56 protein-coding genes and 3 pseudogenes (2 of these 59 cut by a window edge) are annotated in these 54,803 nt (G+C 65.3%); 31 read left to right on the forward strand and 28 right to left on the reverse strand.

Annotated elements, in window-relative coordinates:
* Positions 1-1,033, forward strand: the 3' portion of a protein-coding gene (locus tag ACFVVI_RS06295) for a lipase family protein (protein ID WP_379314070.1). Its footprint begins 332 nt before the window's first position; 1,033 of the gene's 1,365 nt are visible here — the last part of the coding sequence; the start codon falls outside the window, past its left edge; it ends in the stop codon at positions 1,031-1,033.
* A gap of 61 nt (positions 1,034-1,094) precedes the next feature.
* A complete protein-coding gene (locus ACFVVI_RS06300; protein ID WP_387443653.1) occupies positions 1,095-1,487 on the forward strand; it encodes a nuclear transport factor 2 family protein in 393 nt (130 codons plus the stop codon).
* Between the two features lie 85 nt (positions 1,488-1,572).
* Here the strand turns inward: ACFVVI_RS06300 and ACFVVI_RS06305 are convergent, their stop codons facing one another.
* Complete coding sequence (locus ACFVVI_RS06305; RefSeq protein WP_387443655.1) at positions 1,573-2,853, reverse strand: cytochrome P450; 1,281 nt, start codon at positions 2,851-2,853, stop codon at positions 1,573-1,575.
* Between the two features lie 131 nt (positions 2,854-2,984).
* Between ACFVVI_RS06305 and ACFVVI_RS06310 the strand changes: the two genes are divergently transcribed.
* Positions 2,985-3,524 (forward strand): hypothetical protein, encoded by a 540-nt coding sequence (locus ACFVVI_RS06310; protein WP_387443657.1) that lies wholly within the window; start codon positions 2,985-2,987, stop codon positions 3,522-3,524.
* Positions 3,525-3,693: 169 nt separating this feature from the next.
* On the opposite strand, the gene ACFVVI_RS06315 is transcribed toward ACFVVI_RS06310, so the two are convergent.
* Together ACFVVI_RS06315 and sigJ are read right to left on the reverse strand one after the other, a co-directional pair.
* On the reverse strand, positions 3,694-4,485 hold the full coding sequence (locus ACFVVI_RS06315) for a class I SAM-dependent methyltransferase (RefSeq protein WP_387443658.1): 792 nt from the start codon (positions 4,483-4,485) through the stop codon (positions 3,694-3,696).
* A 423-nt stretch (positions 4,486-4,908) separates the two neighbouring features.
* Positions 4,909-5,799: an RNA polymerase sigma factor SigJ gene (gene sigJ / locus ACFVVI_RS06320; RefSeq protein ID WP_387443660.1), complete on the reverse strand. Its 891-nt coding sequence runs from the start codon at positions 5,797-5,799 to the stop codon at positions 4,909-4,911.
* Between the two features lie 132 nt (positions 5,800-5,931).
* Here sigJ and ACFVVI_RS06325 point away from each other — a divergent pair, with 132 nt between their 5' ends.
* Together ACFVVI_RS06325 and ACFVVI_RS06330 are read left to right on the forward strand one after the other, a co-directional pair.
* Entirely contained in the window at positions 5,932-6,519 is a 588-nt protein-coding gene (locus ACFVVI_RS06325; protein ID WP_387443662.1) for an NADPH-dependent FMN reductase, read from the forward strand.
* Complete coding sequence (locus tag ACFVVI_RS06330; RefSeq protein ID WP_387443664.1) at positions 6,516-7,001, forward strand: YybH family protein; 486 nt, start codon at positions 6,516-6,518, stop codon at positions 6,999-7,001. The genes ACFVVI_RS06325 and ACFVVI_RS06330 overlap by 4 nt, the downstream gene beginning before the upstream one ends.
* Before the next feature lie 156 nt (positions 7,002-7,157).
* Here ACFVVI_RS06330 and ACFVVI_RS06335 read toward each other — a convergent pair whose 3' ends face one another.
* The gene (locus ACFVVI_RS06335; protein ID WP_387443665.1) at positions 7,158-7,313 is read right to left on the reverse strand and encodes a hypothetical protein; all 156 of its coding nucleotides are present in this window, start codon (positions 7,311-7,313) and stop codon (positions 7,158-7,160) included.
* 389 nt (positions 7,314-7,702) lie between these two features.
* Here ACFVVI_RS06335 and ACFVVI_RS06340 point away from each other — a divergent pair, with 389 nt between their 5' ends.
* Together ACFVVI_RS06340 and ACFVVI_RS06345 are read left to right on the forward strand one after the other, a co-directional pair.
* A complete protein-coding gene (locus tag ACFVVI_RS06340; RefSeq protein ID WP_387443667.1) occupies positions 7,703-8,065 on the forward strand; it encodes a VOC family protein in 363 nt (120 codons plus the stop codon).
* Positions 8,066-8,739: 674 nt separating this feature from the next.
* Positions 8,740-9,705 (forward strand): ferritin-like domain-containing protein, encoded by a 966-nt coding sequence (locus ACFVVI_RS06345; RefSeq protein ID WP_387444477.1) that lies wholly within the window; start codon positions 8,740-8,742, stop codon positions 9,703-9,705.
* Positions 9,706-9,994: 289 nt separating this feature from the next.
* Here ACFVVI_RS06345 and ACFVVI_RS06350 read toward each other — a convergent pair whose 3' ends face one another.
* From ACFVVI_RS06350 to ACFVVI_RS06365, 4 genes and pseudogenes are all read right to left on the reverse strand, one after another.
* On the reverse strand, positions 9,995-10,462 hold the full coding sequence (locus ACFVVI_RS06350) for a GNAT family N-acetyltransferase (protein WP_387443669.1): 468 nt from the start codon (positions 10,460-10,462) through the stop codon (positions 9,995-9,997).
* Between the two features lie 75 nt (positions 10,463-10,537).
* Positions 10,538-11,706, reverse strand: a pseudogene (locus ACFVVI_RS06355) (IS110 family transposase).
* Between the two features lie 1,038 nt (positions 11,707-12,744).
* Entirely contained in the window at positions 12,745-13,341 is a 597-nt protein-coding gene (locus ACFVVI_RS06360) for an NADPH-dependent F420 reductase (RefSeq protein ID WP_387443672.1), read from the reverse strand.
* A 32-nt stretch (positions 13,342-13,373) separates the two neighbouring features.
* Positions 13,374-14,189, reverse strand: coding sequence for an inositol monophosphatase family protein (locus ACFVVI_RS06365; RefSeq protein ID WP_387443674.1), 816 nt, complete (start codon positions 14,187-14,189; stop codon positions 13,374-13,376).
* 124 nt (positions 14,190-14,313) lie between these two features.
* Between ACFVVI_RS06365 and ACFVVI_RS06370 the strand changes: the two genes are divergently transcribed.
* Positions 14,314-15,258 (forward strand): LysR family transcriptional regulator, encoded by a 945-nt coding sequence (locus ACFVVI_RS06370; RefSeq protein ID WP_387443677.1) that lies wholly within the window; start codon positions 14,314-14,316, stop codon positions 15,256-15,258.
* Between the two features lie 160 nt (positions 15,259-15,418).
* Positions 15,419-15,721, forward strand: a complete 303-nt coding sequence (locus ACFVVI_RS06375; RefSeq protein ID WP_387443679.1) for a hypothetical protein — start codon at positions 15,419-15,421, stop codon at positions 15,719-15,721.
* A 161-nt stretch (positions 15,722-15,882) separates the two neighbouring features.
* Here ACFVVI_RS06375 and ACFVVI_RS06380 read toward each other — a convergent pair whose 3' ends face one another.
* From ACFVVI_RS06380 to ACFVVI_RS06390, 3 genes are read right to left on the reverse strand one after another with little or no spacing between them, the layout of a single operon-like run.
* Positions 15,883-16,017 (reverse strand): hypothetical protein, encoded by a 135-nt coding sequence (locus tag ACFVVI_RS06380; protein WP_387443680.1) that lies wholly within the window; start codon positions 16,015-16,017, stop codon positions 15,883-15,885.
* A gap of 43 nt (positions 16,018-16,060) precedes the next feature.
* On the reverse strand, positions 16,061-16,399 hold the full coding sequence (locus ACFVVI_RS06385; protein WP_387443683.1) for a hypothetical protein: 339 nt from the start codon (positions 16,397-16,399) through the stop codon (positions 16,061-16,063).
* Between the two features lie 9 nt (positions 16,400-16,408).
* Complete coding sequence (locus tag ACFVVI_RS06390; protein WP_387443685.1) at positions 16,409-16,852, reverse strand: VOC family protein; 444 nt, start codon at positions 16,850-16,852, stop codon at positions 16,409-16,411.
* Between the two features lie 431 nt (positions 16,853-17,283).
* Between ACFVVI_RS06390 and ACFVVI_RS06395 the strand changes: the two genes are divergently transcribed.
* Positions 17,284-18,417: an FAD-dependent oxidoreductase gene (locus ACFVVI_RS06395; protein ID WP_387443686.1), complete on the forward strand. Its 1,134-nt coding sequence runs from the start codon at positions 17,284-17,286 to the stop codon at positions 18,415-18,417.
* A 61-nt stretch (positions 18,418-18,478) separates the two neighbouring features.
* Positions 18,479-18,790 (forward strand): hypothetical protein, encoded by a 312-nt coding sequence (locus ACFVVI_RS06400; RefSeq protein ID WP_387443689.1) that lies wholly within the window; start codon positions 18,479-18,481, stop codon positions 18,788-18,790.
* A gap of 101 nt (positions 18,791-18,891) precedes the next feature.
* On the opposite strand, the gene ACFVVI_RS06405 is transcribed toward ACFVVI_RS06400, so the two are convergent.
* The 3 genes from ACFVVI_RS06405 to ACFVVI_RS06415 all read right to left on the reverse strand — a co-directional run bounded on the left by ACFVVI_RS06405 (position 18,892) and on the right by ACFVVI_RS06415 (position 22,153).
* Positions 18,892-19,302 (reverse strand): DUF4189 domain-containing protein, encoded by a 411-nt coding sequence (locus ACFVVI_RS06405; RefSeq protein ID WP_387443692.1) that lies wholly within the window; start codon positions 19,300-19,302, stop codon positions 18,892-18,894.
* 263 nt (positions 19,303-19,565) lie between these two features.
* Positions 19,566-20,327: an SDR family NAD(P)-dependent oxidoreductase gene (locus tag ACFVVI_RS06410; protein WP_387443694.1), complete on the reverse strand. Its 762-nt coding sequence runs from the start codon at positions 20,325-20,327 to the stop codon at positions 19,566-19,568.
* Between the two features lie 44 nt (positions 20,328-20,371).
* Positions 20,372-22,153: an acyl-CoA dehydrogenase gene (locus tag ACFVVI_RS06415; protein ID WP_387443696.1), complete on the reverse strand. Its 1,782-nt coding sequence runs from the start codon at positions 22,151-22,153 to the stop codon at positions 20,372-20,374.
* A gap of 167 nt (positions 22,154-22,320) precedes the next feature.
* Here ACFVVI_RS06415 and ACFVVI_RS06420 point away from each other — a divergent pair, with 167 nt between their 5' ends.
* Positions 22,321-22,935, forward strand: a complete 615-nt coding sequence (locus ACFVVI_RS06420) for a TetR family transcriptional regulator (protein WP_378988450.1) — start codon at positions 22,321-22,323, stop codon at positions 22,933-22,935.
* A gap of 274 nt (positions 22,936-23,209) precedes the next feature.
* Here ACFVVI_RS06420 and ACFVVI_RS06425 read toward each other — a convergent pair whose 3' ends face one another.
* The 3 genes and pseudogenes from ACFVVI_RS06425 to ACFVVI_RS06435 form a co-directional block, all read right to left on the reverse strand.
* On the reverse strand, positions 23,210-23,539 hold the full coding sequence (locus ACFVVI_RS06425) for a rhodanese-like domain-containing protein (protein WP_387443698.1): 330 nt from the start codon (positions 23,537-23,539) through the stop codon (positions 23,210-23,212).
* A gap of 409 nt (positions 23,540-23,948) precedes the next feature.
* Positions 23,949-24,109 (reverse strand): annotated as a pseudogene (locus ACFVVI_RS06430) (ferritin-like domain-containing protein); the annotation flags it as partial.
* Positions 24,110-24,183: 74 nt separating this feature from the next.
* Positions 24,184-24,681, reverse strand: coding sequence for an HIT family protein (locus ACFVVI_RS06435; protein WP_378987390.1), 498 nt, complete (start codon positions 24,679-24,681; stop codon positions 24,184-24,186).
* Positions 24,682-24,991: 310 nt separating this feature from the next.
* Here ACFVVI_RS06435 and proS point away from each other — a divergent pair, with 310 nt between their 5' ends.
* Positions 24,992-26,431, forward strand: coding sequence for a proline--tRNA ligase (proS, locus tag ACFVVI_RS06440; RefSeq protein WP_387443700.1), 1,440 nt, complete (start codon positions 24,992-24,994; stop codon positions 26,429-26,431).
* Positions 26,432-26,535: 104 nt separating this feature from the next.
* Here proS and ACFVVI_RS06445 read toward each other — a convergent pair whose 3' ends face one another.
* Positions 26,536-28,062, reverse strand: a complete 1,527-nt coding sequence (locus ACFVVI_RS06445; RefSeq protein WP_387443703.1) for a sulfatase — start codon at positions 28,060-28,062, stop codon at positions 26,536-26,538.
* Positions 28,063-28,090: 28 nt separating this feature from the next.
* Here ACFVVI_RS06445 and ACFVVI_RS06450 point away from each other — a divergent pair, with 28 nt between their 5' ends.
* On the forward strand, positions 28,091-28,378 hold the full coding sequence (locus tag ACFVVI_RS06450; protein WP_387443705.1) for a hypothetical protein: 288 nt from the start codon (positions 28,091-28,093) through the stop codon (positions 28,376-28,378).
* 39 nt (positions 28,379-28,417) lie between these two features.
* Here the strand turns inward: ACFVVI_RS06450 and ACFVVI_RS06455 are convergent, their stop codons facing one another.
* Both ACFVVI_RS06455 and ACFVVI_RS06460 read right to left on the reverse strand, forming a co-directional pair.
* The gene (locus ACFVVI_RS06455; RefSeq protein ID WP_387443707.1) at positions 28,418-28,609 is read right to left on the reverse strand and encodes a ferredoxin; all 192 of its coding nucleotides are present in this window, start codon (positions 28,607-28,609) and stop codon (positions 28,418-28,420) included.
* Positions 28,606-30,033, reverse strand: coding sequence for a cytochrome P450 (locus ACFVVI_RS06460; protein WP_387443709.1), 1,428 nt, complete (start codon positions 30,031-30,033; stop codon positions 28,606-28,608). Before ACFVVI_RS06460 ends, ACFVVI_RS06455 begins: the two co-directional genes overlap by 4 nt.
* A gap of 109 nt (positions 30,034-30,142) precedes the next feature.
* Here ACFVVI_RS06460 and ACFVVI_RS06465 point away from each other — a divergent pair, with 109 nt between their 5' ends.
* Together ACFVVI_RS06465 and ACFVVI_RS06470 are read left to right on the forward strand one after the other, a co-directional pair.
* Positions 30,143-30,793, forward strand: coding sequence for a TetR/AcrR family transcriptional regulator (locus ACFVVI_RS06465; protein WP_387443711.1), 651 nt, complete (start codon positions 30,143-30,145; stop codon positions 30,791-30,793).
* A gap of 812 nt (positions 30,794-31,605) precedes the next feature.
* Positions 31,606-32,658: a peptidoglycan-binding protein gene (locus ACFVVI_RS06470; RefSeq protein ID WP_387443713.1), complete on the forward strand. Its 1,053-nt coding sequence runs from the start codon at positions 31,606-31,608 to the stop codon at positions 32,656-32,658.
* A gap of 55 nt (positions 32,659-32,713) precedes the next feature.
* Here ACFVVI_RS06470 and ACFVVI_RS06475 read toward each other — a convergent pair whose 3' ends face one another.
* Positions 32,714-36,061, reverse strand: coding sequence for a DUF4185 domain-containing protein (locus ACFVVI_RS06475; RefSeq protein WP_387443714.1), 3,348 nt, complete (start codon positions 36,059-36,061; stop codon positions 32,714-32,716).
* A 156-nt stretch (positions 36,062-36,217) separates the two neighbouring features.
* Between ACFVVI_RS06475 and ACFVVI_RS06480 the strand changes: the two genes are divergently transcribed.
* Entirely contained in the window at positions 36,218-36,358 is a 141-nt protein-coding gene (locus ACFVVI_RS06480; RefSeq protein WP_387443716.1) for a hypothetical protein, read from the forward strand.
* Between the two features lie 126 nt (positions 36,359-36,484).
* On the opposite strand, the gene ACFVVI_RS06485 is transcribed toward ACFVVI_RS06480, so the two are convergent.
* The 3 genes from ACFVVI_RS06485 to ACFVVI_RS06495 all read right to left on the reverse strand — a co-directional run bounded on the left by ACFVVI_RS06485 (position 36,485) and on the right by ACFVVI_RS06495 (position 39,727).
* Positions 36,485-37,540 carry a hypothetical protein gene (locus ACFVVI_RS06485; RefSeq protein WP_387443718.1) on the reverse strand — a complete coding sequence of 352 codons (1,056 nt, stop codon included), beginning with the start codon at positions 37,538-37,540 and terminating at the stop codon, positions 36,485-36,487.
* Positions 37,541-37,552: 12 nt separating this feature from the next.
* A complete protein-coding gene (locus tag ACFVVI_RS06490) occupies positions 37,553-38,194 on the reverse strand; it encodes a hypothetical protein (protein ID WP_387443720.1) in 642 nt (213 codons plus the stop codon).
* A gap of 183 nt (positions 38,195-38,377) precedes the next feature.
* Positions 38,378-39,727 carry a tyrosinase family protein gene (locus ACFVVI_RS06495; protein WP_387443722.1) on the reverse strand — a complete coding sequence of 450 codons (1,350 nt, stop codon included), beginning with the start codon at positions 39,725-39,727 and terminating at the stop codon, positions 38,378-38,380.
* Between the two features lie 525 nt (positions 39,728-40,252).
* Here ACFVVI_RS06495 and ACFVVI_RS06500 point away from each other — a divergent pair.
* The 5 genes from ACFVVI_RS06500 to ACFVVI_RS06520 all read left to right on the forward strand — a co-directional run bounded on the left by ACFVVI_RS06500 (position 40,253) and on the right by ACFVVI_RS06520 (position 44,391).
* Complete coding sequence (locus ACFVVI_RS06500; RefSeq protein ID WP_387443724.1) at positions 40,253-42,409, forward strand: MMPL family transporter; 2,157 nt, start codon at positions 40,253-40,255, stop codon at positions 42,407-42,409.
* Between the two features lie 63 nt (positions 42,410-42,472).
* Positions 42,473-42,739, forward strand: a complete 267-nt coding sequence (locus ACFVVI_RS06505; RefSeq protein WP_378987352.1) for a metal-sensitive transcriptional regulator — start codon at positions 42,473-42,475, stop codon at positions 42,737-42,739.
* Between the two features lie 46 nt (positions 42,740-42,785).
* Positions 42,786-43,028, forward strand: coding sequence for a DUF2892 domain-containing protein (locus ACFVVI_RS06510; RefSeq protein ID WP_378987349.1), 243 nt, complete (start codon positions 42,786-42,788; stop codon positions 43,026-43,028).
* A gap of 28 nt (positions 43,029-43,056) precedes the next feature.
* Positions 43,057-43,482 carry a DUF302 domain-containing protein gene (locus ACFVVI_RS06515; RefSeq protein WP_379314207.1) on the forward strand — a complete coding sequence of 142 codons (426 nt, stop codon included), beginning with the start codon at positions 43,057-43,059 and terminating at the stop codon, positions 43,480-43,482.
* A 285-nt stretch (positions 43,483-43,767) separates the two neighbouring features.
* Entirely contained in the window at positions 43,768-44,391 is a 624-nt protein-coding gene (locus ACFVVI_RS06520; protein WP_387443727.1) for a nucleotidyltransferase family protein, read from the forward strand.
* A gap of 166 nt (positions 44,392-44,557) precedes the next feature.
* On the opposite strand, the gene ACFVVI_RS06525 is transcribed toward ACFVVI_RS06520, so the two are convergent.
* Positions 44,558-45,220, reverse strand: coding sequence for a response regulator (locus ACFVVI_RS06525; protein ID WP_387443729.1), 663 nt, complete (start codon positions 45,218-45,220; stop codon positions 44,558-44,560).
* Positions 45,217-46,332 carry a sensor histidine kinase gene (locus tag ACFVVI_RS06530; protein WP_387443731.1) on the reverse strand — a complete coding sequence of 372 codons (1,116 nt, stop codon included), beginning with the start codon at positions 46,330-46,332 and terminating at the stop codon, positions 45,217-45,219. The genes ACFVVI_RS06525 and ACFVVI_RS06530 overlap by 4 nt, the downstream gene beginning before the upstream one ends.
* 220 nt (positions 46,333-46,552) lie before the next feature.
* On the opposite strand from ACFVVI_RS06530, the gene ACFVVI_RS06535 reads away from it, so the two are divergent.
* Positions 46,553-46,972, forward strand: a complete 420-nt coding sequence (locus ACFVVI_RS06535) for a DUF6223 family protein (RefSeq protein WP_387443734.1) — start codon at positions 46,553-46,555, stop codon at positions 46,970-46,972.
* 104 nt (positions 46,973-47,076) lie between these two features.
* Here the strand turns inward: ACFVVI_RS06535 and ACFVVI_RS06540 are convergent, their stop codons facing one another.
* Positions 47,077-47,487, reverse strand: a complete 411-nt coding sequence (locus ACFVVI_RS06540; RefSeq protein WP_378987337.1) for a VOC family protein — start codon at positions 47,485-47,487, stop codon at positions 47,077-47,079.
* A 40-nt stretch (positions 47,488-47,527) separates the two neighbouring features.
* Positions 47,528-47,926 carry a low affinity iron permease family protein gene (locus tag ACFVVI_RS06545; protein WP_378987334.1) on the reverse strand — a complete coding sequence of 133 codons (399 nt, stop codon included), beginning with the start codon at positions 47,924-47,926 and terminating at the stop codon, positions 47,528-47,530.
* Positions 47,927-48,033: 107 nt separating this feature from the next.
* Between ACFVVI_RS06545 and ACFVVI_RS06550 the strand changes: the two are divergent.
* From ACFVVI_RS06550 to ACFVVI_RS06585, 8 genes and pseudogenes are all read left to right on the forward strand, one after another.
* Positions 48,034-48,699: pseudogene (locus ACFVVI_RS06550) on the forward strand (energy-coupling factor ABC transporter permease); the annotation flags it as partial.
* 66 nt (positions 48,700-48,765) lie between these two features.
* On the forward strand, positions 48,766-49,122 hold the full coding sequence (locus tag ACFVVI_RS06555; RefSeq protein WP_387444478.1) for a PDGLE domain-containing protein: 357 nt from the start codon (positions 48,766-48,768) through the stop codon (positions 49,120-49,122).
* Positions 49,123-49,884 carry a cobalt ECF transporter T component CbiQ gene (cbiQ, locus tag ACFVVI_RS06560; RefSeq protein ID WP_387443736.1) on the forward strand — a complete coding sequence of 254 codons (762 nt, stop codon included), beginning with the start codon at positions 49,123-49,125 and terminating at the stop codon, positions 49,882-49,884.
* Positions 49,881-50,600, forward strand: coding sequence for an energy-coupling factor ABC transporter ATP-binding protein (locus ACFVVI_RS06565; protein WP_387443737.1), 720 nt, complete (start codon positions 49,881-49,883; stop codon positions 50,598-50,600). The genes cbiQ and ACFVVI_RS06565 overlap by 4 nt, the downstream gene beginning before the upstream one ends.
* A gap of 89 nt (positions 50,601-50,689) precedes the next feature.
* On the forward strand, positions 50,690-51,064 hold the full coding sequence (locus ACFVVI_RS06570; RefSeq protein ID WP_387443739.1) for a hydrogenase maturation nickel metallochaperone HypA: 375 nt from the start codon (positions 50,690-50,692) through the stop codon (positions 51,062-51,064).
* Positions 51,022-51,867 carry a hydrogenase nickel incorporation protein HypB gene (gene hypB / locus ACFVVI_RS06575; protein ID WP_387443741.1) on the forward strand — a complete coding sequence of 282 codons (846 nt, stop codon included), beginning with the start codon at positions 51,022-51,024 and terminating at the stop codon, positions 51,865-51,867. The genes ACFVVI_RS06570 and hypB overlap by 43 nt, the downstream gene beginning before the upstream one ends.
* A gap of 73 nt (positions 51,868-51,940) precedes the next feature.
* Positions 51,941-52,996, forward strand: coding sequence for a hydrogenase expression protein HypE (locus ACFVVI_RS06580; protein ID WP_301907654.1), 1,056 nt, complete (start codon positions 51,941-51,943; stop codon positions 52,994-52,996).
* A 12-nt stretch (positions 52,997-53,008) separates the two neighbouring features.
* Positions 53,009-54,803, forward strand: the 5' portion of a protein-coding gene (locus tag ACFVVI_RS06585; protein WP_379314902.1) for a nickel-dependent hydrogenase large subunit. 2 nt of this gene lie beyond the right edge of the window; only the first 1,795 of its 1,797 coding nucleotides appear in the window; its start codon is at positions 53,009-53,011; its stop codon straddles the right edge of the window (only 1 of its three bases is visible, at position 54,803).

Genomic DNA, 54,803 nt, shown 5'->3' on the forward strand with positions numbered 1-54,803 from the left:
CCTGCTCTCGTACCACATGGCCGAGGACTCGACGGGTAAGTACTGCGCCTCGTCGTATTCGATCCAGCAGTGGGCGCTGCCCGGCTTCCTCACCGGGCAGCTGGTCGCGCCGATCGGGTTCCTCGAGGTCCAGGTGGCGTTGCAACAGGGCTGGGCCGTGGTGGTGCCCGATCACCAGGGGCCGAACGCGGCCTTCGCGCACGGCCCCTTGGCCGGGCGGATCGCGCTCGACGGCATTCGCGCGGCCGAGAACTTCGCGCCGATGGGGCTGGACGGGGCGGCGACCAAGGTCGGGATGATGGGCTACTCCGGTGGTTCGGTCCCTACGATGTGGGCGGCCGAGATGCGCAAAACCTATGCGCCGGAACTGAATATCGTCGGCGCGGTCTCCGGCGGCACTGATGCCGACCTGGGCGAGTTGGTGAATCTGGCGAACAACAACGCGGCCTCCGGTCTGGTGTACGCGGGCATCATCGGCCTGGCGCATGAAGAGCCGGAGTTCGCCGCCTTCCTGCGTGAAACGAACAATCCGCTGGGGCAGGCGCTGTTGACCGCGAAGGATCAGCTGTGCGTGGGCTTTCAGGCGGCGCTGTTCCCGTTCATGGATATCAAGGGGCTGTTCAATACACCCGGAGATCCCCTCGCGGCACCGGCTGCCCAGGCGGTGATCGAGCGCACCCGGATGGGTAAGAGTGTGCCGGACATGCCGGTGTTCCTGTACCAGGCGAACATGGATTGGCTGGTGCCCGTCGGGCCGGTCAACAAGCTCTACGGCACCTACTGTCAGGATCCGAACGCGCAGGTGACCTATACCCGTGATCACTTCAGCGAGCATCTGAGCCTGGAGGGTATCGGCTTGCCGAGCGCCATGATGTGGATGCGAGATCGCTTCGCCGGGGTGCCGGTCGAGAACGGTTGCCAACTCGATGAAGTCGGCTCCATGGCGCTGGACTCGCGCACATGGGGGGAGTGGGTCTCGATCATCGGCGGTGAGCTGGCGGCCTTCCTCGGTCAGCCCATCGGCACCCGCTGACGCCCGCTGTCGGGTCGACTCGTGGATCGCGACAGCCTCAGCTGAACGCGAACATCGTGGCGTGGGTGCGACATCGGCTGGCAAGGTGAGGCGCATGGAGAACTTACGGGATGCTGAGCGGCGGTTGCAGGCCGCGCAACTTGCCGGGGATGTGCAGGCGCTGGATCGTCTGCTCGATGACCGGTTGATCTTCACCTTCGGCGCAGACGTCTACACCAAGACCGATGATCTGGAGCTTCACCGCACCCGGACGCAGGTGGTGACGGCCATGGTCGAGGAAGAGCTGAACGTACTCACCGACGGGCGTGCCGGGGTGACCTGGTTTCTCGGGACCATCGAGGGGACCGTCAACGGCGAGCCTTTCGGAGCCAGGATGCGTTACACGCGTTCCTGGTTGCACGACGATACGCACGGCTGGCGGATCATCGCAGCACACGCCAGCACGACGGATTGATGCTCCTGTCGCCCGAATTCGACCTGCACGTCAGAGGGGTCCGGCGTCGCGCGAAACAGAGCATCCACCAATGATGGTGCGCTTTTCAGTTGACCAGAATCGGTGCCCCGTCGGACGGCACATTCGTGATGTTGCGGACCCGGCCCCGCGTCGTCGCGGCCGCGGGTAGGGACAGGACGTGGCGGCGCAGGATCTCTTGGAGCACCGCCGCGCCTTCCATCAGCGCGAAACCCGCCCCGATGCACCGGCGCACTCCGCCGCCGAACGGCAGCCAGGTATTCGGCGCCACGCTGCCGTCGAGGAAGCGGCCGGGCCGGAACACCGCGTCCGGGAAAGCCTCGGGGCGCTGGTGTGCGAGCAGGATCGAGGTCGCGACGACGGTTTCAGCGGGCAGGTCGTAGCCGCCGATCGTCATGTCGCGGGTGAGCTTTCGCACGATCCCTCCGATGACCCAGTGGTAGCGCAGTGCTTCCTTCATCACCGCTTCGAGGTAAACGGTGTCGCCGTCGAGCGCGGCCTGGCGGGCGAGGTCCTGCTGTGCGGGGTTGGCGGCCAGTTCGCGTAGCGCCCATGACAGTGCGGCCGAGGTCGTCTCGTGCCCGGCGGCGAGCAGAGTGACCAACTGATCGCGGAGTTCGTCCGGGGTGAGCGGGGTGTCGTTGCCGCTGCCCGCTGCCATCAGCCGCGACAGCACATCTGCGCCCGTGGCGTTGCTGCCGGTGCGGCGCTGCTCGATCTCGGCGTAGAGGTGGGCGTCCAGACTGGCCCGGTCGTGGTGGAACCGCTTCCAGGGGCCGCGGTTCTGTAGGGCCGGGTAGCGGGAACCGAGCAGGGTGAGCGGGGCGATGTCGGTGATCCGGCGCATGGGTGGACCGAGTAGATCGCGGCGGCGCGGATCGGCGACACCGAGCACCACCTCGCCGATGACATCGAGGGTGATCCCGGTCATCGCGTCCAGGCCGCGGATCGTCGATCCAGCCCGCCAGGTCTCCACGTGGCCAGCGGCGATCTGCTCGATCATCTTGCGGTAACCGGTCAGAGCGTGCCCGGTGAAGGCGGGCATCAGCAGGCGGCGGGCCCGAGCGTGCTCGGCCTCGTCGGTGATGAGCACCGAATGATCGCCGAGCAGCGGACGCAGGATGCCGTTGCTCTCGCCGGCGTGCAGGTCGGTGGGGGAGGCGGCGAAGATCTCGCGGACGTGCTCGGGGCGAGTGAAGACAACCAGATGTCGGGCGTATGGCGGCACCATGCGCAGGGTGAAGGTGTCGCCGTAACGGAGAGCGGTGGCGGTCATGAACCGCTCCCGCGCTTGCACATACCGGATGGTCTGCGCGATCGCGGGTAGTCGGGGGCCGGGCGGGTACATGGCGACGGTCCTCTCCTAGACACCTCACTCCACGGTAACCCCGGGGGCTCGAGCCGGGCGTCGAACTGGAAGTCCGCGTGTTGGCGGCAGTGCGGCAGAACGGCGTTTGTCTGAATTGTTAGTCTCCGTTGATGATTTCAGCACGGAAAGGTTTTCCGGCGCTGATCGGGGCCGCGTTGATCTGTTCGATGGTGGCGTGTTCCGGCGAGAACACCGCCGCGACCTCGCCCAGCCCGGCAGCGCCGCGCACCAGCACGACGGCCGAACCGACGCAGACCGATGGCACATTGCCCGACGGCACCGACACCTACGGCTATCGCGATTCGTTCGCCCGATGTCAGGGCGCGGAACGGCTGGTGCTGCTGGTCAGCCAGACCACTGGGCGTCCGGTGACCACCTTTCAGGGCAGCCGAGTGGGCGGCGACCAGCGATTCGTCGTGTGCGAGGACCGGGCTGGCACCCGGATCATGCGGGCGGCGGCGCCGGCGCTACGGCCGGACCCCTTCGACGGAGCCTTCTTCACTTTCACCGCCAATAGTCAGCAGTTCGTGGCCGATGGCATGAAGATCGACCTGGCGCGTGCGACGATCACCGTCACCGACGATCCGAAACACCCCGAATTCCGTGCGGTGACATGGACGGTGAACGAATACTGGTCTGCTGTCTACTAATTCGGCCCTCGGCCGCGACCCGGCTGTCATCGTGAACGTCGTCGCTGGTTCAGCGACTTGATGATCGACGTCTGTGGTCCGGGGGCTATCGCGTTTCGTCGCGAGAAGTTCTGGATTTCTAGGCATTCGTCACCGTCGCTGGTGCGCAGACCGTTCAAGCGGCGCTTTACTACCTGGGTTCCAGGAAGGCTGTCCGCCGCGACAGTTCGGCCCGTAACTGCAGGAATCGAAATAGTCCTGACCGGCCGACGACGCCTTCGTAGCGGTCGACGACCTCGTCGATGAAGGCCGGGATGTCGGCGGCGGGAATGTGAGCTGTCCAGTCCGCGAACCCGACCGTGCACCACCGGGCGAAGGCCTCGCGTGAGCCGAAGTCCCATTCCCGGTCGGTCACGGAGTGCGCGGTGACCTCGAGGTCGGCACTCCCCGCGATCGAGGGCAGCGCGTCGGGGTCGATATGCACGAAGGGGCGCGCGAACCCGGCGAACGCTGTCGACCAGCCCACATCGCCGGTGACCGCCATCGCGACGTTCTCGATGCTCGGGCGAGGTCCGGCGCAGACATATTGCACGAGCACCCGTCCGCTGGGTTTCAGCGCCGCGGCGATGTGCCGGTAGGCCGTCTCCTGGTCGAGCACCCAGTGCAGTGCGTTGAACGAGACGACGAGGTCGAAGTCGCGGGGGAAGGTCATGGTCGTGACATCGCCGACTCCGAAGTCGATGTTCGTGAGCTGGTCGTCGGCCGTGCGGGCGGCCTGGATCATTCGCGGCGACGGGTCGATGCCGAGCACGGAACCAGCGGGCACTCGCGCCGCGATCAGGCGAGTCACATAGCCGTCGCCACAACCCACGTCGAGGATGTCCTCGGCACCCGCGAGCGAGACGGACTCCACAGCGTCCGTCGCCATCGCGCGCTGGAGTCCACTGATGTGGGCGTAGCCTGCGCCGTCCCAGTCGGCCATCTACGACCCGCCCTCGCCGAGATTCGAACTCGGCATCGGTCGACCGCATGCGTCGCAGGACGCGAGTGGAATCACCGATCTGTGACTGACCGGGGGAGATCCCGCGATGCGCCTGGCATTCCCGGCCGCGACGACCACTATCGGCTCGCGGTGGTAGGCGACATCGATGATTCAGCGTTGAAACCGGGCAGGCACATGATCAACCTCCTGAACAGTCTCCCCGGGTCATAGCAATTGACTCTTATCAGTTTGGCACAGTGACGACGAATACGACCACGAAGAAGGTGAAGACCCTTACTTGGTGGTGGAGTGCATGCTCGCATCCCGGGATTGCGCGGTCACGAACGTCCGCATCTGCCGAATACCGTGCGTTCGGTCAACGGGTGTTTGTGGCTTCTGGCCGCCATGTTCCGCAGCCACAGTTCAGCTGGTTGTCCAGAGACGCAGTTTCTCCGGGTTGCGGATTGCCCAGATGCGGGTGATGCGGGTGCCGACGATATCGAAGGCGTAGACGGAGATGACGGCATTGCGAAACTGGGCGACCAGGCCGGGCTGACCGTTTACTGTGCGCTCGAGCAGAGCTACCTGGGGGCCGCGGGTGGCGATTTCGATCCAGGCGCTGGCGATGTGTTCGCTGCCGGTGATGGGGTCGCGGAAGGCCGGAGCGAGACCGCCGCTGTCCGCGGTCGCGATTGCGGTCGGGTCGAGCAGTCCGATCAGGGCCTCCATATCGCTTGTTTCCCAAGCCCGTTTGAAGTCCCTGACCACATCGGCGCGCTGGGCGCTCGATGGGCGCTGCGAGGTATCGATGCGGCGGCGGGCGCTGGAGGCGAGCTGGCGGCATGCCGCGGGGGTGCGGCCGACGATGTCGACGATCTCGGCGAAGGAGTAGCGGAAGACGTCGTGCAGGACGAACGCCACTCGCTCGGCCGGCGTCATGGAATCGAGCACGACCAGGAAGGCCATGCCGATCGACTCGTCCAGGGTGACCCGGTCGGCGGGGTCTCCAGGCGCTGGACCACCCAACCACTCGGAGTGGTTGGGTATCGGCTCTGGAATCCACTCGCCCACATACTGTTCCCGCCTGGCACGCGCCGAGCCGAGCAGGTCGAGGCAGATGCGGCTGGCGACTGTCGTCAACCACGCACCAGGCGTCACCACGTCTTGCCGCTGTCGCTCGGAGAGCGCGTACCACCGCAGGTAGGTCTCCTGCACCACATCCTCGGCTTCGGCCAGCGAGCCGATCAGCCGGTAAGCGAGATTGATCAGCTGACGGCGTTCGTCGATCACCGCGCGCAGTTGCGGATCGGTCATGGCGTGCGGCTCCTCGTGTCGACGGCACTCACTTATCCGACGAAACAGCGACCCGATTTGTGAGGCCTGACATTTCGCCCGGCTACGTCGTCGGAAGGTAGTAACGCTTTCAGCAGAGCAGGAGTTCCAGAAATGACCAAGATCGGCATCATCCTCGGCAGTACCCGGTCGAACCGCAGTGGCCCCCAGATCGCCGAGTGGGTTCTGGACGCGGCATCGCGGCGTGGCGACGCCGAATTCGACCTGATCGACCTACGCGATCACCCGCTACCGCATCTGGACGAGCCCGCGCCGCCGATGTTCGGCCCGTCGGCACACGCGCACACCCGCGCCTGGGCCGAGCGGATCGGCCCGTTCGACGGCTTCGTGATGGTGACCCCGGAGTACAACGGCGGCATCCCCGGAGTGCTGAAGAACGCAATCGACCACCTGTTCGCGGAATGGACCGACAAGGCGGTCGGATTCGTCTCCTACGGGGTGAGCGGCGGCGCCCGTGCCGTGGCGCAGCTGCGGGTGGTCTGCAGCGGGCTGGGTATGGCGGATGTGAGCCGCCCGGTAGAGATTTCCCTGCTCACCGATTTCGAGAACCACCTCACCTTCACACCGGGCGACCACCATGTCGCCGCCCTGCACAAAACGTTGGATCAGGTCATCACCTGGAGCACTGCCCTCGCGCCGCTGCGGGCGATGCAGAGGCAGTTCTCGGGGAGTGAATCATGACCGCGTCCAACGAGTTCCAGTCACGCGCTGACCGCATCGAGGCGGATGAAGTCGAGATTCGGCGCCAAATCGACAAGGCGATCGAAGGAGTGCGAGCCAAGGATCTCGAGGTCCTGAAATTGCTGTACACAAGCGACATCGTGTCGTTCGACCTCGAGCCGCCGCACCGACACGTCGGGATGGCGGCGAAACTCGAGAACTGGGCGAGAGTGTTCCTGTTCTTCGAGAGTGTGACCTATGACGTGCGCGATCTGACGCTCAGTGTCGGCGATGGTGTGGCATTCGGGCACGCCTTCGCACGTCTGCACGGCACGCTGAAGAACGGCGAGGCAACGAGCGGTATATGGGTCCGGGTCACATACGGAATGCGGAAGATCGCCGGCACCTGGTTGATCGCACACGACCAGGTCTCGGTGCCACTCGACATTGCGAGCGGCAAAGGCGTGGTCGACCTCGATCCGGGGGGCGCGGAACGCCCGTAGTGACCCGTCAGCGATCAGACTGTCCAGCACGAACTTCAGGCCGAGCCGAGGGCAGTGGCCGCGCAGTGTCGGGCGCCTACCTCAGCGAGGTCCGCGCGGCGGGTGAGAATCGGATGCTCGCCCGCCGCGTCCTCGAACCCGATACCGCGTTCGCAATCAGGCATCGTAGGGGGAAGAGGTGCTGAGGAACATCTGGAGCTGGGTTTGTAAGACCGTGGCGCGTGACTGGCCGAAATGCTGGGCTTTCTCCAGGGCCGCCATGGCGATGTCGATGTCCCGGGAAAGGGCTTCGCCTCGTGCCTGTTCGGTCACCAGATTCCAGTTGTCACGGGTTTTGCCCGCCGACTGACGTTCGGATTCTGGCCGAGGAGTTCCACTACTCCCGTGAATGGACCTCCGAACACCAACGGGCTCACGCACCCAGCATTTGTAATATCCACAACAACAGGTCAGCCGAACTCGCCGGAACGCGGAGCTTCCGCAGTCTCGGCTCCGCACCCCCACCACGCGCGTCCCGCTCGCCGTCACCGGCCCGAATCGTCCCCGTCGTACTGGTGGTGCAACGACGCAAAGGACCGAGCCCGAGAAGAGCGCTGTCCGCCGCCCGAAAAGGAGTGGAGCTGGGCCACCACAGTGCGGTTGGATGACTACCTGCGGGGCCGCCGCGCGGCCCGCGAACACGGATGACTGAGGAGTGGACGATGCCGATCGCCACGTTGCGAGGCGTGACTCTGGACTGCGCCGATCCCAAGGCTCTGGCCCGGTTCTACCAAGAGCTGACAGGCATGCAGCTCGGCTATGTCGCTGACGAGTTCGTCGGCCTGACCGATGGTATGGGCTGCGACCTGGGCTTCCAACAGGTCGACGGATACCGGGCCCCGCAGTGGCCCGGTCAGGACGTGCCGCAGCAGCTCCACCTGGACCTCAGGGTCGAAGACCTCGACGCAGCGGAGAAGTCGGCGCTGGGATTCGGCGCGGTCAGGCCGGACCACCAGCCGGGCGGCGACCGGTGGCGAGTGCTGCTGGATCCGGCCGGTCACCCGTTCTGCTTGGTCGCCGACTGATCGTTGGAGTCCGCCGCGGACCGGTCCGGTCTGTGCGGGCCCAAGCCTGCGAGATCCGGCGGTCGCGTCGCCGCGGACCGGACCACAGCGCTCAGGCACGCGATGGTTCCCCCTCGGGCATCCTCCGGAACACAGCTACTGGCGGGCGCTGGATGGCAACCGGGGTATCCATCTGTCGAGAATATCTGCGGTCGTACCCCTTCGGTCAGCATTCGAAGAGCTGAATCATGTTGACGTTAAGTACCTTTCGAGCTCGCACGGTCATGACTGTCGGCGATCACCCCGACCTGATCACCGCCGACGCCGCGCGCACCCATTACGCCGCGACCCCCGACACCACGACTCGCACCTACTCCGAAGCATAGGAGGCATTCCATACCTGATGCGGCACAGCGGATCTGGCGTCGGTCCCGGCCGACCCGGTCACCGTCGAGCGGTATACCCCCTCGGGGCCGTGCGCAAAGACCTCTCGGCGTCGACACTGGCGGCGTGGATCGCCGCGATCGCTGGTTCACACCTTGTCGGCGCTACCCACCGGGCTCACACCCGATATCTCACCCGGGACACGATCGACAACTGTTGCGGCGCAATGTTTGAACCATGAGTGCGGGGTAGTCGACAGAGTGGTGCAGCGTTGCGCCTCCCTGACGTCGACATCGAAGAGGAAAGACTTCATGAGCACACGCAACACCGTGACGACCCTGCTCGCGCAACTGCGCGTTATCCGCGAGTTGACGGAGACCGAAATCCGAATCGCCGAGACTCGAATCGCACAGGCTCGCACTGAGGCTGTACGCCGCGAGCTGGTTGAGAACGCCCACAACGCCCGCGCTCGCGCGGAAGCCATCGAGGCCGCGATCCGTGAACTGGGTGGCGCGCCGGAGCGGATCGGCCCGTTCATCGGAAGGGCGGCCGCCGCGGTCAAGGCGATCGGCGAACAAGCCCAGCCGTTCGACGAAGCTTTGCTGGGAGACCTCGTTCTCGAACATCAGCTGCTCGACCGTGCCCGCTACGTCAAAGCACTCGCGACCACCGTTCAGAACGCCGATGTAGTAGCAGTGGCGCAGCGGTTGATCACCGCCCATACGGCCACCGTCACATGGTTGACGACCGTACTCGCCGAGGACGCGCTCGGCGGGCCCGCGGCTTTGCGCCGAACACCGATTCAGGCGGTTACGGGGACCGCGGTGAAGCTGATCAATATCCCTGTTACGTGGTCTGCTCGCAGCATCGACCGCGCATTGGACACATTCCGTGCTGCCCCGCCCGCACTGGGCGAGTTGCTCGCCAGGGGTGCGCACGCGGGCGATGTCGCCGTGAAGACGCTCGCGGCCTCGCGCGATGCTGTTCTCGAAACCACTGAGCAGGTCTCGCGGCGTGAAGGCGCGGATTCCACCGCCGAGGCAACGCATTCACTGCGCACCGCCACCGGCCTTCTCGATCCCGGAGAGCTGCCAATCAGTGGATATGACGACTTGAATGTCGCCCAGGCGGTGGCAGCGATCAAGGAACTCGCCGATCCCGCCGCAGTCTGGATGATCCTCGCCTACGAGGAGGCGCACAAGGCGCGGCAGGGTGTCGTTTCGGCCGCGCAGACCCGTGTCTCGTCGATCGCCCGAGAAGTGAGTGGGCTGAACTGAGAAGTCCCCTGACAGCAACCGCCGCCGACGGCCGTGGCGCCGACTGCCGGTTGAGCCGTCGGACTGCCACGGTGGGTGGCGTTGGTCCACTCGGTGTCGGTCGTGTCAGGCACGAGGGGTTCCATGGGATCGGGTGTTCACGGAGATCGCAGACAGTACCCGGTACGGCGAAGACACCGGTTGGGTGTTTCGTAAAGCCGGAATCAGCGTGACCTCACCGCTTGTCACGGTTTGCAACGAAGAAGGCCCCGATCAGATGATCACCTTCTTCGCGTGTCCGGGGGTGTCCCTATGTTCTTGTCAACGTCGCTGGGTCGGTGGTTGCGAGGGTTTGGCGGTAGGTGAGGGAGTCGCGTGGGGTGAAGCCTGCTCGCTGGTAGAGCCGGTTCGCGGACTCGCGTGATGGCCGGGAGGTGAGGTCGATGGTGCGTGCTCCGGCTTGGCGTGCGAGTTCGACTGCGGTGTGGGTGAGCTCGAATGCGATTCCCTTGCCGCGTGCGGATTCGTTGACGACGACATCTTCGATTCGCGCGCGGACTCCGGTCGGGATTGTGTAGGTGATGAGGGTGAGCATGCCGACGACACCCTCATCGGTTGATGCGATGAGCAGTGTCGCGGATTCGGACTCTATGAGCTTGGCGAGCGATTCGACGGTGATGGGCGCGGCAGTAGTCGACAGCTGCTGAACGAGAGTCGTCACCGCTTGCGCGAGGTCCGTCGTGGCGTGGAGCGCCGTTGTGATCCGAGTTTCACCCATGCGCTCAACTTAATCGACGGGCCAAAGGCGATTGGTTTGTGATGGCTTCGTCTATGCGGCAGCGCCCGGGATGCGTTAGGGCTGTTTGGTTTTCAGCATGGCGTAGAGGACGTCGCAGCGGCGGCGGGCCAGGCAGATGAGGGCGGCGTTGTGTTTTCTTACCTTCGTCGCGTTTTCGCGTGTAGTAGGCGCGGCTGGCGGGGTCGTGCATGGCGGCGAACGCGGACAGGAACAGGGCGCGTTTGAGTTTGTGGTTGCCGGTTCGTGGCCGGGTGCTCGCCGCGGATAGAGCTGCCGGAGCGGTCGGTGACCGGTGCGATCCCGGCGTAGGAGGCGAGGTGGCCGGCCGAAGCGAAGGCCGAGCAGTCGCCGACTTCGAGCAGGGTGCGGGCTCCGGTCCTGACCCGACGCCGGGCATCGAGGTAAGGACCTTGGCAAGAGGGTGATCATCGAGCATCCTCTCGATATCTTCAGCGACGCTCTTGCATTGCAGCAAAGCAGTTTTCAAAGAATCAGTGAGTTTCGGCAATATGATCTCGGCGGCGTTCGTGCCCGGAACTGTCACCGTTTGTGCGGGCAGCGCGGCCAGGATCTCCTCGACCAGCCGCGCGCCCATGCGCGGTGCATGTCTGGTCGCAATCGTGGTGAGTTTGCGCCTGCCTGCCGCTCGGATTCCTTGCGGCCCACCGCAACGTGACAGGATTTCCAGGACCGCTGGGTGCGAGATCCGCGGTCCCAGAACGCGTTCGAGCTCTGGGTGAATGCTGGTAAGCAGCCCGCGGATGCGGTTGCTGGTCCGTGTCGCCTCGCCCGCCTGGTCGTCATCGAAGCCGACCAGGACCCCAAGCTCGGTCAGAGTCTCGTCGCCGGTGTCGACCCGGCGCAGTGTGTGCGGCATGGTGCGGGCGGCGTCAGCGATGATGTAGGCGTCGCGAGGCGTCGGTTTTGGCTTGTCCTGGATAGAGATCAGCGATGCGCTGCATCGACAGGCCGGGCAGGTAAACGACGTCGGCGCCGCAGGCGCGAGCGACGGTGACAGGCAGGGCGCTGATGGTGTTGGGTTGGTCGACCACGATCAAGAGCGGGCCACGGGCGGCGAGTTGGTCGAAGACAGTACGTAGCCGGGCTTCGTCGTTCGGAAGCGCCTTGTCGAACAACCGCTTGCGGGTCGTGTCGAGACCGACGGCGTGGTGCTCGCCTTTTCCCACGTCAAGGCCGCAGAACACGGCATACGCCTGTGTCACTTCTCATTCCTCATCGCGTCGAAAACCCGGAACGGTCACCCGATCTGGCGTCAACGCCCGGCACCCACGTTACGAAGAGACCTACCAGCAGCCCTGTCCCCATTAGCGCTCCGTCGACGCCACCAGCACCCGGCGACACCACCCCCCCGGATCATGAGTGCGACGGGGGAAGAAGTCATACCGGGCCTGGCGACCGTGGCCCCGTGTCAGGGCCACGAAGAAGGTAACGGGGGATACATTCGCTATCCACAGTGGTCGACCTGCGGAAGCGCTGAGTATTGAGCCTGGTTGCGTCAGAGGCTGACGCAACCAGGCTTGTCTTTCTTCCCGGCTGTCCCCGAACTCGTTACGAGCGCGGGCTTTCGATGTTGCGTTGGGCGAGACCGGGCCAGGAAGAACATCGGTAGATCGAATGCACACGAGTGCCGGCGGTCGGCCAGGTCATTCTCGCGAGAACCAGTTGCTACCCCGGTCCTCGACGCAGTTGGAGTTCCGATCGCGAGCGGGAGCTGCCGTGGCGCCAAGCTCCTGCCGGGCTTCCGTAGCTCGCGCACAACCTTCCAGCGGCATCGCATCGGGGGTGGACGTGCTCGGTGCCGCAACCGCACGCCTCACCGCAGAAGACTGCAGCGGCACAAGACTTCTCGACACTGGGCAATCCAGCGATACGAACAGTCCGGTAGGTGGTCCGGTCGAGTCCTGCGCGATCACGCCCGCCTGGTTCAGGCGACCATCGACCGTTGACCCGCCGCTATCACCGTGCGGATACCGAACAGGGCAGGTGTGGTCATCGATCGGTTCGGCCTGGAAACGCTAGACACGCTCGGAGAACACGCCCGGACAGAAGGTGGTCCCGGTGAACGCCCACAACGTCGGATACTGCCGGCCGATAAACCGGTCCCGGGCCTGCGCGTCAGTAACTCCGCTGCGCAGGCCGGTCGGTCCCCGACGCAGCTACAAAGTCGGGTAGTGCGCTCGACCGAGGCTTCTGGCTTCACAGTGCGATGGCAAGCCTGTGCGCCCCGATGTCCCACTGCCTCAGCGAGCGATGGAGATGGCGAACGGGGCGAGACCTGTGGAACGGATCACGTGCGGCACGAACAAGATCGCAGCCTCGCTCGCCTGGGCGGTCTCGATCCCGCCCAGGTCGGTGATCCACTGAGGGTTCCAGCCGATGCCGGTCAGCAGCCCGGCCACGGTGAGTTTGGCTTCCGGGTCGTTGCCGGACAGGAATGCGGTGGGCGGCTGGGTGAGCGTGGCGGGGGCGGTCATGACCGAGAAGAGCATCGTGTTGAGAGTTTTGACGACGCGGGTCTCGGGCAGGGCCTGCTGCAGTTGTTCCGCCAGGCTCGAACCGGGGTAGAGCAGGCCGGCGGGCAGGCCATCGGGCCCGTCGACGGTGGCGTTGGAGACGTCGACGAGGATCGTGTCGCGGAGTTCCTCCTGAAGTGCGCCGAGTCGCTCGAGCGAGCCTGCGCCGGGGGTGGCGTTGATGACGATCTGGGCGGCTCGGGCGGCGTCGGCGGCGGCGCCGGGGGAGCGGTCGGGCACTGCGACGTCGTGGCCTGCCCGGCGCAGCGCGGTGGCCAGACCGCTGCCGACGCGGCCGCTGCCGAGGATGGTGATCGTGTTCATGGGGGTGTTCCTCCTGAGGTCGGTGGTCGGTGTCAGCGAGACAGGGTGGTGACCGCCGCGGCGTGGATGCCGGGGGCAGTGGCGAGGAAGCTGTCGCTGTCGGGGGTCCAGGGGCGGCCGTCGGTGGTGGAGATCCGCCCACCGGCTTCGGTGACTAGCAGGGCGCCGGGCAGCAGGTCGGCGCGGGCACCGGCGAATTGCCAGAAGGCGTCGATGCGACCGGCGGCCATGTTCGCCAGATGCAGAGTGGCGGGTACAGCGACCCGTACGACGAGTGCGTCGAGCAGCATCTCGGTGATCGAGGAGCCGACACGATGCACGACTGTGGTGTCCTCGTCAGGGCGGGCCTGGCTGGTGGCCACGATGGCGAGCCCGAGATCAGTTGTCGCCGAGACGCGCAGCGGGCGCCCGTCCAGGTAAGCGCCGGCGCCGGTGAGCGCGGTGTAGGTCTGTCCGGTCAGCGGCAGGTGGACCACGGTGAGCACCGGCCGGTTGTCGCGGACGAGGGTGGCCGTGACCGCCCATTCCGGCAGGGCGTGCAGGTGGTTGATGTTGCCCTCGGCCGGGTCCACGACCCACCATTCACCCTCGGGCAGGGCGCCGCCGTCGAGTTCCTCCGCCACCCAGCGCGCACCGGGACGCAACGCTTCCAGACGCGGGCGCAGCAGATCGGTCACGGTGTCGTCGTTGGCTGCGAGGGCGCCCATCAGCTCCTCGCGTGATCGGTAGGTGGCGATGTCACCGAATCGGTCGCGCAGTGCCGAACCTGCTGCGCGGACGGCGATCTCGGCCTGGGTGAGTAGCTCGGCGTCGGTGGTGGCAGCAGGGGTGAGGGTCGACTCGGTCATGGTTGCGCTCTTTCTCTGGCGGGGTGGCCTGGCGAAAACTTCTCGTTCTCTTTCGCTGTCTTCGACGTTAGAACCGACAATGATTAACAGCAAGTGCATGTAAAACACGTCTAAGATGACTGTCATGCAATTGGATTTGAATCTGCTCGCAGCCCTCGACGCGCTCTTGGAGGAAGGCAGTGTGGCGGGAGCGGCGGACCGGCTCCACGTCACGGCTCCGGCGATGAGCCGCAGCCTCGGCCGGATACGGCGCACGACAGGGGACCAGATCCTGGTGCGCACGGGCCGGACGATGACCCCCACGCCCTATGCGCTGGCCGTCCGCGAGCAGGTGCACCACCTGTTGACGCAGGTACGGGGGGTCTTGGCGCCCAGTCGTGCGCTCGACCTGGACACCCTCGACCGCACCTTCACGCTGCGCTGGCACGACGCTCTCGTCGCGTCAGCCGGTCCGGCGCTGTTGGGTTCGGTGCGGGAGCAGGCGCCGGGTGTGCGCCTGCGGTTCATCGCGGAGTCGAGCGTCGACACCCCCGAATTACGGCGTGGGGAAGTCGATCTCGCCGCGAACGCGGACCGTCCCGCCGCGCTCGAGATCCGTGCCGAGCGGGTGGCCGAAACCCGGCATGTCATCGTTGTGCGGCAAGGCCATCCGCTCACAGACGGTGAGACCGTCACTGCCGCACGGTATGCCGCAGCCGATCACCTCACGGTCTCACGGCGCGGAAAGCTCACCAATCTCCTCGACGACGCGCTCGGTCGGGTGGACCTCGCCCGGCGTGTGGTGGCGACGGTGCCCACCGAACATGCGGCGTTCGAGTTCGTGCGCGACTCCGACCTGCTGGTCACCGTGCCGGAGGCGACAGCGCGCGCGGCCGCTCCCGATCTCGGGCTGGTGCTGGTCCCGCTTCCGCTCGACTTGCCGGCGGCTCCGGTCTATTTGTCCTGGCACCAGCGCTACGACACCGATCCCGCGCATGTCTGGCTGCGTGACCTCGCCAGGTCCGCGCTGACCGCTGCGATGGGACCGGAGTCCTCGGACCGGATCGCCGGATTTGCCGCAGCGCCATAGCCCCGACCAGAGCATGAGGCCCGCAGCAGTCAAGACCGCCGGTCGCGCACGCCGCGGCGCTCCGATCGATGGCGTTGTCATGCGATCTCAATGTGCGGGTTACGCAGAGCCGGAGTTGTCCAAGTATTTGCTGGGCTATCGTTCGGGTATGGAGACCGACTTGAACCCGCCGACGCTCACCGCCGAGGAGGGTGGATTGGTCCTCGATGTCGTCCAGATTGCGATCCACAATCCTCTGGCCCTGCCCGGCGAAACGACCTACTGCTATCTGGTCGCCGAGAATGGTGCCAGGTACCGGATTCCGGCGCCGCTACACGATTGGGCGACCGTGACTCTGGCCGAACACAGCGAGCGCGTCGGAACCGGTCGGTCGGCGGTCCTGCCGGCGCGGTTCGAATTCGGCATACGGGATGGCCGAATGTTTGCCAGCGCACGCGGTGCGGTGCAGCGGCTGGCGCAGTGATCAAAGCCCCAACCGTAAGACCGCGTCCTCGCGGCGGCTCGTCGGCGACTAGTTGTCGACCTTTCCGACACCACCTTCGTTTCCTTGTCCGCCAAAGTCGAACTCGCTCGTCACCGCTGCCCGAGCACGCACGCAGCGGTGACGACCAGCGTTCGCGACCGTCATGAACCGTCGACGACCGCCCGGATCGTCACCAAGTCTGTGACGAGCACGAGCTTGCCCCGCACAGCTCTCTGCCGGGAAGCCGGAAGGAAGGTATCGAGGAACGCCTCGACCACGTCGCGCTGTCTGCACATGCGGCGTCTGTCGCTTCGGTTCGCTCGAGCCCCGGTCCGGAGCTCACAGGGGGAGGGCGTCTCCGGGGAAGCCGTGGCAGGGGTAAACCTCGCACCGCATCATGCCTGCTCGCACGCAGGGATCCTCGGCCATGAGCCCCGAAGCTTCCTCGGCGGGCACGGTCATGATCGCGACACCGGCAACGGTGTCGGAAGCGACCGGGCACAGAACAGCGATCACACCGTCAGCGCGCAACGTCACCATCCGTCGCTGGTGTTCGAGTTCGATCGCGTCCGCGTCGGCGACGATTCGCCCGGGCGCCCAGTGCAGGAGCACCAGGGTGAAGGGCTCTGCGGTGGCGGCCAGGGCCTGAATCTGTTCGTCGGTCACGGTCGTGCTCACGAGATCTCCTCAATTCCGAACGCGCTCGGCCAACGAGACGATGATTCCCTCGGGCCCCCGGACGTAGGCCATCCGCCACACGCCCTCGTACTCGCCGATCCCGCCCACCAGGCCGTAGCCCTCGGCCGCGGCCCGGGCGACAGCGGCCTGTAGGTCACGCACCTCGAAAGCGACATTGCGCAGCCCGAGCTCGTTGGCCGGCGCGACCGGTGAACCCGGAAGGTGCTGCGGCCGTGCGAAACTCGATAGCTCCAGCGCGGTATCGCCGCCGGGCACGCGCAACATGACGATCTCGGTGGCGGCATCGGTCATGCCGATCACCGTGTCCAGGAATTCGCCCTCGACGGTCATTTTCGGATCGGCTTCCAGCCCGAGGCTGACGAAGAACGCTGTCACGGCGTCGATATCGGCCACGGTGATGCCGATGTGGTCCAGGCGCTCTACCAATCCCATCGAATGCCTCGCTATCTTTCGCGAATAGACGCTCAGGAAGGTAGCACTCCGACCTTCACGTGGAAACCCCGTTGCTGGTGCGCGCCTTTGCCTCGAAAACAATTCGATTCAAAGGATGGCGCACTCGATCGCCCGCACAGCGGACATGACAGCGGGCGGCCGCGCGGCTGCAGCGACCTCTTCTGCGCAATGGCCGGTGCAGGCGGCTGTCGGCGCAGCGTGAGCGGCCCGGTCGCGCGACGTGGATGCCGGGCCTATAGTTGTCGGGTCGCGAAAAACGACGTCCTGCGGGCCCACCGCCCCGCCGGGCATCGCTCGTACATCGATTCAGATGGTTCCGATCGGTGAGCGTCTCCTGCCGAGACCGGACATCTCGTCCGCTCACGGCGCTGATCATCGCCGACGCGTGTCGGCGCTACAGAGGAGCGCACATGCCGAAGACCATCGCCATCATCGGAGCGGGACTGGGCGGGCTGACGCTCGCCCGGGTGCTTCGGACTCACGGCATCGCCGCAACGATCTACGAGAGTGAGGCTTCGGCGACGACTCGTACGCAGGGCGGCCTGCTCGACATTCATGAGGAGACCGGGCAGGTCGCGCTTCGCGCAGCAGGCCTCTACGACGAGTTCCTCGCTCTGGTCCGTCCAGGCGAGGACGCCAAGCGTGTGGTCGACCGCCACGGCACGATCCTGTTCGACATGCCTGGCGACCCGGAGTCGGCCCGCCCTGAGGTGGATCGTGGCGAACTGCGGCGCCTTCTCATCGACTCGTTGGCGCCCGAGACGATCAGGTGGGCGCACAAGCTCGCCTCGGTCCGGCGCCGCGTGGCGGGTGGCTACGAGCTCGCCTTCGTGGAAGGTTCGTTCGCGCGAGCCGACATCGTCATCGGCGCGGACGGTGCCTGGTCGAAGGTGCGTCCGCTGCTCGCCCCCGCCAAGCCTGTCTACAGCGGAACCTGCTTCATCGAGATCGCTCTCTCTGCGGTCGGCCAGGACGGTCGGGCCGGCGTCGCTGCGATCGGCAGCGGCACCCTGATGGCGGTCGCGCCAGGCAAAGGGATCATCGCCCATCGCTACGCCGACGGGCGCGTGCGCGGATACGTGGCGCTGAACAAACCTGAGGAGTGGATGAAGTCGATCAGCTTCGGCGACCCGTCCGCCGGCCTTCGCCAGGTCGCCGCCGAGTTCGACGGCTGGTCACCACTGCTCACGGCCTTCGTGACGGAAAGCGACGCGGAACCGTGGCTGCGACCCATCTACGCCCTTCCCGTCGGGTTCGAATGGGACAGGGTGTCGGGCGTGACTCTCGTCGGCGACGCCGCGCATCTGATGTCGCCCTTTGCCGGCGAGGGCGCAAACCTCGCCATGTACGACGGTGCCGACCTGGCCGCTGAGCTGGTCGAGCAATCCGACACCGAGGCCGCGCTCACCGCCTACGAGCAGCGGCTCTTCCCGCGCAGCAGCGACGCCGCAAGCCGCTCGGCGCAGAATCTGGAGGTCTTCTTCGGCCGGGAAGCACCTCACAGCGTCGTCACTCTGTTCGATCGCGATCATCGCTTTGTGTGACTGAAGGTGCCGGTTGGCCGTGTGCGTGTTGGCGGTGGCCAGCTCACCGCGGCGAGTGCCCGTGATCGGCATCGGCATCGCGACCCTGTCGATCAGCCTCACTAGCGCACTTGCCGGTTTCGCCGCCGCTTACCACCGCGCTCACACTGATAGCACGGATGCCTCGCATACCCGCCTGAGCGCTGCATCCGCGATCATCGAAACCGCACCGTCCGCTCGGATCACCGTGCACGCCGCCCTCGTTTATCGCAAGCTGGACGACCCGGAAGCCGAAGTCGCTGTCCTGCAACGCTATTCGGCCCACTTTCCACCAGGTCTCGGCCCCTGCAAGATCACTGCTCGACTGAGAACTGCCCTGGAACTGCGCGCGTGATCTGCTGCCGACCTTCGAATGCACGACAAGCTCAACAGCCCATTAGTCATGCGGCAGAAGAAGATAGGGGGCCGCGCGCAGAGGATCGTGCGGGACCTGGATCACGGCCGGGTGCAGGCGTGGTCGCGATTGAACGAACCGGCGCTTCCGGTGCCGGTGGGGAGGTTGCGGGTGGCGTCTGCGTATGCCTCCCCTGGGGTAGACCCTTTACCGAAGCCCACGATCGGGAACCCTGCGACGATCGCGAGCGGACTCGTCACGACTGCACCGCAGCCGTTCGCGAACGTCACCACCATCCGGCAGTCGATGATGCCTTGACCCTTGCACGCTCGGTCGGCGGCTTGAATGGCGTCGGCCTCCGTCGGGTGGTTGACCGAAAACGCGTAGACGTTGCCCCACACGCTGAGGGAAACGGCGCCCCAGTTGGCCGGGTCGGCGGCGGCGGGCGGTGCCGCGAGGACGGCAGCGGCGCTCACCGAGAGCGTGGCGGCCGCAATGGACTTGTTGAACATGTGGTGTGTGCTTCCTCTGCGCGCCGACCAGGTGCGGCGATCGCATGGAAGATACCGCAGCGCATGGACGTGAGGTCGCCCCAAAAGTCTTGGGGTCACGGCAAAGACCGTCACGAACTGCGGCGTTCGTGACGGATCTGCCGAAGCCGATCCTGCCGGGTCGGCCTGCCGATGGCAGGGAGCGGAGAGGATGAGTTGTTGCCTGCCACCGCGCAGCGATCTGGCTCGGGGAGAGAGTGCGATGGTCGGTGCGGTCGGCGAGCTCAGGTGATGGTGACGCCGCCGTCGACAGCGATGGTCTGTCCCGTGACGTAGCCGCCGGCGGCAGAGGCGAGCCATACCGCGGTTGCCGCGATTTCCTCGCCGTGGCCGTACCGTCCGAGAACGACCCGGGGCATCAGGGACTCGGCGTAGCCGTCGTCGTAGGTGTCGGTCATCTCGCTACGGAAGAACCCGGGGGCCAGCGCGTTGACGCGAATTCCCTTGCGGGATCCCCATTGCTGGGCCAGATCGCGGGTCAATCCGATGATGGCGGCCTTGCTGGCGCTGTAGGCGGCCTGTGGCAAGCCCGCGGTGGTGAGTCCGAGAATGCTCGAGATGGTGATGATCGAGCCGCCGGCCGGCATGACGCGGCCGCAGGCTTGCGCCATCCAGTAGGAGCCGTGGAGGTTGACGTCGATGACCGCGCGGAACTGGTCGGGTGTCTCCCGGGTCGCCGGGTGGGCGGAGGCGACGCCGGCGTTGTTGATCAGGACATCGACGCGCCCGAACTCCGAGATGGCCGCATCGACGACTGCCTGGCACTGTTCGGGTACCGAGACGTCGGCGGGAACGACGACAGCTCGTCGACCGGCTGCGCGCACGGATTCCGCAGTCTCGGTGAGCTTGTCGGCACGGCGGGCCGCGAGAACGAGGTCGGCGCCCGCCTCGGCGAACCCCTGAGCGAACGACACTCCGAGTCCGGACGATGCGCCCGTGACGATGACGACCTTGCCGGTCATGTCGAACATTTCGAGTAGGGACATCGAGTTCTCCTGGGACGTAGTCGAGGTGGTGCGGTGAACGAGGCTCACAGCCAGGTCGGGTCGGTATCGAGGGTGGTTCGGTCGAGCTGCGCCAGCAGTGTCAGCTGCGCGGCGACCTTGGGCAGTTCATACCGGAAGAAGTACTGTGTCGCGACGCGTTTGCCGTCGTAGAAGGCCCCGTCCCGGTCGCCGACAGCGAGCAGTTGGTCGAGCCAGATCCAGGCGATCACGATGTGCCCGGCGGCTTCGAGGTAGATGCTCGCGTTGGCCAGCGAGGCGGCGCGGTCGTCGACCGACCAGATCTGTGCGGTGACCGCGACCAGTTGGTTCAGCGCCTTGCCCAGATCATCGGCGTAGGTGGACAGCGCCGGCGCGGTGGAGGCGCGGTCGATGGTGTCGCTGATGGTGTCCGAGAGCAGGGCCAGGCCCGCACCGGCGTGCATCGTGACCTTGCGGCCCAGCAGATCCAGGCCCTGGATACCGTGCGTCCCTTCGTGAATGGGATTCAGCCGGTTGTCGCGGTAGTGCTGCTCGACATCGAACTCTGTGGTGTAGCCATAGCCGCCGTGGACCTGGATCGCGAGACTGTTCGCTTCCAGGCACCACTGTGACGGCCAGCTCTTCGCGATGGGAGTGAGGACATCGAGGAGAAGGTTCGCTCGATCGCGCTCGGGTCCGGTCGTTGTGGCGGCTTCGTCGACGAGTTTGCTGCAGTAGAGCCCGAGCGCCAGCGCGCCTTCGACGTAGGACTTCTGGGCCAAGAGCATCCGTTTGACGTCGGCGTGTTCGATGATGGCGACCGGCTTGCTGTCCGCGGCCGAGGCAGCGTCATCGATCGCTCGACCCTGGACGCGAGTGCGGGCGTACTCCAAGGAGGCGAGGTAGCCGGCGTACCCCAGCGCTGTGGCCAGCAGTCCCACACCGATGCGGGCTTCGTTCATCATGTGGAACATGTAGGACAACCCACGGTGCTCGGTGCCGACGAGGTAGCCGACCGCGCCGGATTCCGGAGTGGGGTCGAAGGTTCCGTCTCCGAAGTTGAGCAGTGCGTTCGTGGTGGCGCGGTTGCCCATCTTGTGGTTGAGACCGACCAGCGCGACGTCGTTGCGCGTCCCATCGGAGAGATACTTGGGCACGATGAACAGCGAAATGCCCTTCACCCCAGCACCGCCACCGGGGACTTTGGCCAAGACCAGGTGAACGATGTTGTCGGTCAGCGCGTGGTCACCGCCCGAGATCCACATCTTGGTGCCGGTGATCCGATAGGTGCCGTCCGGCATCGCGACGGCCTTGGTGGTGATGTCGGCCAGTGACGACCCGGCCTGCGGCTCGGACAGACACATCGTGCCGGTGAAACGACCGTCGAGCATCGGCCGGACCCAGGTCTCGATCTGCTCGGCGGTGCCGTACTCCGCCAGCAGACTCGCATTGGCGGCAGTGAGGAAATAGTAGGACGACATCGCCGCGTTGGTGGCTTGGAACCAGGTCATCGCCGCGCGGTTGACGACAGTCGGCAACTGCATGCCACCCAAAGCTTCGTCGAACGACCCCGCGATGAGCCCTGCGCTGCGGAACTGCTCGAGGCCGTCACTGATCTCGCTCGGCAGTACCACCTGGCCCGCTGCACCGATGTACGGCGGGTTCCTGTCGCCCTTTTTGTTGACCGGCGCGAAGCACTTCTGGGCGATGTTCGCGCTCAAATCCAGTACCGCGTCGAACGTCTCGCGTGAGTGGTCTGAAAAGCGTTCGCGACTGGTCAGTGAGTCGACCTCGAGCCACTCGTAGAGCAGGAACTCCAGATCGCGGCGGGACATGGGAGTGGACATGACATTTCCTCAGTGTGTGCCGGACGGGACAGGGTGAGGTCACCTAGTCGCGGTGCTGTGCGATGAAGCAAACGAATAGCTATGCGATTGCATAGTTTCTATACGATCGCATATCCTGCGTGGAGGAGGGCGACATGTCAACCCCAAGGACCGAGAGGCGGAGTCCTGTGGACGTATCACGATCAGCGGTTCGCGATGAACTAGGTACTTCCAAGGCGGCCGCGCGGATACGCGCCGCGGCCATCGAGGTCTTCGCTGCCAAGGGATACGGTGCGGCCGGTACCCGCGAGATCGCCGCCAGTATCGGCATGAGTCCCGGAGCGGTGTACCCGCACTACAAGACCAAAGAAGCGCTTCTCTACGCCATCAGCCTGGAAGGGCACAGTTCTGTCCTGGATGCGGTCACCGATGCCGACCACGCCGGGGCTTCGGCAACCGATCGGCTGGTATCGACGGTGAACGCCTACGTCATGTGGCACGCCGACAACCACACCGGCGCGCGCGTTGCACAATACGAACTACGCTCGCTGTCGCCCGAGCACTTCACCGTCATCGCTGAAATCCGCCGGTCGACGTCTCGCGTATTCTCCGAGATCATCGAAAATGGTTCTGCGGCAGGCGAGTTCGCTCCCGTCGATGTCGGGGTTGCCACGTTGGCAATCACCTCACTCGGGGTCGATGTCAGCCGATGGTTTCCTTCCAAGTCCTACTCCGACGCGGATGTCATCGCTGCGGGATATGTCGAACTCGCCCTCCGCATGGTCGGAGCACGGAGGTCTTGACGCCGCTCCAGGTGTTTGCCCGAGCGGTTATGGGGCGGCGTCGTACCGGGTCCCATCGACGAGACTCAGTATTCCGGGGCGCGGGGCCGACGTCGGCGACGAGGGCGCTGGGTCCTCGAGTGCCCAGGAGCCTTGATCACCGAATCCGGCGACCGAACGTTACCTTCCTTTGAAGCGTCGCAGGGTTGTGAGTGCTACAGAAACCGGGACGTGGTCCTGAACCGCCACCTCTGAACGCCCGAGCTCGGGCTTCGGCCTGGTCGGGGCGCCCTTCTCACGGGGTGAGCGGCCCACCGGCGGCGCGCCAATCGATCAGGCCACGGCTCATATTGACCGCTTCGAAGCCGTTCTCGACCAGGAGGTTCGCCGCGCCCGCGGAGCGAAGGCCGCCGGTGCAGAAGGTAATGAGCAGACGGTCCTCGGGCAGTTCCATGCAGCGCGCTTGGAGCACCTCGAGCGGCATGTGCACAGCACCTGGGATGTGTACTCGATTCCACTCGAAGTCACGACGGACGTCCACGACGATCGCACCCTCCGCGACCAGGCGCACCGCCTCGGCGGCGCTGATAGCTGGGGGTCGGCGTAGGTAATGACGGAAGCTCACGCGCAGCACCCTTCTCCTCGTACGAGACGGAAGGCGCCCGGCACGATACTGAGGCGACACAGTGGCAGAGGCTCCATAACCTTCAGCTTAACTGAAGGTTGGAGCGGGGTGAAGGCCACTGGCCTTGCGAGATCACCGTGCCTCGTGAGCGCAGCGCCTCGGTCAATTCGGGGTGCTGCGCCGCGAATTGGCGGGCGGCAGCCGCGCACCTGTGCGCCAGGTGGCCGAGCGCATTGCTCGCGACGGTAGAAGTGTGTGTCAGCAGCCCGACCTGTATTGCAAGCGTGTGCTCATCGGCAGCGACTACCGCTGCGGCTGTGCTATCGCCGCGGGCGCACTCGGTGTTCACGATGCGCCGGAAGCAGGAATCGCGGCCGTTGTCGGTGGCCGCTCCGGCGTTCTGAACGGTGGTCGCGAGTGCTTTGACGTAGCGGGCACGGTCGAGCAGCTGATGTTCGAGAACGAGGTCTTCGAGCAAGCTTCGTCGAACGGTTGGGCTTGTTCGCCGATCGCCTTGACCGCGGCGGCAGCCCTTCCGATGAACGGGCCGATCCGCTCCGGCGTGCCGCCCCGGGGCGGATTCGTTCTTCCGAGGGCATCGACGCGCGCGCCGTCCGGACAGTTGGCAAGCGACGCTTACGGTTTCAGCCCTCGATGGCTACTTCCTGCAGTGCAGCCGAAATGGCGGCCCGCAACGGGTCGTGCCGGGCACCGAGCCGGTGTTCGGGAGCGTCTCGGTCAGATCCGTAGAGGGTGACCTGGCCTACTCGGAGGTGGTCGGGTTCCCACTGGTAGCGGGGGAGGACGTGGCCGTGCAGGTGTGGCCACAAGTTGCCCAGCACCTCGTAGTTGATGCGCAGAAATTCCGGGTCCGCGGCACGGCATGCGCGTTCGACCGCTTCACCGAGCAGCACCATGTCGTGCATGAATGTGACGCGGTCCGCCCGCGGCAGTTCGGTGAGTTGGTCAGCGTTTCCGTCGTGGATGAGCACGCAGTACCCGGGCAGGTGCTGTGTGCTGCCGATGACAGCCCACCCACTGCGCAGTCGGCCGATCACGGTCGGGTTGGTGCCTTGCCGGGCGGCGCCGATCGGATCCTCGAGGTAGTCGATCGACTCGCTCCGTGATTTGCTCTCCGGCATACCGTTTCCCCATCCCTGTTGCGCGCCAAGTTGTATCGGTGGTCCTTCATGAAACCAGCTGGCGGACAAAGGTGATCGCGGAACTCGCAGCGCGGCACCTCGCTACAGCCGCGGGTCTGCACCTCGCGCGCGTAGCAGCAGGCAGGTCGGTGGAAGTTCACGTTCCAAGCGCCACTGCGCGGCCCCGCAGAACGTCGCGACGGCCCCTTCTATCCCTCGCGCGGCCGTACTCGCTTGTCGCGAAATCCGCAGGTCCGCAGGTGAGCCAGGACCAGCAAATTCGCTGGTGGGGGGCGTTAGCCTTGTCGGTATGGCACGGGATGAGCGCGGAGTTACCGCCCAGAGCGAAGATTTCTCCAACTGGTACAACGAGGTCGTCGTAAAGGCTGCCCTCGTCGATCGCGGACCGGCCAAAGGCACCATGGTCATTCGACCGTACGGGTACAGGATCTGGGAACTGCTACAGGCCGAGCTCGATCGGCGTATCAAACAGACCGGTCACGAGAACGCCTACTTTCCGCTCCTGATTCCCCAGTCCTACCTCGAACGCGAAGCCGACCACGTCGAGGGGTTCTCGCCTGAACTTGCGGTGGTCACGCACGCGGGCGGTAAGGAGCTCGAAGAACCACTTGTCGTGCGACCTACCAGCGAGACGATCATCGGCGAGATGATGGCGAAGTGGATCAGCTCCCATCGCGATCTGCCGTTGTTGCTCAACCAGTGGGCCAATGTTGTTCGGTGGGAGATGCGCCCGCGAATGTTTCTGCGCACGACGGAATTCCTGTGGCAGGAAGGCCATACCGCGCACGCCGACGAGGCGGAGGCTCGTGTCGAGATGGAGTTGGCGCTCGGGATCTACGAGACCGTTGCCCGGGAGCTGGCGGCGATGCCGGTCGTGCCGGGTGAGAAGACCCCCGGTGAACGCTTCGCGGGCGCTGTCGAGACGATCACGATCGAGTCGATGATGCGGGACGGCAAGGCGTTGCAGGCCGGGACCTCGCACTACATGGGCACCAACTTCGCGCGGGCATTCGGAATCCGGTACGCCGCCTCTGATGGGCGAGACACATTCTGCCACACGACATCCTGGGGAATGAGCACCCGGATGCTCGGCGGCGTCGTGATGACCCACGGCGATGACCGCGGCCTGGTGCTGCCGCCGCGCCTGGCGCCGCACCAGGTCGTCATCGTGCCGATCATGCGCGGTGATACCGCGGCCGCTGTCGTCGCGGCCGCCGATGAACTGGCAGGCAAGCTTCGGTCCGCTGGGGTCCGCGTGTACGTCGATGATCGGGACCAGACGCCGGGCTGGAAGTTCAACGAGTGGGAGATGCGCGGTGTCCCTGTGCGCGTCGAGCTCGGCCCGCGCGATCTCGCTGCCGGGACAGCGGTGATGGTTCGGCGCTTGGGGGAGGAGGGCAAGCAGTCGGTCGACTTGGCGACCATGCCCGACCTCATGCCCGGGATCCTCGACGATTTCCAGGCGTATCTACTCGCTCGCGCGACCGCGTTTCGCGAGGAAAACACCAGCGCTGTCGACGATTGGGCGGCGTTCGAGGCGGCCGTCGCGACGGGCTGGGCGTTGGCCCTGCACTGCGGTAAACCGCAGTGTGAGATCGACATCAAGGCCCTCACGGCGGCGACGCCGCGGTGTGTGCCGCTGACCGGCGACGCCGAAAGCGGCCAGTGCGTTCGTTGTGACGCACCGGCCTCCTACGGCAAGCGGGTGATCTTCTCCCGGGCCTACTGAACCCCCTCGGGCGGCCACCCCCGCCTTGCTCGTGGCGTAGGTGGTTATCGACCGGCGCATGCCGCGCAGCGCGGTGAACGACGAGACCGATACCCGATGGGTTGTCACCGGCAGGAGCGTCCGGTGCAGGTGGTCAGTTCACCGAGGCGGTGGTCGAGGTCGGTGACGATGTCAGCGTGGGCCGCGCGGCCTTGGGGGGTCTTGATGAGGTTGGTGAGTTGGTAGGGGTCGGCCTGCAGGTCGTAGAGTTCGTATTCGCGCTGGTCGAGGGGGCGTTCTCGCTCGTACCAGCGTACGTAGAGGTACCGGTGGTTGCGCACGGCGCTCCAGGACGGCATGTCGAGTGCGTACATGACGGGGGTGTCGGTGCCGGGGATTTGTTCCTGGGCGATTCCGTTGCGGCCACTGTCGCCGTTGCCACCGTATTCGGCGGCGAAATCGGTGCGCCAGCCGATGGTGTCGCCGGACAGTACGGGGGTCAGGGACCGGCCGTCGACCTGGTCAGGGATGGGGATGTTCGCCCAGTCGTAGAGGGTGGGTGCGAGGTCGATCGACAGGGCCATGGCGTCGCTGCGTCCGGGGCGGATGCCGGGGCCGCTGATCGCGAGGGGCACTCGCATGGATTCTTCGTAGGGGGCCATTTTCTGGGTGAGGCGGTGGGCGCCGAGGCTGTAGCCGTTATCGGAGGTGAAGATCAGGTAGGTGTTGTCGAGTTCGCCGGTTCGTTCGAGGGTTTCGACGATTCCCGCGACCATGTCGTCGAGTGATTTGAGAGCGCCGAGGCGGTTGGTGTAGTCGATGTCGTTGGTCGCGGCGATCGTCGCGGCCCTCGCGTCGGCGGTGTCGATCAGCCATGAGGGTTTGTCGGACACGTCGGGTTCTTGATAGTTCGGTGACCGCGGGGCGAGGGTGGGCTGGGTGCTGGGCAGGTGGCGGGGTGCGGGCGGGATCGGGAAGTGGGGGGAGGTGGAGGCCGCGTACCAGAAGAACGGCTGCCCGGAGGCGGCGGCGTCTGTGAGGAACCGCTCGGACTTGGCGCGGATCACGTCCGTTTGGTAATCAGCCGGTGCCACACCGTATTTCACGCGGGTCCCGTTTTCGTTGAGGGTGTAGTTGTAGCCGGAGTACAGGAAGTTGTCGACTCCGGCGTTCCAGTCGTCCCAGCCGGGCGGGATGTGGCCGGGGTCGTGTTCGAGGCCGTTGAGATATTTCCCGGCCATGCCGGTGCGGTATCCGGCGTCGTGCAGGGTGGTGGCGATGGTGTGGGATTCGTTGCCGCGCGCGCGGAAGGTGTCGAAGCCACCGACCTCGCCGGCGTTGGTGAGGACACCGGTGTTGTGCCCGTATTCGCCGGTCAGGATGGAAGCGCGGGCCGCGCAGCAGATCGGCATCGGCGCGAAGCCGTCGGTGAACTCCACTCCGCGGTCACGGATCAGTGCCGCGGTGCGCGGCATCGCTTGCCACACCGGGGTGGTTGCCGCGTCCAGGTCGTCGGCCAGGATCATCACCACGTTCGGCCGCCGGTCTCCGGCCGCCGGCGAGGCCGAGGCTGTGGAGACGCACCCGGTCACTGTGAGCAGGACCGCGGCCGCCGCGGTCAGGAAACGACGCGGCAAGCGACGTGCGCGCATTGAGTTTCTCCTCGAGGGGGCAACGGGGGTGTTGGTTTTCTTCGCGATCCGGCCTATTTCGTCGATCCTGCCGCAGGCGATGGTGGCCGCCCATTCGTGGGCGACCGGGGCTGAGCTCGCCCACGAGCTGCATCGGCATCAATGCCTGCTGTCAGGCATCATCGGTGTCGTGCGCCAAGCCGAAAAGCCGAGAGCAGTGCATGTGCAACTCCGCGTGCGGCGAGCCGAGGAGCCGATCGAACTCGGATCGACCGAATGCCGAATCGCCCACATTCTTCAACTTATCGATCATGGCACGGCGCCTGGGCACAGATAAACGGTCCTTACCCGTGGCCAGGGCTGGCGCGAGTGTGCTTCAGTCCAACAGGCGCAGAGCCTCCACCGGGCAGCTGTCGACCGCCAGCCGCACGTCGTCGAGTTCGGCTTCGGTTACCTGTTCCGTCAGCACCGTCACGTTGCCTTCGTCGTCGACCCGAAATATATCGGGCAGCAATGCTTCGCACATGCCGTGGCCCTCGCAACGGGTGCGGTCGGCGGCGATCTTCATGCCGACCCCGAGGCGCCGAGGTGTTCGAGTCGGATGGGTAGGCCATCGAGGGGGATAGGGCCGGTCGCCCAGCCCATCGGCGGCGTGTAGTCGGCGGGCACGGTCCAGCGGTAGTTCAACAGCATGCGGTGCATGATCGCCTTGACTGTCATACCGCCGAAATAGAGTCCGATGCATTTGTGTGCGCCACCACCGAAAGGGGCCCAGGTATAGCGGTGAGCCTTGTCCTCGTGCCGTTCGGTCGTGAACCGTTCGGGATCGAACACGTCGGGGTCGTTCCACCAGCGGGCCTGGCGCATGGCCGAGTACGAGCCGATCATCACCAAGGTGTCAGCGGGGACGAACTGACCCTGAATCGCGGTATCCCGCACGGTTTCGCGGATCTGCTGCCCGACAGGGGAGTACATCCGCAGAATCTCTTTGAAGACCAGCTCCAGGGTCGGCAGCCGGTCCAGATCGGCATAGTCGAGTGACTCCTTGCCCAACGCCTGCGATTCGGAGCGCAGCCGGTCCTGCCATTCGGGATGCAATCCGAGCTGATACCCCATCATCGACACCGCGATCGTGCTGGTGTCGTGCGCGCCGAGCAGGACGAAGATCAGATGGTCGACGATATCCTGGTCGGTGAACGTATGGCCCTCCTCGGACGCGGTGCGGCACAACACGCTGAACAGATCCTCGCCATTTCCCGCGCGTTTGGCAGGCAGCTCGCGACGACAATAATCCTCCAGCACCGCGCGCCCGCGCAGACCGCGTGCCCACAGACCGCCGGGCAGATTCGTACGCACCAGCGCCTGGCCGCCCCGCACCGCATCGATGAAGGCCCGCTCCAGCCCGGCGGCCTCCGACCCGAGATTCGCCCCCATGAACACTTCCGAGGACAAGCTGAGCAGCAGGCGTTTGGCCGCCGGATAGAGCTGGAAATCGCGATTCGGTGTCCATTCGCGCATACCGCGCGCAATGGCCGGACTGGTGATATCGAGATAGCCGACCAACCGCGGCCGGGTAAAGGCCTGCTGCAAAATCCGACGGTGATAGCGGTGTTCCTCGAAGTCGCGCAGCAGGATGCCGCCGTGGAAGAACGGGCCGATGAAGAAGGTGTAGCCGCGTTGCGCGGAATACACTTTGTCGCGGTCGGCGAGTACCTCTTCGGTGGCTTCCGGTCCGGCGACCATGACCACGCGTCGCCCGGCAATCCCGACCCAGTGCACCGGCCCGTATTTGTCGAAGCGGCGGCGGGCGAAATCGAGACTGTCGCTCATCGCGGGTATGGCGTGCCCGATGACTGGGACACCGTAATCGCCCATGATCGGCCGTAATCCGCTGTCGGGCAGCGGGTCTGCCAGCGCGCGGGTCTGCGAGGGATATCGCTCGGCAAGAGCGGATACGGCGGATTTGGCCCGTCGGCCCAGGGTGGACATCATGCTCGTGGTCCTCTCGCACCGTTGCGATGTGGTGTGATCTGGACCATACAGGAATCAACCGTTTCCGTAAACGGTTGATTCCTATTTCTGTTGCGGCATACTGAGGTGTGTGACACGGGCAGCGACCGGCATCTATCGCGGCACCTCGGCCGAACAGCGACGCGACGAACGCCGCCAGCGGCTGATGGACGCTGCCCTCGACATCATCGGCACCCAGGGCTGGGCTGCGACCACCGTGCGCGGAGTCTGCGAACAGGCCAAGGTCGGTCCGCGGTTCTTCTACGAGAGCTTCGACGACCTCGACGCGCTCGCCGCCGCCGTACACGACGAGATCATCGACACCGCGATCCGCAGCTCACTGGACGCACTCGCCGCCGCACCGGAGGACATCGCAGCCAAAACGCGGGCAGCCGTCACCGCCATCCTCAATTCCGTCGTGGACGACCCCCGCCGCGCCCGCATCGCTTTCGCCGAGGCGCACGGCAGCGAAATCCTGATGCGACGCCGCGCCGCCGCCATGCGCACTATCGCCGATGTCGTCGCCGAACAGGAACGCGCACTGTTGGACCCGCCTGCCGGCAGTGAAACCCTGGTCAGTGCGGTCTCTCTGATGATCACCGGCGGCGCCGCCGAATTGGTCCTGGCCTGGCTCGACGGCGGTATGGACATCAGCCGCGACGAACTGATCAACCTGTGCGTCGAATTCGTGCTGACGTTTGCCGACAACCTGACCACGATGGCCGCCCGATTGACGCATTGAATGCACGCGCTGATTACGCATTTCAGCTTCGCCGGGCAAAGCTGCTCGGCGACTTCCATCGGCCTCGCAGGACGTGGTTGATCTGGTCGGGCTGGTGCGCCTGCACCGCACGTTGGGGGACAACGGATATCGCCGAAGCGATCCGCAACGCGCTCTCCGTGCTCGCCGATTTCGAGCCCGATGCGCAATGGGCGCGAGAGGTGATTCGTGCCAGGCCGAGGCCGTATGCCCATGTGCTGTCCACTCCATAGCCATCGCCCTCAATTAAGACCTGATGGACGACCGCTACCACGCAGGCTCCCGAGCCTTGGACGCTGCCGCCTGCTCGGCACCCTAGGCCTGTGTCGAAGTCCCATCCGGTGCCTCCGACCCGATGATCGGAGCGTCCGCTGGGCTGAGCGGAGAAGATCCACTGGTCCTAGGTGTGAGTGTCGGGAGTTCGGATGTCAGCGGCAACGTTGATCACACTGTGCCGCAGGCAAGTTAGTGCATAGCAACAAATCGGTCTCGACCTCTATCCACTAGTCGAACTTGGGTGGATGATGGCCGAGAGGCTAGGTCTCGATCTCCGCCCAACTTTTCTGGTCCCTCCTCTGAGGTGCGGACTGCCCTTACAGAGGGCGTGCCAGTCACATTCCTTCGTTCGATTTCGTGAGTTCTGCGCGTGAGCCGATCAGGTTCCAGAGTCGGCTTCCTTGCGACATCAGGATGGAAAGGTACTCCGATCATGGCGATCAAGCGGAGATCAGGGTGACAGGTCTCGAGCGGAACAACGGCGGGGTGTTGCCACTGGGAGTCGGCGGGCTGGTCCGATGAGCGTGGTACTCAGGCCCGGAGATCGTGGAGACCTCGTCGGGGTGCTCCAGGCGACGCTGAACCGTGACCACCCCCTCTACTCCAGATTGGTCGTAGACGGGGAATACGGCCCAGCCACGACCACGGTCGTCGCGGAGTTTCAGCGCCGGGCGGGACTCGATGTGGCCGAACCCGGCACGGCCGACACTACGACATTGCGCAGGCTCGGACTGAACTTCGACCGGCTGCCACCAGCCGGGACCCGGCCGTTGTACTACAGTTTCGCCGGCACGTGGGGCCATTGGAGTCAGGGACCACCGTTCGACGTCGGCTCGGCACTCGAAGGCGAGGGCCGGGTCCGCAATCAACCGGTCGCGTACCCCGCCAGTGGATTTCTCAATCCGGACCCGCACACCAGCTACCGGGAGTCGGTCGCGCTCGGCGTCGGGGAGGGGATCAGGCTGATCCTGCTGAATCCCGGCCCTTTCATCCTCGCGGGATACAGCCAAGGCGCGGAAGTCGTGGTGCGGCTGATGATGCTCATGACGGACGGCGGGCCGCTCGCGCACCGAGCGGACGATCTGCGGCGCGTGATCACCTTCGGGTCGCCGTGCCGCCCGCCGGGACGCACGCTGCTGGGTAACAACCCGCCGGGGGCCGGAATCTCCGGCGACTACACGCCCCAGGAGTTCCGCGACCGCACCTTCGATTTCGTACTCGACGGTGACATGTATGCGACGACGACTGACGACACGCTGCTCGAGCAGTTCTACGACCTACTCGTCCAGGCGGAGCTGACGGTGCCGTTTGCGGTTGCGGTGTTGCAGTTCCTGCAATCGAACATCCTCGGTGGTGGTCTCGGTGGCCCGCTCGGCAATGTCGGCCGAATGACCGTGCCGACGGGACTCGGTGGCGTCGACTTCGTCAAGGCCGTCCGAACCATGCAGGTCGTCTCCGAGTTCCTGATCCGTAATCCGCATGTTCACTATCACGATTGGCCGGACTTCGACGGCCACACCGGAATCGAGCGCGCCGAGCAAGTCCTCCGCGACATCACGTCGCCCGACTAGCTGAAGTCAGACCTGCTCATAACCTGGTGGAAATACTCGCCGATCCCGCCAGCTATCACACGGGGATCTTGAAGTGCATTGCGCGGTAAGGCCATCCGTCGGTGGTCTTCCACTGCGACACCAACAGGTGTAGGCCGGCGTCGAGGGTGGATCCGGGGACGATGCACGGGCCGTAGAGTTGCGCGACCCTGTCATTGCCCTCTTCTCCCCATGCCGACCCGCGAATGGGTGTCGTCTTCGGCACCTGGTAGAGGTTGTCGGTGGGAGTGTCGAGCAGACGCACGTCGATATCGTAGCCACCGGTGGTGGAGGCGTCGAAGTTGACCAGAGCCCATTTGTTCTGAATTCTGCGCAGGCACATCTCGCCGAACTTTTCCGCGGAGGGCTGGCTTTCGAGTACCGGTGTCGGTGGGTTTCCCCAGTTCCAGCTGCCGTCGCGCCAACCCCAGCCGATGTAGGCGCCGGGGTCGGTGATCCGGTCCTGGCGGACGCGGCGCAGGATGACCCCCTTGTCGCGTTGGAATCCGGTGGAGAAGACGTACACCCACCCGTCGTCGTCGCGTTCCCAGGTCCACAGCTGCGCGAACCCGTTGTGCAGGCCGGCGTCGAACTGGGCACCGGTGTGCCGCCAGGACTTTCCGTCGTCGCTCGACGTCCAGATCTCGGTGCGTACCACGTTGCCGAGGCCCTGGTTGATCATCACGTGCAGGTAGATGTCCTGGCCGATGGTGATGACGTCGGAGGGCAGCGCCGTCGTCCCTCCCGCGTGGTCGTAGGGCCACAGTTGCTGGGCGTAGTTCGGAACCGGTCCCGCGGCTTCGTGCCACACGATTCCGTTGTCCAAATTCGTTGTGTCGGAGTACAACGCGACCGGCGAGCGCCAGTCGTCACTGCCGACCATCGGGTCGCGGAAGGTATCGCCGAAGACGGCGAGAATCCGGCCCGAGGGTGTACGGGTCATCACCCCGAGATCGGTTGCGGCCATACCGAACTGGTCGGTGTGGCCGGGGCCGGTCGCGTCGGTGATCTTGCGTGTGCCGGTGGGGACGGCAGCGGGGGCAGGCAACCGCCAGCCGTCCTTGATGACGCCGTACCACTCACCGGCGTAGACATGGCCGGTGACCGGCCAGCCCTGCGCCTTCTGCATCGCGGTCGCAGCGTCGCGGGTGGCGTCGTCGTACACGCTGGTCTGTGCGATTCCGAGGGCGGCCTGCCAGCGTCGCAAGCCGTCCTTCGATGCTTGCGGCTCGTTGCCGAACCTGTTCGACCACGACTCCTGCGGCCCGGACAAGGGACCCCAGTAGTGCCCGTTCGGCAGTGGGAAACGGTCGGGGTCGTCGGGGATGCCCGCGTATTGCTTTGCCGCGGCGAGGACGACATCGTAGGGAAAGGTGTCGGGGACGTCCCAGTGGGTGCCGTCCTTGAAGCCCCTCAGTTTCACGGAACCGTAGGTGTAGTTGTTGTGGCTGGAGACGCCGTGCATGTCGTTTCCGACACCGGCGATGTCGACCCGCTCGATCGGGATGTGGTGTTCCTCGGATATTTTGGCGATGGTGAAGGCCACCATGTCGAGCATCTTGTCGTGCTCGAGCCACACGGAGCGCTGCTTCGGGTTCGATTCGACATTGGGGCTCGGACTGGTGGTCCACCGTGGAATCGCGCCGGAGGTCCCGACGAGGGCGATATGCACCGAATCCTGGTTCTCGTCGTTGACGCCGCGCACCGGAACGCTCCAGGAGGCGTTCTTCGTGGAGACTGTCTGGATGATGTGGTTGTCGTCGACGATGTAGTGATATGACCCGTCCTGCCTGGCCGCTTGACCGTCGGCGACGTTTTCGGCACGGCTGATCCAGTCCTGATTCTCTGTGGTGTGCAGGTAGATCCGCTTGTATGGGCCATGCCCGGAGCGGGAGCCCGGCCCGGGGTGCCAGGCGATGTCGTAGCCGTCGGGTTCGCGCACCGAAATCGGGCCGGGAACGACGATCGGTTCTGGGGTAACGGGCTGGGCGGCGTATTGCCATTGCCCGAAGTCGGCGGTGAGGGTGTCGTTGACGTCGACGTTGATCCCAGCGACCTTGACGTTGTCGCGCGGGTGAATGAGCCGCTGGAACAGGCAGGCGTGCGCGGAGATCGTGCCGAGCGGCCTACCGCCCAGCCAGGTGTTGGGTTGCCACAGGAACCGTTTTCCGCTGCCGTCGCGGCACGTGCCGACGACGTTGTCCTCGACTGCCCAATCGCACGCCAGGTATTTGCAATACGCGCCGACGCGCTCCTTGCCCAGCACCGACGCCGCGCCGCGCAGATAGTGGATGGCCATGCTGTTCCACTCGGACAGCGACAGATCGTCGTCGATGGAGAAGAAGATCGGAGCCTCGGCCGGGCCGCCGCAGTGCCGGTGCCACGCGTCGGCGGCCTGGGCGTCGGCGACACCGCCGTCGAACCCGCGGCGCCAATCGGCAGTGGCGTTCTTTCCCTTTTGCCAATTGCTGACAAGGGGCATCTTCAGATCGAGATACCCTGCGGCTTCCTCGGGAGTGAGTTTCTTGTTGATCAGGCCGCGTTCAGGTGAGTCCACCAGGTAGCGAACAGCCCCGTGGTATCCGTCGGCCTTCACTGCCTGCGCCCCGGGGCGGGCCGCGGCGTGATCGACCAGCTGCATCCTCGATGGACGCTCCCCGGGCGAGGTGCTGGTGAATCCCGCCCGCCAGGTCGCCGGGCCGATCAGTCCATCAGGGGTGAACCCATTCGCGAACTGCACCGAACGCGCCGCGTCGGCGGTTGTCTGGTCGTAAACACCGGTCTGTGGCAGGCCCCGCGCCTGCTGCCAGCGCTTCAAGCCCGCAATCCACTCGGGCCGTTCGCTGCCGTGACGCCCGGAGATCGACGAGGCGGGGCCCTCCAGCGGTCCGTAGAAGAACCCTCGCGGCAGTGGGAAGGCCTCCGGGCTCGACCCGTCGGTACCGGGGTCGGGTTGCGTGCCGGGGTCGACCGCACCCTCGAGGAAAGGCTGCGGATTTCTCGGTTCACCGCCGATGCGCCCGGGCGGGCCCCACACCTCGAAATGCAGATGCGGACCGGTGGATTGGCCCTCCGACCCCACACTCGCGATCTGTTCGCCCTCCCGCACCCGATCGCCTTGCTTCACCAGAATGCTCGCATGACGCATGTGTCCGAAGATCAGATCAACACCGCGGCCGTCCTGTGCATCCAGCCACACCCAGTTTCCGAACCCCGACACCGACCCCGGTGGGCGTTCCGCACCCTCGACGACCACACCGTCCACCGGTGCGAAGATCGGCGTGCCTGCCGGTGCGGCGAAATCGATACCGTCATGGTCAGGTCGCTCCGGCGTTCGAAAGCCCGACGAAATCCGGAATGTGCTGTGCACTGGCCTGGTAGTCATGGAAGCCTCCTCGCTTCGTCGGTACAACGGGCTGGCCACTGTTCGAGACTCTGATTGTCGTAACGAGGGGTGATGATCACGCGCGTAATCCACTACTCGAATTCTTCGACGGCGGTGTCATGGCGCCAGGCGACCGAGCGGGGTGACAATCGCGTCGTGACCATTCCCGATTCCGGCGGTGACGCAGTCATCGACCGCCTTTTGCTGGGCGATGCGATTGCGCAGCTGCTGCCTGTGCCGAATCTCTGCCCGCAACTCCGTGCCCGCTCGACGTTCGTCCACCTCGAGCGCTGGTAGCCCACTCAGTGGTGGGTTCTCGAGGAGTATCCGTGCGCTCGCATCAGGCCGTGCGCATCCACCGAAGCCACCAATTCTCTTGCAGACGTGAATATCTGAATCCGCGCGTACATGCGCCTCCGCACGCTAGCTCGGATTGCCGAACCATGGTGGTACCGGGCCTCCGGTCAACCGCTCGAGTTCCTCCGCCACAGTCTGCCGGTCGAGCGCCAATGCTTGCCGCATCTCGTGTGCGGCAAGATCATACAGATCGTGACGCCCGTACTCATGGGCGATGCGCATGGTCTGAAGTAGCGGTTGAATGCCGCCAACTATGTTGCCGCCCGCTGTTGTGAATATCCCATAGTTCAACAAGCTCTCTGCCAGCTCCTGATCGAATTTCTTGTGATCGAATTCGGCCAGTCGAACGTATGACTCGATCGCCCGTTCTGTCGACGCTACCGCTTCATTCCACTGGCCTTCGGTCGCCAGTTGGACTCCCCTGTTGTGCAGCGCGGCGGCCTGTCGCGGCACCTTGTCGACGTATTGTCGACAGCTGGTGTCGTGCGGGTAGCGCTCGGTGATGGCCCTCCATCCGTCCATGACCTCGATCGGCATTTCGGCGGCCGAGCAGTATTTCACGTAGTCGCGCAGGTAGGCACGGTAGTTCGGCTCGATGTCGATAACCCGCGCCATCAGGTTTGCCGCCAGGTCCGGGCGACGCATGGAGTTGAGGACTGATGCGCGGTTGAACAGTGCGACGGTGTGGTCCGGCCGCGTCTCGAGAACACGCGAGAACATGTCGGCGGCCTCAAACCATTCACCGGCCACCATGAGTCGCTCCGCAGACATGATGTCCTGACTCGGCGCGGGTTCATAGGGGCCTACGTAGTCCTGGATGTACGCGACTCCGCCCGGCAGATCGACCTCCATGAGACTGGGCACCACGCTTTGTCCCTCCATGAGATCATCGAGAGCTTTGACAGCCAGTTCACGGCCCAGCTCCTGTCGGCCCGAGTCGGCGTCACGATAGATCGCGAGCACATTCAGGTGCAGACCCGATCTGGCGTTGCGCAGCACATGGACGAACTTCGAATAACCCGAGCCGAGCTGGGGACCGATCCGATACAGACAGCCGCGGATGGTTATCCCCTTCCCTTCGTACTCCTCGGGATCGTGCTTGCACACATCAAGCATCTCCACGACACACCACGCCTACAGCGCCGCTCCGGGCGATAAATCAGCGCCCGACAGCTGGAGGTAGAGCGGAGTTCCGGCGATGTCCGTTCCATCTACACCAAGTAGTGCGAAGACGGTGGACATCCTCATTTGCACCTGGCCGCCGAAGAAGCGGTAGTTGCCCGAATGCAGCAGGAAGGTTCCGTCCGGCTCAGGACCTTCGCTGAAGAAGCGCAGCGAGCAGTCCAAGAGCAGGTCGCGGCCGCCGAACGACGAACGAATTGTCACAATGTCCGCCGAAGTGGGGTTCACAACCGGCATCTCAATCCGGAAGAGGCCATCGTAAAAGTAATATGTCCCGCTCTGTCCCGAGGAGATGGCTTCTCTGATATCGGGCACGTCGCCGTGGTCCGCAGCTATGGTCAACAGTACGTCCCTGAGCTTCTCGAAATAGGCAAGCTTCACCCTGCGTTCCCGCTGGATCACGTTCTTCCGCCCGTAAGTCATGCTGCCGTTGAACAGGCTGACAATATGGCCGAGGGACAAACCCATGCGGAGATCTCGAACACCCGACTGTTCGGAGATCACCTGCTCGGTAAACTCGCTACTGCGCTCCGGATCGAGTTGCCCGTGCAGACTGTCCACCTTGGTTCGCGAAATGTAGCAGATGTAGTCCACGCATCCTCCGGTCACCGATGACGGCCTGCTGATCCTTACGTGATCGTGGGTCTCAACCAGATTCTGCGCGGCTGGCCCAACTACTTCAAGTACGTCGCGATCAGAGGACCGGTTCATATTTGTCGTCATTCCTCGAACGCGTTGATCAATACGGACAAGGCACCGTCGTTTCGACAAGGCTGGCTATACCCAAGAGTCTCGGAAATCGGCCGGCCAGCCCCATGCGGAGATGTTTTTGGGGTAGCCGGGATCGATGGTGCCGGGGCCGGTGTCGCCGCGGGTGACCCGGATGTAGCGATCACCGACGAAGAAGTACGTCTTCGGGCCGCTATCCAATGCCGCGTCGATCCCGTTCCTGCCGAAGTTGCCCCAGCCCCATGCGGAGATGTTTCTGGGGTAGCCGGGATCGATGGTGCCGGGGCCGGTGTCGCCGCGGGTGACCCGGATGTAGCGAGTGCCCGCGAAGAAGTACGTCTTCGGTCCGCTATCCAACGCGGCGTCGATCCCACCCCACAGTCCGAATAGGCCTTCGCCGAAGCTGCCCCAACCCCATACAGAGATGTTCGTGGGGTAGCCGGGATCGATGGTGCCGGCGCCGGTGTTGCCGCGGGTGACCCGGATGTAGCGAGTGCCTGCGAAGAAGTATGTCTTCGGCCCGCTCCGCAGTGCCGCCGCCTTCGAACTGGGCAAGCCTTCGTTGGTGTCGTAGAGCGGGGGACCGACCACCGACAGGTCTCTGCAGTTCTTCACAACCTGCTGATTTTCCGGAGGTGCCCACGGCCGCAGCCCGGTGCCACCGGCCCACGGTTGGATACTCGACAGGATCGTCGGGTCGGTCCCCTCGCGACCGTATATCCGGTCCGGATTCTTGCGCCACGCGCGACCCCGCGCGGTCTGCCATTTCGCCCACAGCCTGTCGACATTGGAATGCAGCAGGAACACGAACGGATCGTGGAACGCAAAATGCTGTTGGCCGATGGTTCCACCGATATAGCTGTGCGCGACGTCGTGCGCCATCAGCCGCAGGGCCTCACGCATTCGTGAGAACTGCTCGGCCTCGGCCGCGTCGTTGCCAGTGCCGATGAGAGCGGCATCCGCCGGGACCGCTGGCAACCCGGACCGCACGGCACGCCAGACCCGCTTGTGCCCGTTGCCCTCGGTGCTTTCGAAGTCTTGGAAAGGACGTCCCGCATCACCGTTCGCGCTGCCCATGAACTCGGCGGTGAAGAGTCTGGCTCCATCGGCATTCGAGGTCGGATCGGTTGTCCAGTCCCAGTAGTGCAGCGACAGCGAGGGATCAACCTCCCGGAGCAGTCGTTCGAGCCGATTACACAGCTCACGATGCCACGCCAGGAATGCCGGGGTGCCATGCACGTGGGTAGCTTGGTGAATCGCATTCTGCTTGTCCCAGTAAGACACACCATCGGGGTATCGCTTCGACGCGCTGAGCGCTATGAACGCATCACGTAATCGGTTGCGCTCAGTCTCGGAAATTTCAGCGACATTGCGCCGGATCAGATCGTTGAGGGCCATCACGCACCTCCTGTGCGGGCGGCTCGGGTGCCTGGGTCCGGAGGGTGCGAACCACCAGGACGAACCGCACCACCGAGCCTTCTCCGCACAGGGACCGAAAGAACGAGTAGTCGCTTACCTGAATCTGTGGTCCGCTGGGTTCTCGACACGGTCCAGCCGTCAGATTCTGGCACCGACTCTCGTGTCGCAGTTCCCTGCTTGTCGGGTCTGTGCGTTCGTTCGGCGTCGACCACCGGGCCTTCGGCGAATTCGACGGCCGTCGAGGCTGCGCCGCCGACCAACAGCAGGTGGCTGCAGCTAAGAGGGAATCGCGGGACAGTCGGCGAACGTGCTCATAGACCGCCGGTGAAGGACCGGGCGAACTCGGAGATCTGGATCGGCTGTTCCGGGGCTGGGTATCGGGTGTGGTGGACAGCTCATCGATTTATATACCCCCGGGGGTATAACGTGGACCGGGAAAACCTATACCCCCGGGGGTATAGGTTCGGCTTCGGACAAGACCTAGTGCTCGAGAGGTGAAGGAACATGACGGAGACGAAGACAGCGCGGCCGCCGGGCATGGCTGGGCCCGGGCAGACGAGTGCAGGGGTGCTGGCACGTCTGGGGTCCGTGATGGCCGGTCGCGCTCGGGTCGTGTTCGGGATATGGCTGGTGGCGCTCATCGCGCTGGGCTCTGCGGCGCCGAGTGTGTTCAGTTCGTTGGCCGGTGCAGGATGGCAGGCCAACGGTTCGGAATCAGTGCAGGCCAGGGAGTTGGCTCAGGAGCATTTCGGTGGTAATTCCTCGGCGGCGCTGCAGGTCGTAGTGCATTCCGATACCGCGCGGGTCTCCGATCTGCAGATGCAGACAACACTGAGCGAGGTGGCTGCGGTAATCGCCGGTGATTCCCGGTTCGGAGCGATCATCGACCCGCAACCGGGGATGACGATCAGCCCGGACGGGCACACCGGGATTCTGATCGCGGGGGCGAACGCGTCGACCGATGACATGGTGCGGGCTGTCGACGAGCACAAGGCAGCGTTGACCGCGCTCTCAGGTGACGGCATCGAGGTATATCCGACGGGAGCCTCGGCGTTGTGGAGCGATTTCAACAAGGCCAATCACGACGCGATGATCCAGGCAGAGCTGTTTTCATGGCCGGTCACGCTCCTGATCATGGTGCTCGCATTCGGTTCGCTGGTCGCGGCGGGTTTGCCACTGTTGCTGACGGTGGCCGGGTTGGTGGCCTCGGCTGGTGGGCTGGTGTTGCTGAACCAGGTGACCCCGATTTCGGTGTGGGCGATGAATTTCGCGATGATGTTCGCCCTCGCGCTGGGTATCGACTATGCGCTGTTCATGGTGGCCCGGTTCCGTGATGCACTGAGCCGGACCACTGATGCGCGGCGGGCGGTCGCCGAGACGATGGCCACCGCGGGCAAGGCGGTGGTGTTGTCGGGTTTGACTGTGCTGGTGAGCCTTTCGGCGGTGCTGCTGGTGCCGGCGCCTGCGGTGCGCACGATGGCGGTGGGGATCATGCTCGCGGTCGCGTTCGTGCTGGCCGCGACACTGACGTTGCTGCCTGCCGCGCTCGGCGCGCTCGGGGGCCGGATCAATGCGGCGGCGTTGCCGTATGCGACCCGTCAGCAGCACCGCTCGCCATGGTTCGCTCGGTGGGGCCGGTTGCTACACGAGCGTCCGTGGCCGTTCGCGATCGCCGGGGCCGGTGTGCTGATCGTGCTGGCGCTGCCGGTGCTCGGGTTGAAGGTCGCGATGCCCTCGATCCAGGTGGTACCCGACGAGGCACCGGTGCGTCAGGGCTATGAGCTGGTCCAGCGCCAGCTCGGTGCCGGTGCGCCCGGCGCGCTACAGGTCATCACCCCCGCCGAGCAGGCCGACAGCACCGTCAAGGCGGCGGCCGGCGCCGGAATCGCGATGGTGACGCCCGCGCAACCCGCCGCCGACGATTCCGGGTGGGTCATGATGCAGGCTCTGCCCGACATGGATCCCTCCGACGAGCGCATGGGAACAGTGCTGGAGCAGTTGCGGGATCGCTTGCCCGACCAAGCCCTGGTCGGCGGCGCGCCCGCGGAGAACCTGGATCTGCAGCAGGCCCTGAACGACTATCTGCCGATCGTTGTCTCGGTGATTCTGGTGCTGGGGTTCGTGTTGCTGCTGGTCGCGTTGCAGGCCCCGCTGATCGCCCTCCTGGGGACCCTGGTCAGCCTCGGCTCCACGGCCGCGGCGTTCGGGGTGGCGAAGCTGATCTTCCAGGACGGCCACGGCGCCGGGCTGCTGGGATTCACCCCGCAAGGATTCCTCGACGGGTGGGGTCCGGTGTTCTTCTTCGCCATGATCTTCGCGATCGCGATGGACTACACCGTGTTCCTGCTGGCAAGCGCCAAAGAACAGTTCGAACGCACCGGGGATGCCCGGACCGCGGCGGTGGAAGGGCTGGCCCATTCCGGGCGGGTCATCTTCGCTGCGGCGGCGGTCATGGTCGCGGTGTTCTTCACCTTCGCCCTCGCCGAGCCGCTGCCGCCGAAGGAAATGGGCATCATCCTCGGTGTCGCGGTCCTGCTGGATGCCCTTATCGTCCGGCTGGTCCTGCTGCCGGTCATCCTGCGGCTCACCGGGCGCGCGGCCTGGTGGTCACCGGCCTGGATGCGTCGGGTGCTTCCGCGAATCAGTTTCGCTCATCACTGACACACCTGCAGCAATACCCCCGGGGGTATTGTGGGTGGTCGGACGGATATGAAGGAGAATGCCGTGGTCGGCGACGAAGACAGCATTGCCCAGGTTCTCAACCGGCTGCGCCGGGCACACGGACAGCTCGCCGGGGTGATCACCATGATCGAGCAGGGCCGTGACTGCAAAGACGTGGTCACCCAGCTCGCCGCGGTCTCACGCGCCCTGGACCGGGCGGGGTTCAAGATCCTGGCCACCGGGCTCCGTGAATGCCTCGATGAATCGAAAGAGTCCGGTGACCCGTTGACCGTCGCCGAACTCGAAAAACTGTTCCTCGCCCTGGCCTGACCCGGGAACCATCCTGGGCGAGGGCGGATCCGAGAAAGGGAGATCCATGTCGACCTCACCGCTGACCGGCAGAAGCTGGACCATTGCCCGGCTGGTGCCGTTGCTGGCCGGGACCCTGGTCCTGGTCGGCACCGCGGCGGCCGCGACGATATCGGCGTGGTGGCTGATCGTGCCGGCACTGGTGGGAGCCAACCTGCTGCTCTACAGCGCGGTGGGCTGGTGCCCGGCCACGCTGCTCATGCGCCGCGCGGGGATCACCTCGGGCGTCTGCTCACCCGAACTCTCCTGAAATCTTACGCAAGGAAGGTGATTACGTGATGGACATCGCCCTGTCGACCACATTGCACACCGGCTTCGACCGCGCCGTGGACGCGGTCCGGGAAGCTCTGGCCGAGCAAGGATTCGGCATCCTCACCGACATTGACATGGCGGCCACGATCAAGGCCAAACTCGGCCACGATATGGAGGACTACCGCATCCTCGGCGCCTGCAATCCGCCTCTGGCGCACCAGGCGGTCGGCATCAACCGCCAGATCGGACTGCTGCTGCCTTGCAATGTCGTCGTGCGCCGCGATCCGCACGACACCGAGCTGATCCACGTCGAAGCCATGAACCCCGAGCTCATGGTCGAGGTCACCAGCGACGCGCGACTGCGCCCGGTTGCCGCGGACGCCGCGGCCCGCTTGGCAGCCGCACTCGAGACTCTCGACCGGCACGCAGGCCCCGGCCCTTCGCAGCGGTGAATGCAGTCGGCGTGCACGCTCATGGCGAGGCTGCGATTGAAGCCGACATGGACTTCTCGGTCCAGGGCACCGGGTGTAGTGGATCGCGGCCGTGCAAAGTGGAGCGCTCGACGGTGAACTCGGCCGCGGCGGGCGTTTTGTGGAGTTGATGCCTATGCATCAAGTCCGAACTTGTCGGAGGATCGAGCTGTATTGGGACGGTTGGCTATTGGTAAGGGGGAGGGTGCTCATGGGGACAACGAAGAACTGTGCGTGGTGTCCCGGGGCGGGTGGTAGGCATAGGTGATGATCGGCCAGCTGCCTGTCGATGAACAACTCGACGCATTCCGAGAGGCACTCTCGCACAACGAAGTACTGACGGAGGTGCTGACCTTGTCGGCATCGCTGGAATTGCCCGGCTGGTATCTCACGGCGGGCTGCCTGTTCCAGACCGTCTGGAACACAGTCACCGGCCGGGGACCCGGCGAAGGCATCAAGGACTACGACCTGTTTTACTTCGACTCCGCTGATTTGTCCTGGGAGGCCGAAGACGCGGTAATCCAGTCGGCGAAGCAGGTCTTCGCCGATATCCCCGCCGAGGTGGAGATCCGCAACGAGGCACGTGTTCATCTCTGGTACGAGCCGAAATTCGGGACGCCATGTCCTGCCCACCGGTCCACCGAGGATGCGATCGACTCCTTCGCTGCCACCACTTGCTGCCTGGGAGTTCGCCTCGAACAACCTGGCGGGCGTTGGCGTGTGTACGCCCCACACGGGCTGTCGGACGTGTTCAACCTCATCGTCCGTCCCAATCCGGTCCTCGCGCCGCGCACCGTCTATGAGGCCAAGGCCAGCCGCTGGCTCCAACAGTGGCCCGAATTGACCGTCATGCCCTGGCCGACATCGGCACCCACATCGCGAGCAACTTGATCAGTGCAGACAAATTTCGACAGGACGCAATGTGGCACTCGGCGGTTGTGCCCGCGTACGGCACCGCTGGTGGCAGGAACTTCGAAACCTGCGCTATCCCTCTTCAGTTGGGTCCGCCAGCATCCGGTAATGCCGAACTATCGCGCATCGCGGTTGGCGCCCTACCTCAGAGATTTCGCGGAGCGACCAGCCCTGATTCGTAGGCCAAGACGACGAGTTGGGCGCGGTCGCGGGCGTGGAGTTTGGTCATAGCCCGGTTGATATGGGTTTTCGCGGTGAGCGGGCTGATGACCATACGGTCGGCGATCTCCTCGTTGGACATGCCTTGGGCGACGAGGGTGACGGCCTCGCGTTCACGGCCGGTCAGTTCGTTCAGCTTTGTCGCATTGTCAGTGCTCAGCGGCTGAGAGACGTACCGGTTGATCAGCCGACGGGTGATCGAGGGTGCGAGCAACGCATCACCGCGGGCAGCGACGCGAACGGCATGCAGAAAGTCCTCCGGCAGAATGTCTTTGACGAGGAATCCGGCGGCGCCTGCCCGCAGAGCGTGGAAGACGTACTCGTCCAGGCCGTAGTTGGTGAGGATGACAACGTGCACCTCGGCCAATGCGGGGTCTGCCGCGATCTGCCGTGTCGCCTGGATACCGTCGAGGACGGGCATCTGGATGTCGATGAGCGCGATGTCGGGTAGGTACTGGCGAGCCAGAGCCAGGGCCTCGCTTCCGTCGGCGGCCTCGGCCACCACTGTGATGTCGTCTTCGAGGTCGAGCAGAGCCCGGAATCCGCTGCGAATCAATGGCTGGTCGTCGACGAGCAGGACACGGATCATGAGGGATCAACGGGCAGTTCGGCGTGGACGGAGAAGCCGCGTTCTGGCTGGGGCCCGGCGTGCAGGCGCCCGCCGAGAGCGGTGACGCGTTCCTGCATTCCGAGTAGGCCGACACCGTGTACCGCCCCGCTGCCCGGCCGCAATCCACCGTCGTCATCGACGCGCACGATCACCGCGTCGGGGCGGGAGTCGATGCGGACCGAGGCCGTCACGGCGTGTGCGTGCCGGGAGATGTTGGTCAGCGATTCCTGCACGATTCGGTAGACGGTGCGGTCCAGCGCGGCCGGTAACGTCGGGTTTTCTCCTGTGATGGTCAACGTGGCGTCCAAACCCGTTGCGCGAGCACGTTCCACCAGTTCTGGAACGTGGCCGAGTCCGTGCCGAGATGCGTTGACGTCCTCGCGCAAGGCTTCCAATGTCGCGCGTAGTTCCCGGGCCGCTTCCCGGCCGGCTTCCCGGATCGCCAGCAGTGTCTCGGGCACGTGTTCGCCTTTCTTGTGGGCGACGTGTACCGCGGCCTCGGACTGGATCTTGATGACCGAGATCTGGTGAGTGAGCGAGTCGTGCAGTTCCCGTGCGATATGCAACCGCTCCTCGTCCGCGCGGCGTCGTGCGGTCTCCTCGCGGGTGCGTTCGGCTTCTTCGGCGCGCCGCTCGGCTTGGCGCAACGCCTCGCCGGCCGCGCCGGCAGCGACCAGCCAGGCCAGTTGCAGCGCATCGCGTGCGTGGGTGAATGCCTCGCCCACAGCCCAGTCGGGGTGGGCGAGCAGCATTGCGAAAGGCAGCGTGAGCACGAGCAGTATCGAACCCGCCACCGCGACCAGTCGCTGCCCGGCCCGGACTGTGGCGTACACCGCGACCAGGAACCCGATCGCGGGGACATCGAAACCGGTGGCCTGATAACCCAGCACAGCCGAACCCGACATCGCCAGAACGGCGACAGGAGCCTGGCGGGCCATCGCGAGCGAGAGCCCGGCGATCGTCAACAGCGCATAGCCCAGCACGTCGAGATCGGCAGGGTCACGGTGTGCACTCAGCCCGGTGCCCAGCAGCACGGCCGTGACCGCGACGGCGACCGCCCCGTCCGCGATGTCGATCCGCGCCCTGCTCATGGGTGCACCCTAGCCGCAATCGCATGGCAGCAAATCCGGCGGACAGACGATCAATCGTCTACTACGAACGCAGTAATTCCGCAGCGGCTACGGCAGATGCGGCAGTCGGCTGCCGCACCGATGGCAGCGCGAATTGTCCACGCCTGCCGGATGATCGGCGATGCGATAGGCGGACATGATGAAGCGGAATCGAGCCACCGAACGTTTGAAGGAGCACCCGATGTCCGCCTGCAATCTCCCTGCCGTCGTTGCAACAGCGCTGTTCGCAAGTATCGCGGTTGCTGCACCAGCCACAGCTTCGATCCACCACAGTGCCGCCGCCACCGGACTGACCTCCGGTCGACTCGGACCCACCTCGACTGCGCTGCTAGGACTGATCGCCGTGGTATTCGGCGTCCGTGTGTTGGCTCGGGTCGGCCGAAACGGTCCCGGCAACATCCGGAACCAGGCAGTGCTGACGCTGGTCTCAGGGCTGATCAGCCTGGCTCTGGGGAGCTGGTTCGCGGCCACCGCCGAGGGCGGCCCAGGTACCGGCAACGGGATAGTCGGGGCCTGGGCCGCCATGGTGTTCGGATTGGTCGCGCTGGTCCTCGGCGCGCTGGCACTGAACCGATTTCGCAGTGTCGACCGCATCGGCTGAGCTCGCGCAGTTCGAGTATTCGACTTCTATCGAGATCGCTGGGCATCAGCGTGCGGCGGGCGAGGTAGACGAGCGCCTCGAGGACCACGACCGCGAGGCCCAGATCATCGATGCTGTTCTGGCGCCGTGGGCCTGTGCTCGGCGGGTTGGAACAACTCGATCAGGTTGCCGGCGGGGTCGGCGAGCAGGATCTGGCTTCCGCCGGGACCGGTGACGGTCTCGGTGCGGAATTCGACGCCGTCGTTCCTGAGGCGGGTGATCTCGGCGTCGAGGTCTTCGACGACGAGGTGGATGCGATTGGCGCCGGGAGTGGCGATGTCGGCGGGGGTGACACGCGCACCGGAACTTGCCGGTCCGGACAGCAAGAGGCGCAATGATCCTCGGATGACGTCGGCGAAGGCGGGTGCGGCGTTGATGTGCACGGTGAAACCGAGATGACCGGTATAGAACGCGATGGCGGCTTCTACGTCATCGACGAGATAGCGGACGCCGACGAATTCGGTGGCTGAGGTCATGGCGCGCTTCCTTTCGAGGCGGTGTCGAGGGTTCCTCCAGTCAGTGGCGCTCTTCGAGCCCGACAGCTTCTCGTAGCCGATCCGCGGCCGCCCGGAGTTCGGGATCAGTGGACGCGGAGGATTCCAGGAGCGCGGCCAATGCCTCGGCGATGACATTGAGTTTCTCTTGCGCGGCCTCGCTCGCGCGGCGGCCGGCGTTTTCGAGCAGCACCACCAACAGCAGCGTGAAAACGCTCGCAACGGTGTGAATGGCAACCTGCCACGTTTTGAGGTCCGTCCACCACGGCAAGCTGATCAGCCACGCCGTGACGATTCCAGCGCAGATGAAGAAGAACGGAGCCTGACTCACGCGCAGTTCGGCCTGTTCGACGAACCGGTCGAAGGGCGAACGGCGGTCACCCCCGCCACGGCTGCGCGCGGCTTCGCTGCGGCGCTCCATCATCGAATTCTAGTCGCATCCACCCCTGTCGCAGCCGGACTGATATCGCGGTCGGACATTCCTTTATCTGTTCACTTGGACAGATAAAGGGCGTAGTGTTCTGATAGGTGAACGGCAGCACCGTGGCAATGCATATGAGCGACGGGATCGTCGATGCGCCGACGTCGCTGATCTTCGCGGGGATCGCGGCGGTGGGGCTCGGGCTCGCGAGCTGGCGGGCGCGCGCCGAACTCGACGAGCGCGCGGCGCCGATGGCCGGGCTGGTGGCCGCGTTCATCTTCGCGGTCCAGATGGTGAACTTTCCGATCCTGCCCGGTGTGAGTGGGCACCTGCTGGGTGGGGCGCTGGCCGCGATTCTGGTCGGGCCCTACCTCGGCGCGTTGTGCGTGGCGGTGGTGCTGGTCGTGCAGGCGCTGCTGTTCGCCGACGGCGGGCTGACCGCACTCGGCGCCAACATCACGAATATGGCCCTGATCGGTGTCGGCGCGGGATACCTTGTCGCTCGGGCCGGGACAGCGGTGCTGCGGCGGCGCAGCGACACGGGGGTGGGTGTCGTGGCATTCGCCGCCGCGTTCGTCGGAACCCTGTGTGCCGCGATGGGTTTCGTCGTCGAGTACGCAATCGGCGGGGCCGCGGGCTCCACGGTCGGGGCGGTCGCGGGGTACATGTTCTTCACCCACGCGTTGATCGGGATCGGTGAAGGCATCATCACCGCGGTCACCGTGGTGGCGGTGGTGAGCGCACGACCGGATCTGGTCTATGTTCTGCGTGCCGCTGGGCCGGTGTCCACGTCGGCGTCTCCCGTTCGTCTGCGGCTGTCCTTCACCGGCTTCCTGTGGGTGTTCGCCGCGGCCGCGGTGCTCGTCGCCGGCGGGCTGTCCTATGCCGCGAGTTCACAGCCAGACGGTCTCGATGCCACCACTCGACGCGGGTGCGCCACGGTCGAGGTGAACGGGGCCGAGGAACTGCACGGTGAGTGCATCGCGCGCAGCGCCGAGGAACACCGGTTCGCCGGTTCTCCGCTGGCGGACTACGCGATCGACGGCAACAGTGATCTGGCCGGTCCGGCAGGCGTGGTCGGCGTCGGGGTCGCCTTCGCCGTGCTGTTCGCGGTGGTCCGGATCGGCCGAAGCGGATCGCGTTCCGGGGGTCGGCGCGACGACGTCGCGGCGCGGTCGGATGCGGAGCCGGAGTAGGTGAGCGCCGCGGTCCACCGGCTGTATCTGGCGGAGAATTCACCGGCGCATCGGGCGCCGACCGAGGTCAAGATCGTGTGCGCGGTGGTTGCGGTGTTCGCGGTCGTGGCGACACCACGAGAGTTGTTGTGGCCGTTCGGCTGTTATGCCCTGGGCTTGGTGGCGCTGTGGCGGTGGTGGGGAATCGGGTTGCGCTGGATCGGGCCGCGTCTGCTCATCGAGTTGCCGTTCGTCGTGTTGGCGGTCCTGCTGCCTTTCGCCGCCGGGGAACCCCGCACCGACATCTTCGGGCTGTCGCTGTCGGTGACCGGCCTCTACGCAGCGTGGGGCATCATCGCGAAAGGCACTATCGGCGTGGGCATCTCACTGACCTTGGCCGCGACGACGAGCGTGCGCTCCTTGCCCGAAGGGCTGACGCGGCTGCACGTGCCCGGCACGATCGTCATGATCGTGGTCCTGATGCTGCGCTATGTCGACGTGCTGGTCGCCGAGGCGGCGCGGATGCGGCTGGCCCGCATCTCCCGCGGCGACGACCCACGCACCCTGCGCCAAGCCGGTGCGACCGCACGCGGCGCGGGCACCCTGTTCCTGCGATCCTACGAACGCGGCGAACGGGTCCACCTGGCGATGCTGTCGCGCGGATTCGACGGCACCGTGCCCGATGTCGGCACCCCGCCCGCCACCGGCAGGCAGTGGCTGCTCGGCTGCCTGCCCGCGGCCGCCGCGATCGCTGTCTGCGCGGGTGCTTGGATGGTGCGGTGACCGAACCGACGGCGCCGGCGGTGCGTGTGGTCGAGCTGACCTTCGCCTATCCCGACGGGACCGGCGCACTGAACGGGGTGAATCTGCAGATCGCGCCGGGGGAGCGGGTGGCCGTCCTCGGGCCCAACGGCGCGGGCAAATCCACCTTGATGCTGCACCTGAACGGGGTGCTCACCGCCACATCGGGGCAGGTGCACATCGGCGGTGTGCGGCTGGACCGCAACAGTGTTCGCGCCATCCGGCAGCGGGTCGGGGTCGTGTTCCAGGACCCCGACGACCAACTGTTCATGCCGACCGTGGAACAGGATGTCGCGTTCGGTCCCGCCAACTTCGGTGTCCGCGGCGAAGCCCTCGCCGAACACGTCCGCGAGGCGCTCGCCGCGGTAGGGATGACCGACAGGGCCGGGCGTTCACCGGCGCACCTGTCGCTCGGGGAACGCCGCCGCGCCGCGCTGGCCACGGTGCTGTCGTGCCGACCGGAGGTCCTCGTTCTCGACGAACCGGCCGCCAACCTCGATCCGGTGGCACGTCGCGAGCTGGCCGAGATCCTGCTGTCGCTGCCCACCACCATGCTCGTGGTGACCCACGATCTGCCCTACGCGCAACGGATCTGCGAGCGGGTCGTCATCCTCGACGCCGGTGAAGTCGTCGCCGACGGCCCCACCGCCGACATCCTCGGCGATGCCGCGCTGCTCGCCGAACACCGACTCAGCTGAGGGTTCATCCGTCGGCCGGCCATCGCGTCGGAGGGTTGCCCAGGAGTAACCTGAGCGGTGGGTTCCTCCCTCGACGAACCGAGACTGCGATGCACGAAATGGCGATCACCCAGAGTGTCATCGACGCCGTGTGCGAACACGCGGCGGGAGCACGGGTGCACAGCGTGCTGCTGGAAGTGGGCGTGCTGTGCGCGGTCGTTCCGGAGGCGATGCAGTTCTGCTTCGAGCTCGCCGCCGAGGAAACCCTGGCCGAGGGCGCGAGCCTCGAGATCGACGTGGTGCCCGGCCGGGCACGCTGTCGAAGCTGTGGCGCCGAGTTCACCGTGCTCGAGCCGATCGCCCTGTGCGAGTGCGGCAGCGCCGATGTCGAGATCAGAGCCGGGCACGAACTCCGAATCCGCTCGATGGAAGTGAGCCGAGAATGTGCGCAACCTGTGGATGTGGCGACGACGACGCCGCGGTGATCACCCTCCCGCACGAGCACGAGCACGAGCACGAGCACGGCCACGAGCACGAGCACGAGCACGGCCACGAGCACGAGCCGCACCGGCACAGCCATGGTCACGGTGATGATCACGTGCATCTGCCGGTCACCGAGACCATCACCCTCGAGCAAAAGGTTCTGGCCAAGAACGACCTGTTGGCCCAGCGAAACCGGGACTGGCTCGCCGCCCGCGACATCTTGGCGCTGAACATGACCAGCTCACCCGGCGCGGGCAAGACCACCCTGCTCGAGCGCACGATCCGCGAGTCCACCGAGATACCGATCGCGGTGATCGAGGGTGACCAGGCGACCCTGCTCGACGCCGAGCGGATCGGGGCGACGGGCTGTCGGGTCGTGCAGATCAACACCGGCGCGGGCTGTCATCTCGACGCCGAGATGACCTACCGCGCGCTCGAGTCCCTCGATCCCGCCCCCGGCACCCTGCTGTTCATCGAGAACGTCGGCAACCTGGTGTGCCCGGCCCTGTTCGACCTCGGTGAACGCGGCAAAGTCGTGGTGATCTCGGTGACCGAGGGCACCGACAAGCCGCTGAAGTATCCGCACATGTTCGCCGCGGCGTCTCTGGTCCTCGTCAACAAGATCGATCTGCTGCCCTATGTGGACTTCGACCTGGGCAGATGCCGGGAATACGCGGCGTCGATCAACCCGCACGCGCAGATCCTGCCCCTCTCGGTGACCAGCGGTTCCGGCATGGCGCAGTGGTACGACTGGCTCCGGCGGCAGCGGTCAGCAACTATTGAGGATCACTCACCAGCGACATAGACTTGCGTGATCAGGATCACACCGCAGGTTCCCGCGAGCCTGCGATGCCCCGCTTCAGAAAGTGGCGCAGCCCATGCCTACCCAGGAAGCAATCAAAGCAGAACAGGCCCTGATTCACGTGCTGTGGATCAACGCCGGCCTCAGTTGTGACGGTGATTCGGTCGCGCTGACCGCCGCGACGCAGCCCAGTATCGAGGAGATCGCGCTCGGCGCTCTTCCCGGGCTCCCGCAGATCGCGGTGCACTGGCCGCTGATCGATTTCGAATGCGGTCCCACCGGTGGCGCCGACGATTTCCTCGAATGGTTCTTCAAAGCCGACCGGGGTGAACTCGAACCGTTCGTGCTCGTGGTGGAAGGCTCCATCCCGAACGAACAGCTCCACGAGGAGGGCTACTGGTGCGGCTTCGGCAACGATCCCGCCACCGGACAGCCGATGACGACCAGTGAATGGCTCGATCGGCTGGCCCCGAAGGCCACCGCGGTGGTCGCGGTCGGCACCTGTGCCACCTACGGCGGCATCCACGCCATGGCGGGTAACCCCACCGGTGCGATGGGTGTGCCCGACTACCTCGGCTGGGACTGGAAATCCAAGGCCGGGATCCCGATCGTGTGCGTGCCCGGTTGCCCGGTCCATCCGGACAACATGTCCGAAACGCTGACCTACCTGCTCTACATGGCCACCGGACAGGCCCCGATGATTCCCCTCGACGAGGCGCTGCGCCCGAAATGGTTGTTCGGCGCCACCGTCCACGAAGGCTGTGATCGAGCGGGTTACTACGAGGAAGGCGACTTCGCCGACGAGTACGGCTCCCCGAAATGCATTGTGAAACTGGGATGTTGGGGCCCGGTGGTCAAATGCAACGTCCCCAAGCGGGGCTGGATCAACGGCGTCGGTGGCTGCCCGAACGTGGGCGGCATCTGCATCGGCTGCACCATGCCGGGATTCCCGGACAAATTCATGCCGTTCATGGACGAGCCGCCCGGCGGCAAGATCTCCTCGACGGCATCAGGGCTGTACGGGTCGGTGATCCGCAGTCTGCGCCATATCACCGGACGCACGGTGGACAAGGAGCCGCGATGGCGGCACAAGGGCGAGAAGCTGGAATCCGGCGCCACCCGCACCTGGTAGGAGGCGATTGGAATGACTGCCATCATCCCCGAGCCGTCACACAAGCGGATCGATCCCGACAGCCTGGTCGAAATGGCCTGGGACCCGATCACCCGCATCGTCGGCAGCCTGGGAATCTATACCAAGATCGATTTCGAGAATCGTGAAGTGGTCGAGTGTCACAGCACCTCGTCCATCTTCCGCGGCTACTCGATCTTCATGCGGGGCAAGGATCCCCGCGACGCGCATTTCATCACCAGCCGCATCTGCGGGATCTGCGGCGACAATCACGCCACCTGCTCGTGCTACACCCAGAACATGGCCTACGGGGTGAAACCGCCGCACCTGGGCGAGTGGATCGTCAATCTCGGTGAGGCCGCCGAATACATGTTCGACCACAACATCTTTCAAGAGAATCTGGTCGGCGTGGATTTCTGCGAGAAGATGGTCGCCGAGACCAACCCCGGCGTCCTCGCGCAGGCCGAGACCACGCTCGCGCCGCATTCGGACGCACACGGCTATCGCACCATCGCCGACATCATGCGCGCGCTCAATCCGTTCACCGGCGAGTTCTACCGGGAGGCGCTGCACGTCAGCCGCTACACCCGTGAGATGTTCTGCCTGATGGAGGGCAGGCACGTGCACCCGTCGACGCTGTATCCCGGCGGTGTGGGAACCGTCGCGACGATCCAGCTGATGACCGATTACATGACGCGCCTGATGCGCTACGTCGAATTCATGAAGAAGGTCGTGCCGATGCACGACGATCTCTTCGACTTCTTCTACGAGGCGCTGCCGGGCTACGAACAGGTCGGACTGCGGCGCACCCTGCTGGGTTGCTGGGGCTCGTTCCAGGACCCCGAGGTGTGCAATTTCGAGTACAAGGACATGGAGGAGTGGGGTCGGCGGATGTTCGTCACCCCCGGCGTGGTCGTCGACGGAAAACTGGTCACGACGTCCCTGGTCGACATCAATCTCGGCATCCGAATCCTTTTGGGCAGTTCGTATTACGACGACTGGAACGACCAGGAGATGTTCGTGAAGACCGACCCGCTCGGCAATCCGGTCGACCGGCGTCACCCCTGGAACCAGCACACCAACCCCAAGCCGCAGAAGCGCGACATGGACGACAAGTACAGCTGGGTGATGTCGCCGCGCTGGTTCGACGGCACCGACCATCTGGCCCTCGACACCGGCGGCGGCCCGCTGGCCCGGCTGTGGTCGACGGCGCTGGCCGGGCTCGTCGACATCGGCTACGTGAAGTCGACCGGACACAGTGTGCAGATCAACCTGCCCAAGACCGCGTTGAAGGGCCCGGTCAGCTTCGAATGGAAGATCCCCGCGTTCGGCAGCAACACCATCGAACGCAACCGCGCCCGCACCTACTTCCAGGCCTACGCCGCGGCCAGTGCGCTGCACTTCGCGGAGCAGGCGCTCGTGGAGATCCGGGCGGGACGGACCAAGACGTGGGAGCACTTCGAGGTACCGGACGAGAGCATCGGCTGTGGGTTCACCGAGGCGGTGCGCGGGGTCCTGTCCCATCACATGGTGATCAGGGACGGCAAGATCGCGAACTACCACCCGTATCCGCCGACGCCGTGGAATGCCAACCCCCGCGACAGTTTCGGCACGCCGGGACCCTACGAGGACGCGGTGCAGGGCCAGCCGATCTTCGAGGAGAACGACCGCGAGCACTTCAAGGGCATCGACATCATGCGCACCGTGCGCAGCTTCGATCCCTGCCTGCCGTGTGGTGTGCACATGTACCTCGGCAACGGCAAGTCGCTGGAGAAACTCCACTCGCCGACCCAGACACTCACCGGGGAGT

Origin of the sequence: Nocardia sp. NPDC058114, assembly GCF_042884695.1 — a bacterium.
Taxonomy (GTDB): Bacteria; Actinomycetota; Actinomycetes; order Mycobacteriales; family Mycobacteriaceae; genus Nocardia.

What these genes read in the sequence shown, in the direction of transcription:
- ACFVVI_RS06345 (WP_387444477.1), top strand. Translation starts at nt 8,740, where the DNA reads ATGAGCACACGCAACACCGTGACGACCCTGCTCGCGCAACTGCGCGTT.
- ACFVVI_RS06315 (WP_387443658.1), bottom strand. Translation starts at nt 4,485, where the DNA reads ATGGCCGACTGGGACGGCGCAGGCTACGCCCACATCAGTGGACTCCAG.
- ACFVVI_RS06470 (WP_387443713.1), top strand. Translation starts at nt 31,606, where the DNA reads ATGAGCGTGGTACTCAGGCCCGGAGATCGTGGAGACCTCGTCGGGGTG.
- ACFVVI_RS06445 (WP_387443703.1), bottom strand. Translation starts at nt 28,062, where the DNA reads ATGCGCGCACGTCGCTTGCCGCGTCGTTTCCTGACCGCGGCGGCCGCG.
- ACFVVI_RS06460 (WP_387443709.1), bottom strand. Translation starts at nt 30,033, where the DNA reads ATGATGTCCACCCTGGGCCGACGGGCCAAATCCGCCGTATCCGCTCTT.
- ACFVVI_RS06350 (WP_387443669.1), bottom strand. Translation starts at nt 10,462, where the DNA reads ATGGGTGAAACTCGGATCACAACGGCGCTCCACGCCACGACGGACCTC.
- ACFVVI_RS06535 (WP_387443734.1), top strand. Translation starts at nt 46,553, where the DNA reads ATGTCCGCCTGCAATCTCCCTGCCGTCGTTGCAACAGCGCTGTTCGCA.
- ACFVVI_RS06305 (WP_387443655.1), bottom strand. Translation starts at nt 2,853, where the DNA reads ATGTACCCGCCCGGCCCCCGACTACCCGCGATCGCGCAGACCATCCGG.
- ACFVVI_RS06415 (WP_387443696.1), bottom strand. Translation starts at nt 22,153, where the DNA reads ATGTCCACTCCCATGTCCCGCCGCGATCTGGAGTTCCTGCTCTACGAG.
- ACFVVI_RS06540 (WP_378987337.1), bottom strand. Translation starts at nt 47,487, where the DNA reads ATGACCTCAGCCACCGAATTCGTCGGCGTCCGCTATCTCGTCGATGAC.
- ACFVVI_RS06360 (WP_387443672.1), bottom strand. Translation starts at nt 13,341, where the DNA reads ATGAACACGATCACCATCCTCGGCAGCGGCCGCGTCGGCAGCGGTCTG.
- ACFVVI_RS06395 (WP_387443686.1), top strand. Translation starts at nt 17,284, where the DNA reads ATGCCGAAGACCATCGCCATCATCGGAGCGGGACTGGGCGGGCTGACG.
- ACFVVI_RS06390 (WP_387443685.1), bottom strand. Translation starts at nt 16,852, where the DNA reads ATGGGATTGGTAGAGCGCCTGGACCACATCGGCATCACCGTGGCCGAT.
- ACFVVI_RS06455 (WP_387443707.1), bottom strand. Translation starts at nt 28,609, where the DNA reads ATGAAGATCGCCGCCGACCGCACCCGTTGCGAGGGCCACGGCATGTGC.
- ACFVVI_RS06370 (WP_387443677.1), top strand. Translation starts at nt 14,314, where the DNA reads ATGCAATTGGATTTGAATCTGCTCGCAGCCCTCGACGCGCTCTTGGAG.
- ACFVVI_RS06515 (WP_379314207.1), top strand. Translation starts at nt 43,057, where the DNA reads ATGGACATCGCCCTGTCGACCACATTGCACACCGGCTTCGACCGCGCC.
- ACFVVI_RS06570 (WP_387443739.1), top strand. Translation starts at nt 50,690, where the DNA reads ATGCACGAAATGGCGATCACCCAGAGTGTCATCGACGCCGTGTGCGAA.
- ACFVVI_RS06310 (WP_387443657.1), top strand. Translation starts at nt 2,985, where the DNA reads ATGATTTCAGCACGGAAAGGTTTTCCGGCGCTGATCGGGGCCGCGTTG.
- ACFVVI_RS06405 (WP_387443692.1), bottom strand. Translation starts at nt 19,302, where the DNA reads ATGTTCAACAAGTCCATTGCGGCCGCCACGCTCTCGGTGAGCGCCGCT.
- ACFVVI_RS06545 (WP_378987334.1), bottom strand. Translation starts at nt 47,926, where the DNA reads ATGGAGCGCCGCAGCGAAGCCGCGCGCAGCCGTGGCGGGGGTGACCGC.
- ACFVVI_RS06325 (WP_387443662.1), top strand. Translation starts at nt 5,932, where the DNA reads ATGACCAAGATCGGCATCATCCTCGGCAGTACCCGGTCGAACCGCAGT.
- ACFVVI_RS06510 (WP_378987349.1), top strand. Translation starts at nt 42,786, where the DNA reads ATGTCGACCTCACCGCTGACCGGCAGAAGCTGGACCATTGCCCGGCTG.
- ACFVVI_RS06475 (WP_387443714.1), bottom strand. Translation starts at nt 36,061, where the DNA reads ATGACTACCAGGCCAGTGCACAGCACATTCCGGATTTCGTCGGGCTTT.
- ACFVVI_RS06435 (WP_378987390.1), bottom strand. Translation starts at nt 24,681, where the DNA reads ATGCCGGAGAGCAAATCACGGAGCGAGTCGATCGACTACCTCGAGGAT.
- proS (WP_387443700.1), top strand. Translation starts at nt 24,992, where the DNA reads ATGGCACGGGATGAGCGCGGAGTTACCGCCCAGAGCGAAGATTTCTCC.
- sigJ (WP_387443660.1), bottom strand. Translation starts at nt 5,799, where the DNA reads ATGACCGATCCGCAACTGCGCGCGGTGATCGACGAACGCCGTCAGCTG.
- ACFVVI_RS06580 (WP_301907654.1), top strand. Translation starts at nt 51,941, where the DNA reads ATGCCTACCCAGGAAGCAATCAAAGCAGAACAGGCCCTGATTCACGTG.
- ACFVVI_RS06495 (WP_387443722.1), bottom strand. Translation starts at nt 39,727, where the DNA reads ATGGCCCTCAACGATCTGATCCGGCGCAATGTCGCTGAAATTTCCGAG.
- ACFVVI_RS06330 (WP_387443664.1), top strand. Translation starts at nt 6,516, where the DNA reads ATGACCGCGTCCAACGAGTTCCAGTCACGCGCTGACCGCATCGAGGCG.
- ACFVVI_RS06500 (WP_387443724.1), top strand. Translation starts at nt 40,253, where the DNA reads ATGACGGAGACGAAGACAGCGCGGCCGCCGGGCATGGCTGGGCCCGGG.
- ACFVVI_RS06530 (WP_387443731.1), bottom strand. Translation starts at nt 46,332, where the DNA reads ATGAGCAGGGCGCGGATCGACATCGCGGACGGGGCGGTCGCCGTCGCG.
- hypB (WP_387443741.1), top strand. Translation starts at nt 51,022, where the DNA reads ATGTGCGCAACCTGTGGATGTGGCGACGACGACGCCGCGGTGATCACC.
- ACFVVI_RS06340 (WP_387443667.1), top strand. Translation starts at nt 7,703, where the DNA reads ATGCCGATCGCCACGTTGCGAGGCGTGACTCTGGACTGCGCCGATCCC.
- ACFVVI_RS06525 (WP_387443729.1), bottom strand. Translation starts at nt 45,220, where the DNA reads ATGATCCGTGTCCTGCTCGTCGACGACCAGCCATTGATTCGCAGCGGA.
- ACFVVI_RS06365 (WP_387443674.1), bottom strand. Translation starts at nt 14,189, where the DNA reads ATGACCGAGTCGACCCTCACCCCTGCTGCCACCACCGACGCCGAGCTA.
- ACFVVI_RS06520 (WP_387443727.1), top strand. Translation starts at nt 43,768, where the DNA reads ATGATCGGCCAGCTGCCTGTCGATGAACAACTCGACGCATTCCGAGAG.
- ACFVVI_RS06410 (WP_387443694.1), bottom strand. Translation starts at nt 20,327, where the DNA reads ATGTCCCTACTCGAAATGTTCGACATGACCGGCAAGGTCGTCATCGTC.
- ACFVVI_RS06380 (WP_387443680.1), bottom strand. Translation starts at nt 16,017, where the DNA reads ATGTGCAGACAGCGCGACGTGGTCGAGGCGTTCCTCGATACCTTCCTT.